This window comes from Streptosporangium sp. NPDC048886, assembly GCF_055586905.1.
Genome location: NZ_JBVJHH010000043.1, coordinates 1 through 54,464 on the forward strand (window position 1 = coordinate 1; position 54,464 = coordinate 54,464).

The following is a 54,464-nucleotide window of genomic DNA, read 5'->3' on the forward strand; positions in this document are numbered from 1 at the left end:
AAGATCCGCTCCGGCCTGGGCGTGCCGGTCGACCCGGCCACCTACGACTACGCCCGCGCCGCCCGCGACGCCCTGCACTTCTCCAAGCTCGTCGATCGGTTCGTGCAGAACCTGCGCCGGGTGGCCGGCTACGACGTGCAGTACTTCGCCACCGTCGAACCCCAAAAACGGCTCGCACCGCACCTGCACATGGCCATCCGCGGCACCCTGCCCCGCGCCGAGATCAAGCAGATTGCCGCCGCGACCTACCACCAGGTGTGGTGGCCGTCCGTCGATGAGGTCCGCTTCGACGGCGAGCACCTGCCGGTCTGGAGCGCACGGGCCGACCTCGGCGACGGGGCCGCCTACCCGGACGGGCAGTCCGGCGACTACCTCGACCCGGCCACCGGGGAACTGCTTCCCACCTGGGATCAGGCGCTCGACCGGCTCGACGCCGACGAGGACGCCGAACCCCTGCACGTGCTCCGCTTCGGTGCCCAGGTCGACGTCCAGGGCATCATGGCCGGCACCCCGGACGCCCACAAGCGCATCGGCTACCTCACCAAATACCTGACCAAGAGCCTCGGCGACCCCCTCGACCCCGCCGACGCCGAGAATCACGCCCGGCGTGATCACGCCGCCCGCATGGTCGAGTCGCTCCGCTACGAACCCTGCTCACCCACCTGCCCCAACTGGCTGCGCTACGGCATCCAGCCCAAGGGCGCCAAGCCCGGCATGCTTCCCGGCCGCTGCCGCTCCAAGGCGCACAAGGCCGAACACCTCGGCTACGCCGGACGCCGCGTCCTGGTCTCCCGCAAGTGGTCCAACAAGACCCTCCGGGAGCACAAGCAGGACCGGCGCGCCTGGGTCCTCGACATGCTCGGCCTGCCCGACGAGACGACCACCGACCCGCACCGCTACCTCTGGCGGCCCGTCTCCAGCAAGGACCCGACCCGGACCCCGCTGGCCAAGCGGCTGCTGCGCGGCGTCGCCGACCGGCACCGCACCCGAGCCCGCTTACGCGAACTCGAAGCCAGAGCAGAGGGACGACCTATCACAGATCTTTCGGCAGTCGAGATGCGGGAGGCAGCGTGAGCAAGACCCGTGATCAGCTCATGACCGTTCCAGAGATCCTCGACGAGCTCGGCGGAGTATCTCGACGCACCTTCTACCGCTGGCGCGAGATCGGCCACGCTCCCCAGGGCCTCAAGCTCCCAAACGGCGAAATCCGCATCTACCGCAGCGAGTTCACCGCCTGGCTTGAGACCCTCCGGGAGGCGGCGTGAACACCTCCTATGACGTGAAGTTCTGGGAAGTCCGCCGGAATCAGTCCAGTAAGACCGTGTCTTATGAGGTTCGCTGGAAGGTCGGTGGTCGCCAGAAGTCCAAAACCCTACGAACGAAGGCCCTCGCCGAGAGTTTCCTGTCGGATCTCCGGCAAGCGGCCAAGCGGGGTGAGGGCTTCGACATGGAAACTGGATTGCCCGCCTCCATGGCCAAGGTGAAGAACGCGGTTACCTGGTTCGCCTTTGTCATGGTGTATGTGGACATGAAGTGGCCTCATGCCGCAGCCAAGACCCGCGACAGCCTCACCGATGCTCTGGCGACCGTCACCCCTGCCCTCGTTGAGGAGAACGCACCGGGCAAGCCTGAACCGCTCATCCTCCGGGAGGCTCTGCGGCAGTACGCCCTTCCTCCGACTTCCCGGCAATCGAAGCGACCCGAGGCCATCCGATCGGCCCTCGCGTGGCTTGAGCATCACTCCCTGACCATGGCTGACTTATCGAAGGTCCGGAACGTACGGCTCGGCCTCGACGCGCTGGCGCTCACCCTTGACGGCGGAGCCGCGGCAGCCACCACGATCGCCCGCAAGCGGTCGGTCTTCTACAACGCCCTTCAGTACGCCGTGGACTTGGAGGAACTGCCCGCCAACCCCATCGACAAGGTGAAGGCGTGGAAGCCTCCGAAGGTCCGGGAGGTGGTGGACCGGCGCGTGGTAGTCAACCCGGCCCAGGCGCGCGAGCTGCTCACCGCGGTGACCTATGTCGGACGGCTCAACCGTGGTCGTCACCTGCGAGGGTTCTTCGCCTGCCTCTACTTCGCCGGCCTGCGTCCGGCTGAGGCGCTCGGCCTCCGTATCCAGGACTGTCACCTTCCGGTGGCCGGCTGGGGTCGTCTCGTGCTCGCGAAGTCGAAGCCGCAGGCCAACAAGAAGTGGACCGACTCCGGCAAGGCTCATGATGACCGCGGCCTGAAGCACCGAGCGGAAGAAGAAGGCCGTCCCGTTCCGATCCCGCCGGAGCTGGTGGCCATCCTCCGAGAGCACGTCGACGAGTTCGGCGCCCATGAGGATGGCCGGCTGTTTCGGACCTCGCGCGGTGGGGTGATCTCCATCGGTACCTACTGCGAGGCGTGGAAGGCGGCCCGGTATCTAGCGCTGACGCCCGAACAGGTCGCCTCACCCTTGGTGGCCCGGCCGTACGACCTGCGGCATGCGGCCGTCTCCCTCTGGCTCAACGCTGGAGTAGCGGCTCCCGACGTGGCCGAGCGAGCGGGGCATGGGGTGGATGTGCTGCTCAAGGTCTACGCCAAGTGCATCGACGGCGGCGCGGAGGTCGCCAACCGCAGGATTGAGGATGCGCTGGCCGCGTGACCACCCACCATGAAGAGGCTTCGGGAACACCGGGGCCTCTTCTCTTTTACGTCGGTACGACTACAGGCGCCTGGCTCCTCCACATCAGCCAGCCTCCACACCCCAGCCATCATTGAGCCTGATCAGCAGCAGCCTCACACCGGGACGATGTCCTCCACCCCCGGACGGATCATCAGCGACGCGGTGGAGCATGTCCTTGGCATCGCGGACATGCCTCGTGATTCCTTCGATGAGACCGGCAGGCCCGGTCAACGGGTCCTCGTAGGTCTCAAACCCCGGTTCGGGGCAGAAGCATCCCCACCAGTCCAGCAGCGCGTTCAAAGCCTCCTGCCGGGCTGGTCCTGGTCGTTCCTCGATCGCCTTCAGAAGCACGCTCGTCGCGAGAACGGCGGCCGGGTAGAGAGTCCCGGCGTGGTCGTTCGTGACCGCGTACCGGAGATCGGCCAGTGCGCGGGCGGCCTGCCGAGCATCTACAGACCGGGTCAGCGCCTCCATCGCCGCTCGGGCGGCCTCCGGGAGGTACCAGGTCGGTCCTAGTATCCGGTCCCAGTCCATATGCTCCACGACTCTCCTCCCGATTCTCAGGGCAGGATTCTCGCGCGCGACCTGGGAGAACGCCTCAAGATCCATCCCGCATATATCCCGCGAACACCGGCGCAAGGCCGCTCACGGTGGCCTATGGCTGCGCAGGCCGGAAACGATCAACGGCGCCCGGTCCGAGGGAAACCCCTGGTCAGACGCCGTTTCGGGTGGTGAGCGGAGAGCGTGGGATTCGAACCCACGAGGACTGTCACCAGCCCTAGCGGTTTTCAAGACCGCCGCCATCGTCCACTAGGCGAGCTCTCCTGGGGACACGTCCGAAGAACGTGTCAGATGCACCTTAGCCTCTCACCGCCTCAAGCGCGCACGGGACTTGGCAGGCGTCTCGTCTCGCGTGGGAGTCGGGACGCCTGCCGTACCGGACTCAGAGCTGCCCTCCGGCGAAGCCGTCGCCCACCGAGGCCGCCAGCCGGAGGAAGGACTCCCGGGTGGTGGGCTGCAGCCTCTCCAGGTCGATCTCCGCGCCCTCTTCGAGATGGGGGTCGTAGGGGACGCGGATCACGGCGCGGCAGCGGGCCGCGAAGTGGGCCTCCAGGCGGTCGAGGTCGACTGTGGACTTCGACCGGGGACGGACGCTGCACAGCACCACCGTGGCGGAGCGGACCAGATCCTCGTAGTGGTGTGCCTCCAGCCAGTCCAGCGTCGCCGAGGCGGCGCGGGCTCCGTCCACGGAGGGGGAGCTGACCAGGACGAGCTGGTCGGCCAGGCCGAGGACGCCGGACATGGCCGAGTGGAGCAGGCCGGTGCCGCAGTCGGTGATGCAGATCGAGTAAAAGTTCTCCAGGACCTGCGCCACCGACTGGTAGTCGGACGCACTGAACGCCTCGGACACCGACGGGTCGCGGTCGGAGGCGAGGATCTCCAGGCGGGACGGGGCCTGCGAGGTGAACGCCCGTATGTCGACGTAGCGCTTGATCTGCTGGCGCTCGTTGAGCAGGTCGCGGACGGTGGCGGAGGTTTCGAGTTCGAGCTTGTCCGACAGGGTGCCGCGGTCGGGGTTGGCGTCGACCGCGATGACCCGGTCACCGCGGATCTGGGCGAGGGTGGCGCCGAGACCGACCGTTGTGGTGGTCTTCCCGACGCCGCCCTTCAGGCTGAGCACGGCGACCCGGTGGTGTCCCGTGGCGACCGGTGTGCGGGCCCGGCCGACCAGCTCACGGCGGCGGCGTACCTCGGGAGACTCACCGGGCTTGATCAATCCCGCCGACGCCTTGTAGATCAGCTTGCGCCAGCCCCCGGCGGGCCCGTTACGGCGCCCCCTCAGCAGCGACTCGGGGTCCAGACTGTCGGCCGACGGCCTGGGGATGCCCGGCGTCTGCTGCCGGGAGGACGCGCTGAAGGCGGGTGTCGGGGCCGCCTGACGGCGGCGCGCCTGGTACGGCTCCCGCGCCGGCTCGGACGTGACCCGGTCCGAGGGGAGAGCCGCGTCCTGGTCCGGAGCGAAGGGCTTGTCCCGATCCGGGGAGAAAGCCGCGTCCCGATCTGAGGAGAAAGGCCTGTCCCGGGCTGAGGTGAAGGGCCTGTCGCGGGCCGAGGTGAAGGGCTTGTCGCGGTCCGAGCTGAAAGGCGCGTCCCGGTCGGGAGAGAAAGGCCTGTCCCGATCCGAGGCGGAGGCCACGTCCCGGTTGAGGGTGGGGGAAGTGTCCCGGTCCGGGGTGAAGGGCTGGTCCCGGTCGGGAGCGGGGGCCACCGCCTCCTTGGGGGTGAAGGCCGTGTCCCGGTCCGGGCCGAAGAGCTTGTCCCGGCCCGGGAGGAAAGCCGTGTCCCGATCTGGGGAGAAAGGCTTGTCCCGATCCGGGGAGAAAGCCGTGTCCCGATCTGAGGAGAAAGACTGGTCCTGGTCCGGGGCGAAGGGCTTGTCGCGGTCCGGGGTGAAGGCCGTGTCCCAGGTCCGGCCGGAGTCCGGGATGGGGGGGACGGCCGAGCCGAACAGACCGGGGGCACGTTCCAGCGGCGCGCCAGGCGTCGAGTGGTCGGCACCGAAGGACTCGGGCACCCGGAACGGCTCGACGGCCTCAGGCTCGGGACGCCCGAGGACCGACCGGAGTGTCTCGCCGGAGGCGAACGGCTCGGCGGCTCCGGAGGCGGACCGGTCGCGGTCCTGCCCGGCACCGCCGAAGGCGGAGAGATCGTCACGACGGCCCGGGCCGTCGGCGCCGGAGCGAGCGTCGTCCGGCCCGGTGCCATCGGCGCCGGAGCGGTCGTCACGCTCGGAGGCGGAGCGGTCGTCGCTCTGCTCGGAGCCACCGGGACCGGAGTGAGCCTCGTCCTGTCCGGGACCGCCGGAGCCCGGCCGGTCATCCTCCGCTCCGGCGCCGCCGGAGGAGGGTCCGTCACGGTCGGAGTCGACGGCCGACAGCGTGAACCGGTCGCGGTCGGAACCGGCGCCGCCGAAGGCGGACCCTCCGGAGCCGACGGCCGGCAGCGTGAACCGGTCGCGGTCGGAACCGCCGCCGAAGGCGAACCCCTCGGGCTCGGGGGCCGAGGGCTTGAACGGTTCGAGCGTGGGGCCGGGCGGCTCGGCGGGGGCGAAGGTGGGGGGCTCGGCCGGCTCCTGCGGGCGGCGAGGCTGCTCGAACAGACCGCGGGAGGTCTCCTGCTCGGGCTCGGCACGCGGCCCGCGGACCTCGGGCTCGGCACGCGGCCCGCGGACCTCGGGCTCGGCACGCGAGGCGCGGAGCTTGGGGTCGGTGAACTCGCCGCCGAGCTCGTCCTGCTCCTGACGGGGCAGCGGCTTGAGGGGGGCCAGGAAGCCGTCGTTGTCATGGCCGGAAGGCGCCGTGACGGAGGGCAGGGTGAAGGCGCTCACCGTGTCGGACGCCTCCATCCAGTCGGCCGCGTCGGCGTCTTCGGCCGGTGGGTCCGTCACGGGCGCGGAGGCCCCCGCGGGGTCGTAGGCCGAGTCGACGGCTGTGCGGAACAGCGGCGAGGAGACCGCCGCGGGCTCGGAGGGCACCAGGCCCCACGGGTCCTTCGGGTATGGCGAAATGGCGGTGTCGTCCACCGCGTCCGCCGCGGTGCTCCTCACCGCGACGGGAGGCTCGTCCTCCTGCTCCTTGATAGCGTCGAGCCAGGCGAGCTGCTCCTCGAGAGACTCTTCACGATCGTGTCTCGCCACCGTGTTCCCCCTCGGGATGGGCATAAAAGGGCAGCAAACGCATAGCAGGTTAACGCCCTGTGTTCTCATCAATGCGGGCAACCACCAAGTTGAGCCCACGGGATAGCTTGGTCACATGCACGCCATCGTGATCGATAAACCTGGTGGACCTGAAGTGCTGACCTGGCGAGAGGTCCCCGATCCCCGCCTCGGACCGGGTGACGTCCTCATCGACGTGGCCGCCTCGGCGGTCAACCGGGCCGATCTGATGCAGCGGATGGGCCGGTACGACCCGCCGCCGGGCGCCTCTCCGTATCCGGGGCTGGAGTGCTCCGGGGTGGTCGCCGAGGTGGGCTCGGACGTGGAGGACTTCAGGCCGGGCGAGCGGGTGTGCGCGCTGCTGTCCGGCGGCGGCTACGCGGAGCGGGTCGCGGTGCCCTGGCAGCAGGTCATGCGGGTGCCCGACGGCGTCGACCTGGCCGAGGCGGCGGCCCTGCCCGAGGTGGCGTGCACGGTCTGGTCCAACGTGTTCATGACCGCGCGTCTGAGGAAGGGCGAGACGCTTCTCGTCCACGGCGGCGCCAGCGGGATCGGCACGCTGGCCGTACAGCTCGCCAAGGCGTTCGGCTCGCGGGTGGTGGTCACCGCCGGATCGGCCGACAAGATCGCCCGCTGCCTGGAGCTGGGCGCGGACGAGGGGATCAACTACCGCGAGGAGGACTTCGCGGAGCGGGTCCGGGCCGACGTGATCCTCGACATCGTCGGCGCGAAATACCTGCCAGGAAACGTGAAAGCCCTCAAAACGGGCGGCCGACTGGTCGTGATCGGGATGCAGGGCGGCTCGAAGGGCGAGCTGGACCTGGGTGCGCTCCTCGTGAAACGGGCCTCCGTGCACGGCACCACGCTACGCGCGCGCCCGGTCGACGAGAAGGGGGTCATCGTGCGCGGTGTCGTGGACAACGTCTGGCCCCTGGTCGACGCCGGGGCGATCCGGCCCGTGATCCACGCGCGGGTGCCGATGAGCGAGGCCGCCGAGGCCCACAGGATCTTGGAGTCCGGTGACCACATTGGGAAAATCCTGCTAGTAAGTTGAATGCTATGAACGCAGAGGAGAGCACTCCGCACATAGTGGTCATGGGCCCCCAGGGTGTCCAGGCCGAGGAGGACGGCGAGGGACGGTCGGTCGCCGAGCTGGTCGAGCAGCCCGCCAAGGTGATGCGGATCGGCAGCATGATCCGCCAGCTCCTCGAGGAGGTCCGGGCAGCTCCGCTGGACGAGGCCAGTCGCAAGCGGCTCAAGGAGATCCACCAGAGCTCCATCAAGGAGCTCGAAGACGGTCTGGCTCCCGAGCTGGTCGACGAGTTGGAGCGCCTGTCACTCCCGTTCACCGAGAACGACAACGGCACCCCGCCGAGCGATGCGGAGCTCCGGGTCGCCCACGCGCAGCTCGTCGGCTGGCTGGAGGGTCTGTTCCACGGGATCCAGACCACGCTTTTCGCCCAGCAGATGGCGGCCCGCGCCCAGCTGGAGAACATGCGCAAGGCGCTGCCCAGCGGCGTCTCCCTCACGCAGGAGGGCCACCAGGGCAGCTCCGGCCCCTACCTGTAGAGGTCCTCGAGGACTCTGGCGACCCCGTCGTCGTTGTTGGCCGCGGTCACGTGATCGACCGCGGCCAGCACCTCGGCGTGGGCGTTGGCGACGGCGTAGGAAGTGCCCGCCCACCGCAGCATCGGCAGGTCGTTGGGCATGTCCCCGAACGCGATCACCTCGGCCGGCGTGATCTCCTGGCCCTCGGCCAGGGTGGCCAGCGCCGAGGCCTTCGTCACGCCGTGTGCGCTCATCTCGATCAGGGCCCGGCCGCTGGAGTGGGTGGGCGTGACCAGGTCGCCGACCAGCCCGTAGACCGTCTCCTGGAGGATGTCGGGGTCCATCCGGGGGTGCAGGGCCAGGAGCTTGGCGCACGGCCGCGAGATGAGCGTGGCCGTGCCGACGCGGAGCCCGGCGACCGCCTTACCGTCCCAGCCGCCGAGACGGAAGTCCGATTCGTGGGCGAATCCGCCTTCGTATTCCACTGAGAACGCCAGCTCGGGAACCTTTTCGCGGAGCCGTCTCACGACCTCTTCAAGCACATCTGGGGGGATGAGGTGTGATTTGACGATCTGCTCGGTGTGCAGGTCGTAGACAAGGGCGCCGTTGGCGCATATGGCCAGCCCTCTATGGCGTACGGCTCCCGCGACCGCGTGCATCCACCGGGGTGGCCGGCCGGTCACGAAGATCAGCGTGGCTCCGGCGCTCTCCACACGGGCGAAGGCGGCCGCGGTACGGGGTGAGACGGTGCCGTCCGAGCGCAGGGCGGTGCCGTCGAGGTCAGTGGCGACGAGGCGGGGGCATCCCATAACAGGTTCCAGTCTGCACTGTGATCCCCGGTACGCCAGCCCCGGGGATCCATCTACGAGGAATCTTCCTCATGGCGGGAACACGAGTGCGCCAGATAGTGTTAGATGTGATGGCGTTGTATTAGCTGAATCCCGTTGTGAAAACCAGTTTGACTGAGCCACCCGGGGCTTGCTGTACGACACATGGGGTTCACGAGGTGTGAATCCCAAAGTTTCAAATCCTGAGGGAGAGCTTTAATGGCTCAGGGAACCGTCAAGTGGTTCAACGCTGAAAAGGGCTTCGGCTTCATCGCACCGGACGGCGGTGCACCGGACGTGTTCGTGCACTTCTCCGAGATCCAGGGCAGCGGCTACCGCAGCCTTGAGGACGGTCAGCGTGTCGAGTTCGAGATCACGCAGGGCCAGAAGGGTCCGCAGGCCTCGCAGGTCCGCGCCGTCTGACGCATAGACCTCTGGTAGCGAGGAAGGCGGGGTTCGCTTAACGCGAACCCCGCCTTTCTCGTTCCCGGGCAGCCCCGCGGACCGCCCTCACGGCCTCCCCGCCCCACCCGCGGACCGCCCTGACGGCCTCCCCGCCCCGCCCGCGGACCGGCCCCCCGACCCCCCCCGCCCCGGGGCTCACCGGTAGACCAGGCCCGACAGCCGCCAGGCCAGGCCGCGGCGGAAGGCGGGGACACGCGCCAGGGTCCGCAGGACCAGGTTCCGGACCGGGCGCAGACGCTTGTCCACGGTGGCCAGCCGGGTGAGCCGCCCGGCGAAGGCGACGACCTGCTCCGCCACAGGGCGGCGGGCCGCCGCGTAGGCGTCCAGAGCGCCCTGATCGCCCTTCAGAGCGCCGAGGAGGGCCTCGCCGAGGGCGGTGGCGTCCTGGATGCCGGTGTTCATTCCCTGGCCTCCTGCGGGGCTGTGGACGTGCGCGGCGTCGCCCGCCAGCACCACCCGTCCGGCGCGGTAGGCGTCGGCCACCCGGTGGTGGACCCGGAACCGCGATCCCCAGACGACCTCGCGCACCACGGCCCGGTCCTTCTCGGGCCCCCGGCTGTCCAGCAGTGCCTGGACGAAGGCCACGCCGGGCTCGGCCGGCGCCTCGTCCACGGTGGCCACGATCCGGTGGGTGCCGTCGGGCAGCGGGGCCACCACGACCAGCCCGGCGGGCGAGAAGTAGAGGACGACCTCGTCATCGGGCACGCCGCCGGTGAGCCGCACGTCGGCCAGGCTGAACGACTCGGCGTACTGTCCGCCGGTGAAGCCGAGGCCCGCCTGCTCGCGGACCGTGCTGTGCATGCCGTCCGCGCCCACCGCGTACTTCGCGGTGACGGTGGCGCCGCCGGCGAAGAGCGCGGTCACGCCCTCGCCGTCCTGGGTGAGGCTCTCCAGTGTGTACGGCCTGGCGACCCGGCCGCCCAGCTCGGTGAGGCGCTCCAGCAGGGTCCGCTCGGTCACCGCCTGGGAGACCATCAGCGTGTAGGGGTAGCGCGTCGGGAGCGTGTCGAACCGCACCGGCACGAGGGCCCTGTCACGATCTTTGATCGTGAACCGGGGGGCCCGGATGCCCTGGGCGGCCAGCCGCCCGGCGACCCCCAGCGGCTCCAGGACTTCGAGCGTCCTGGCGTGGACCACCGCGGCCCGCGAGGTGTTGTCACCGGCCGCCTGGTTGTCGACGACGGTCACGTCGAACCCCTGCCCGGCGAGGGAGACGGCGACGGTGAGGCCGGTCGGGCCTGCGCCGATGACGAGAACGTCCGTGCTGGTGGGGAGCATCGCGACCTCCATGAGTCAATGTCAACGCTTGTTGGTCAACATCCGTTGGCATAACTGTGCGCCTCCGCGCTGGCGATGTCAACACTCGTTGGCCTACAGTTGTTGGCATGAGGAGAACCTCCGAGGAGACCAAGGCCGCGATCCTGGCCGCGGCACGCGAGCGCTTCGCCGCGGACGGCTACCAGCGGGCCACCATCCGCGCCATCGCCTCGGACGCGGGCATCGACCCGGCCATGGTCATGCGCTACTTCGGCAACAAGGAGAAACTGTTCGCCGCGGCAGCCGACTTTGACCTGAAATTTCCGGATCTGAATGCGATCCCCCGCGAGACCGTGGGCAAGACGCTCATCGCCCACTTCCTGGATCGCTGGGAGGACGACGAGGGCATGCTGATCCTGCTGCGCACCGGCGTCACCAACGAGGCCGTCGCCGCGCGCATGCGTGACATCTTCGCCCTCCAGCTCGGCCCGCTGATCGCCCGCCTCCACGGCGACCCGTCCCAGGCCCCGTCGCGGGCGGGACTCGCCTCCACCCAGGTCCTCGGCATGGCGCTGTGCCGCTACGTGCTCCGCCTGCCACCCGTCGTCGCCATGTCCAGGGACGAGATCGTGGACTGGCTCGGGCCCACCCTCCAGCGCTATCTCGTGGAATGACCTGGATCTCTGGAAACGGCCGGATCTTCTGGAGTGACCGGCCGGACACATCCTGATCACGGAAGCGACACCGCTCCAGCCGGGCCCCGACACGCCGTATCTACCCTGATATGAGGCATCCCCCGGATCCCGCCCTGACCTGACTCGGTCACCCGGTGACCGTGACCGCCACCATCGTGCTGCTGATCAACGACCACCTGCTCAAGGCCCTCTGGCCCGGCCCGGTCACCGGCAAGCTGAGTGATGTCGCGGGCCTGCTCGTGGCCCCGCCCCTCCTCACCCTCCTCCGCCTGCCCGCCATCGCCGCGATGATCGCCACCGGGGCCGGCTTCGTCCTGGTCAAGACCACGGCGGCGGGTGCCGCTGTCGCCTCCCACGCCTGGACCCTGCTCGCGGGCCCGTCCCGGGTGCTGGCCGACCCGACCGACCTGGCCGCCCTGCCCGCGCTGGGCCTCACGTGGCTGCTCCGGCGCCGCTGCCGGTCCGGCCGCGCCGTACGGCAGGCCCGCGCCAGGCTGGGTGTCCGGCGTCCCCGACGACTACGCGACGGCGGGGCTGCTGGCCTGCCTCGCCTGCGGCGCCGGAGTCACGGCGTCCGTCCTGGCCGGCCGGGCGTCCGTGGGGAGCGTGGCCGCGGGTCCGGCGGCCGTACCGGACCCGGCCGCCGGTCCGGGGGGCTGAACGCGCGTGGGCCCCCGCCGGGGTGCGGCGGGGGCCCACGTCGTGGCAGGGGTTACTTGACGGGTTCGAGGACGTCGAGCCCGACGTAGGGCCGCAGGGCCTTGGGGACCACGACGGAGCCGTCGGCCTGCTGGTGGTTCTCCAGGATGGCCACGATCCAGCGGGTGGTGGCCAGGGTGCCGTTCAGCGTGGCCGCGTGCTGGGGCTTGCCGTCCTTGTCGCGGTAGCGCACGGCCAGGCGGCGGGCCTGGAAGTCGGTGCAGTTGGAGGTCGAGGTGAGCTCGCGGTAGCGGCCCTGGGTGGGGACCCACGCCTCGCAGTCGAACTTCCGCGCCGCGCTCGTGCCCAGGTCGCCCGCGGCGGTGTCGATGATGCGGTAGGGCACCTCGATCTTGGCGAGCATCTCCTTCTCCCAGGCGAGCAGGCGCTGGTGCTCCTGGCTCGCGTCCTCGGGACGGCAGTAGGAGAACATCTCGATCTTGTCGAACTGGTGGACGCGGATGATGCCTCGGGTGTCCTTGCCGTAGGAGCCGGCCTCGCGGCGGAAGCACGAGGACCAGCCGGCGTAGCGGTAGGGCAGCGCGGCGCCGTCGAGGATCTCGTCGGCGTGGTAGGCCGCCATGGGCACCTCGCTGGTGCCGACCAGGAACAGGTCCTCGTCGGCCAGGTGGTAGACCTCGCTCGCGTGGGCACCGAGGAAGCCGGTGCCCTGCATCGTCTCGGGCTTGACCAGAACCGGCGGGATCATCGGGACGAAGCCCGCCTCGATCGCCTGCTGCATGGCCATGTTGAGCAGCCCGAGCTGGAGCCGCGCGCCGACGCCCTTGAGGAAGAAGAACCGCGAGCCGGAGACCTTCGCGCCGCGCTCCATGTCGATCGCGCCGAGCAGCTCGCCGAGCTCCAGGTGGTCCTTGGGCTCGAAGTCGAAGGTCGGCTTCTCGCCGATCTCCTCCAGCACCACGTAGTCGTCCTCGCCGCCCGCCGGAGCCCCCTCCTCCACGAGGTTGGGGATCGTGTAGAGCAGGTCGTCGAGCTCCTTGGCCAGCTTCTCGGCCTCGGCCTCGGCCGACTTGACCTGCGCCGCGAGATCCTTGGCCCGGTCGAGGAGGGCGGTCTTCTCCTCCCCGGAGGCGCGGGAGACCGACTTGCCGATGCTCTTCTGCTCGGCGCGCAGCGTCTCGAAGCGACTCAGCGCGCCGCGGCGGCGGCCGTCGAGGTCGAGCAGCGTTTCGACGACGGAGTCGTCCTCACCGCGGGCACGCTGCGACGCCCGTAGCCGGTCGGGATCCTCACGAAGGGTACGCAGGTCAATCACAGATCAAGGCTACCGATGCGGAGCCGACGCTCGCGCCCCATATAGAGCTCGCGTCCATATATCGGGCCGGCCGGGGCGCCCACGGGCGCGGGAGCCGCGGGCGAGGGAGCCGCGCCCGCGCCGCTGCGGCGACCTTCGCGCCATGCCGGGCCGCGCACGGGTCAGACCTGGCCGGCGCGGACCCTGGAGAGCCAGTCCGTGGCCTCGGCGAAGTCGCCGTTGGCCGTGCCGGGCTTGACCTGCGGTGAAACGCCGTCGGCACGCGGGTAGCTGCCGAGGAAGCGCACGTCGGCGCAGACCCGGTGGAGACCGGAGATCGCCTCGCCGACCCTGGCGTCGGCCACGTGGCCCTCGAAGTCGAAGTGGAAGAAGTAGCGGCCGATGCCGTCGCCGGTGGGCCGCGACTCGATGCGGGTCAGGTTGACGCCGCGCACGGAGAACTCGGTGAGCATCTCCAGCAGCGCGCCCGGGTGGTCGTCGGTGAGGAAGGCCACCAGGCTGGTGCGGTCGGAGCCGGTGGGCTCGGGCGGCGGGCCGGGCCGGGACACGCGGACGAACCGGGTCACGGTGTCGGAGCGGTCGCCGATCCGGGCGGCCAGCTCGACCAGGCCATAGTGCTCTCCGGCGATGCGCGCGGCGATGGCGGCGTCATACGGTGAGCCGGGGAGGGCGACCTCCTGGGCCGCGGCGGCGGTCGACGGGGCCGCGACGACCACGGCGTCGGGCAGCTCGCGGGCGATGAAGTTGCGGCACTGGGTGATGGCCGCCGGGTGGGTGAAGACCCGCTTGATGCGGCCGATCTCGGTGCCGGGCCGGACCAGGAGCGAGAACTCGACGGGCAGCAGCAGCTCGGCGGTGATGAGCAGCGGCTCTCCCCAGGCGAACTCGTCCAGGGTCGTCGGGATGGCGCCTTCGAGCGAGTTCTCCAGGGGGACGACGGCGCCGTCGGCCTCGCCCCGCCGGGCGGCGTCCAGCGCCGCGCTGATGTTGGCACACGGCAGGCGCTCGGCTTGCGGTGCCAGGAGCCGCAGGGCCTCTTCGGTGAAGGTGCCCGCCGGTCCCAGGTAGGCGAGTTTGGGCATGACAACAGGCTATCCGCCGCCTATCCGAAAGTGTGCGTAAACCGCACATCCGCGCAGCTCATCTCCGCCCCCGCCACTCCGCCCCGCTCACGACGCCGTCGCCCGCACGCGGGGCTCACCCCTGGTCGGAAGCCGTCGCCCGCACACGTGGCTCACCCTGGTCGGAAACCGTCGCCCGCACGCGTGGCTCACCCCGGCCGAAATAGGGCTCCACCTCGGGGCCGAGGCCGAGCCGCGCCGCGCGCACCGCGTGCTCCTCCTCCGGGGACAGTGGCTGGCGGCCCCTGCCGCCGCGGAGCGGGCGCACGTGGGTGCGGGTCTCCGAGCGGCCGTTGATCGAGGTCAGGACGATCCCGTCGCCGAGGCCGTTCATCAGCGCGACCGAGAAGGACAGCTCCCCGGTCATCTCCTCCAGCGCGTCGTAGCGGAAGACCGCCACATCCCTGATCGCCCTGAGGTCTCCGGGACCGCCGGTCCCCTCGACGGCCTGCCTGGCGAGGATCCGGTCGCAGTCCTTCGCCGCGCCGCGTGCCTGCCGCAGCGCCAGAGAGCCGATCAGGACGCCGACGACCCCGGCCGCGGCCCCCGCGGCGATCCACATAGTAACCAACACGACACACAGAGTAATCGCCAGGTCACTGAACTGTCCGGAAAACCTCTCTCCGCCTCGGCAGCCAGACCCCGAGCAGCCAGACCAGGGCCAGCGCGCCCAGCCCGAACCCGTTCTGGACGATCTTCCCCAGCACCGGGCTGAGCACCGGGACCTCCGCCGCCTTGATCGCCACCCCCCACCAGGGGATCGGCAGCACGTAGTAGAGCCAGACCCCGGCGGCCACCCGGACCCGCACCGGGTCACGCCCGTCGCCGGCCAGCGCGCCGAGGACCACGACCACCCAGGCCAGGTGGTGGATCCAGGCCACCGGCGACAGCAGCACGGCCATCAGGCCGACGAGCGCGGCCCCGGCCGCGGCGTGCCCGTCGAGCAGCGCCCGGCGCGCGTGGCGGAAGCCGTACCAGCCGACCACCGTGACCAGCGCCAGCCAGATCAGGCCGGTCAGCCAGTCGGGCAGGTAGAGCCGGATGAGCATGCCGCGCATCGACTGGTTGGTGGTGGCCGCGTTGGCGCCGAGCCGTTCGGGGTCGAGCAGCGCGTGGAACCAGAAGTCGGCGGCGTCGGCGGGGATCACCAGGAAGGGCAGCAGGGTCAGCAGCGCCGCGGTGAAGGCGGCCATGAAGAAGGTCCTGCGCTGCTCCGGCCGCGCGTCCGGGCCGAAACCGGTGATGAGCAGGTAGATCAGGAAGACGCCGGGGGTGAGCTTGACCGCGGTGGCCAGGCCGATCAGCATGCCGCGCGGCCACACGGGGCGCCGGGCGAGGCAGTCGGCCAGGCAGAGCGCGACCAGCAGGATGTCCACCTGGCCGAAACGGACCTGGTCCCTGACCGGCATCAAATAGGTGCAGGCGACCGTCAGCAGCGCGAAGGCCATCGGCAGGCCGATGCCGCCGGCCCGGCCCGGCACGTCCCGTCCCCGCGCCGCCCACCGGCCCGGTACGGCGCGGGCCAGCACGTCCCGGTACGGCACGGCGGGGCCCAGCAGGGCGCGGAAGCCATGTCCGACGCTGACCGCCAGCGTCACGAAGACCAGGGCCGTCCACGTCCACTGCGCCGCCGGCCAGGCCATCGCGGCCAGCGGCGTGGCCAGCAGCGCCGCGATCGGCGGGTAGGTGAACGGCAGGAGCTGCGGCGCGGGCGTGACGAAGTCGTAGACCGGCCGCCCCTCCAGGATCGCCTGTCCACCGGTACGGTACACATCCAGGTCGACCAGGCGCTGGTCGTCGACGTTGCCGAGCCACTGGAGCACCAGCGGGGCCACGGCCACCGCGATGAGCAGCAGTGCGAGCGGCCACATCCACGGTGGCCGTCTGGTCCTGGTCGCCTCGCCGGTCGTCACGACCAGGCAGGTTACCGTGGGCCTGAGGGAAAAGGGCCGCCAACGGGACGGATACGGGGGAACCGGATGGGTTCAGCGCACGAGGGCGGGGCACGGCTCGCCGGCCGGCGCCCCGCCGCCCTCCGCGCGGCCTGCGCGCTCCTGGCCGCCGTGCTCCTGGCCCTGTACGGGGCCGGCACGGCCGCCGCCTCGGCCCGGTCGCTGCCCGCCAGGGTCGTGGTGGTCGGGGTGGCGGGGCTGCAGTGGAGCGATCTGGACCAGGCGCGGACGCCGAACCTGTGGAAGCTCGTGGAGCAGGGCGGGGCCGCGTCGCTGTCGACCCGGGCGGTGCCGCTGCCCGGACGGGGCGTCACCTGCCCGGTCGCGGGCTGGCTGACCGTCTCGGCGGGACAGCGGGCGGGCGCCCCGGGCACGGACTGCGGGCCGCCGCCGGCGCCGGTCCCGGCACCGGACGGCGGGGCGAGCGTGCCGGGCTGGCCCGAGCTGGTCACCTACAACACCGAGGAGACCTCCTACCGGCCGGTGCTCGGGCAGCTCGGGCAGCTCGTGGCGGACGCCGGGGGGAAGGTGGCCGCGGTCGGGCCGGGGGCCGCGCTGGGCGCCGCAGACAGGTCAGGAAAAGTCGGGAAATATGCGGCGACCGTCGAGGAGCTCGGCGATCTGGCACCATACCGGCTGGTCGTGGTGGAGGCCGCCGACCTCGCATCCGCCCTCGCCCCGGTGACCGGGCAGGCCCGGCAGGCGGCGGCGGCCGGCGCCGACCGCCGGGTGGGCGCGGTCCTCGACCGGCTCCCGCCGGAGACCACCGTCCTGCTCGGCGGCCTGTCCGACACCTCGGCCGCGCCCCACCTGCACGTGGCGATCGCCCACGGCCCGTCCCCCGACGGCGCGCCGTACCCGCACGGCTACCTGACCACCACCTCCACCCGCCAGGACGGGCTGGTCACCAACACCGACCTGACCGCCACCGCGATCGGCCTGCTCGGCCTGGCGGCCCCGAACGGCGTCGTGGGCCACGCCTGGCAGAGCGCCGGGCCGAGTGGGGAGCCGGCCGCCGTCACGGTGCGGAACCTGGCCGGCGAGGACCTGGCCAGCCAGGTGCTGCGTGAGGTGCGGGGGCCGTTCTTCGCGGTGTTCGTGGCCGTGCAGATCCTGTTCTACCTGCTGGCGGCCGTCGCGATCCGGCGGGGCTGGGGCGGCTCGCGGGCGCTGACCGCCGCGCGGGCCGTCGCCGTGGTCAGCGGCGCGATCGCGGTCGCCACCTTCCTGGCCCAGCTCGTGCCCTGGTGGACGTTCCCGGCCCCGATGGCCGCGGTGATCCTGACCATCGCCGGCATCGCCTGCGCGATCGCCGGGATCGCCTCCGCCGGGCCGTGGCGGACCCACGTGCTCGGCCCGCTGACCGTGGTCGCCGGCATCACCTCGCTGGCCCTGCTGGCCGACGTGATGACCGGCTCCAGGCTCCAGGTGAACGCGGTGACCGGCTACGAGCCCGTCACCGGCGGCCGCTTCTACGGCTTCAGCAACATCGCCTTCGCCGTCTACTCCGCCGGGACGATCCTGGCCATGGCCGGGGTCGCCCAGTGGCTGGTCTCCCGCGGCCGGCGCACGCTCGCGATGGTGATCTGCGCGGCCTACGGCCTGTTCGCGGTGTTCGCCGACGGATGGCCCGCCTGGGGCGCCGACTTCGGCGGGGTCCCGGCGTTCCTGGTCGGGGTGGCCGTCTTCCTGATCCTGCTGTCCGGCAGCCGGGTCTCACCGGTCAAGCTCGCCCTGGTCGGCCTGGCGGGCGTCCTGCTCATCGGGGTGATCGCGGTGGCCGACTGGCTCAAGCCGCCCGCCCGCCGCACCCACCTGGGCTCCTTCGTCCAGCAGGTGCTGGACGGCGAGGCCTGGACCGTGGTCGGCCGCAAGCTCGGCGCGATGGTCGGGGTCACGGTCGGCAACTGGTCGCTGACCCTGCTCTCCCTGGTCGCGCTGGCCTTCCTCTTCCTGGTGCTGGACCGGCCCTCCCGGTGGGGCGCCTCCGCGCTGGGCCGGGCCTACCTGCTCGCGCCGGCGCTGCGCGCCGGGCTGATCGGCGCGCTGGCCTGCGCGCTGATCGGGTTCCTGATGAACGACTCGGGCATCGCGATCCCGGCGATGGCGCTCACCGTCGCGGTGCCGCTGACGCTGGCCGCCTGCGTGCGCGCGCTCCAGCTCTCGCCGCCCACCACACCAGAGCGAGCGTCAGCGCCAGCAGGGACCACGGCACCACCCGCTCCCTGACGACGGTCTTCAGCCAGAGCAGGTCCTCCGGGCGCATTGCCTCCCTGGCCGGCAGGTAGCCCAGGGAGAGGATCGCCACCCGGGCCACCATGAAGCCCTCCAGCGCGGGCCAGGAGGCCATGGCCAGCAGCGCGAAGGCCAGCCCGTCGTACCAGGGCAGCGCGTACGGCGCGGCGAACAGCCAGGCCACCACCATCACCGCGGCGACCGCCGGGGCCGTGTGGTGGGGCGCGGACCGCAGCAGCAGCCAGGCGAGCAGGGCCAGCAGGAGCAGGGATCCGGCCTGGATCCAGGCCGTGTAGGCGCCTGGCCCGGACAGCGCCTGGAGCCCGAGCTTGACGAGCTGCCACGGCGTGCCGAGCGAGACCTTCTTGCTGGCCGCGCCGAGCTGGTCGAAGACGTGCGGTCCGGCGACGCCGTAGACGGCCAGCACGGTGGCCGTCGCGGTGCCCGCCACGACGGCGAGCCTGCCGGGCGAGCGGCGCAGCTCCCACGCCGGGCCGAGCGCGACCAGCCCGGCGTTGAGCTTGACCCCGATCCCCACCCCGAGCAGCAGCCCGGAGCCCGCGCCACGGGCCATGAGCGCCGCGACCATGCAGGCGACGGCCAGGGTGTCGACGTGCATCCCGGCGGCCAGGTGGTAGAGCAGCAGGGGGTTGGCCGCCCACAGCAGCGCCGCCCGCCGCTGCAGGTCCGCGTCCGCCCTGGTGAAGCGGTGCAGCAGCAGCGCGGTGCCGATGAACGCCGCCGCGTTGAAGGCCGCCATCACAAAGACCGTCAGCCTGACCGAGTCGCCTCCGGCGAGACTCGCCAGCGCCTGCACGGCGGTCGCCACCGGGCCGTAGACGCTCGTCACACCGGCCCACTCCTCCACCGCTCCGGTGACGGGGTCGCCGGGCAGGGCGGCGGGGGTGACGGCGTAGGGATCGTGGCCGAGCGTGACCAGCCGGCCGTAGGCGGCGTAGTTGAGGTGGTCGGCCGAGCCCGACGGCGGCAGGAAGGCCGCCAGCGCCGCCGCCGCGCAACCGGCGGCGAGCAGCCACCGCGGATCCGGCCCCCACCGGGACCGCAGGGCGGCGGCGAGCCCGAGCCCGCCCAGCACGATCGCCCCCGCCGCCATCGCGATCACCAGATGGCCGTCGGGGCGCAGGTTCAGGGAGTAAGGGGGCTGCCAGGACGGGCCGGGCAGGCCGGGCACCATGGCCGAGGGGCCCAGCAGCCCGATCAGGAGCGTCAGCGCGGCCGACAGCCCGACGGCCGCGTACGCGGCGGCGTCGAGCCCCCGCGGCGCGCCGGACGCGGGAACCCGTCTCTCATCGACATCCGACGGAACCCGAGTCACCCGCAAATTCCAGCACATCCCGCGCAGTGCCCGGAGCGGGCCGGCCGTGGCGGGCGGCCGCGCCCGCGGACCGGCGGGGCCCGGACGGCCTCCCGCGGCTGGGCGCGCCCGCGGACGGGCCGGCCGTGGAGGCGCGTCTACCTGCGGGCCAGCAGGGCCCGGGCGACGTCGCGGAACTGCCTGGCCCGGTGGAGCTGGGCCTTCCAGTCGGTGCCGGTGGCCCGGTGGCTCATCTCCACCTCGACCTCCCGCACGCGGAACCCCCTGCGGAGCAGGTCGATCGTCAGAGCGGTCTCCACGCCGAAGCCGTGGGCCAGCGGCCGGGCGGCCTCGAACGCGGCCCTGGTCAGGCAGCGCTGGCCGTTGAGCGGCTGGGTGGGCGTCCAGCCGGTGGCGCGCTCGATGCCCTGGCGTGCGAGCCGCACCACGAACCCGTGACCGCCCAGCTTCACGCGGGTGGCGAACACGGCGATGGTCATGTCCGCCTCACCCGTCATGACCGGCTTGATCAGGGGCGCGGCCGCGTGCGCGCTCTCGCCCAGATCGGCGTCGAGGAACAGCAGGTGCCGGGGCTCCTCCCCGTCGAACAGGCGCACGGCCTCCGCCCCGCTCTCCATGGCGGCGGCCTTGCCCCGGTTGCGGCTGTGCCGCACGACACGGGCGCCGGCGGCCTTCGCCACCCGGCCCGTCTGGTCCGTCGATCCGTCGTCCACGACCATGACGAGGTCCACACCGGACAGCGCCAGGGCCGCGGTCACGGTGGCGCCGATCCGGTCGGCCTCGTCCTTGGCCGGGATGATCACCGCTGTGCCGGTCATCCCTTGGGCTTGGCCGTCAGCAGCTTCCCGGGCACCGCCTCGTGCACGGTGAACACCGAGTCGAGCCCGGTGACCTGCAGGATCTTGCGTACGGCGGGCCGCGGCGCCGCCAGCTCCAGGGTGCCGCCACGCTCCTTCAGCCGCTTGAGTGCCGAGAGCAGCACGTTCATGCCGGTGGAGTCGCAGAACTCCACTCCGGACATGTCGATGACCACGTAGGTGGTCAGGCTCTCCTGGAGCAGCCGAGTGAACTCGGACTGCAGCCCAGGAGCGGTATATAGGTCGATTTCGCCGGTAACGGCCATGACGGTGTGACCGACATGAGATCGAGTTGAGACTTTTAGCTCCACAGCGGGCACACTAGCGGCGCGGAGGCCGCTGGTCACGTTCTCTCGACTAACCCGAGTCGTCGGCCCTTTGTCCCCCGTTTCGCCCTCATGGAAACCGCGAGTGCGCGAAACTTGACACTGTGCAACACCGGCTTAGCCGGAAAGGGGGGAGACCCGGAATCTCCCGACCGTCCCTGCGCTACGTCAGTGGCGGCCGTTGAGTAGAAACGGGCTCGAACGCATCAATGAACACCGACCTTCCTGAGGATCCCCAGCGACAGCGGCTCCGGGAGCACCTGGAGTCCATGATCACCCGCACCGAGAAGGCCACCTCGTGGCACGATGCGGCCAACTCCCTGCGCGGCCTGGTGAACCGCGAGGGATACGTCCCCATCAGAACCCGCCTGGCGAGCGAGGACCTCGACTTCCTCGAAGGCGCGCGCGAGGAGCTGCTCGGCTTCGCCGCCCTCGGGGTCAGGCTCCTCGACCTGCACCAGCCCCGCGACGCGGGCGGCATCACCAGCGACGCGGCACGCCCGATCCTGCGCTGCCGCAGCTGCATGTGGCGCTGGCCGTGCCCTACCTTCCGCGCCATGGCCGAGTCCTTCGGCAGTCCCCGGCCCCCCACCTCCTGCCAGCACGTCGAACCCGACGACGGCGAGAGCGGCGACGAAACACAGGTGACGCTCGTCGTACCGGTCCGGCCCGAGGGCGAGGTCGCGGTGCTGACGACCCGCACGGGGCGGCGGGAGACATGACCGCCTGACCCGACCGCGGCCGGGGCTCAGCCGGACAGCGGGAGCCGGATCTCGAACCGGCAGCCGGGCCCGGCGTTGACGACGTCGATGGCCCCCTCGTGGGCCTCGACGATGCCGCGGGCGATCGCCAGGCCGAGCCCGGCTCCCGTACCGTCCGCGGTCGGGGTCCGGGCCGCCTCGCCGCGGAAGGCGACGTCGAACACGCGGGGCAGGTCGTCGGCCGGGATGCCGCCGCAGCAGTCGGCGACCTGCAGGCGGGCGACCCCGCCCTCCGCCAGCGCGCGCACCCGGACCGTGCCGTCGCCCGGGGTGTGCCTGATCGCGTTGACCACCAGGTTGCGCAGGGCCCGGGACAGCTCCCCGGCGTCGGCCTGGACCGGGACCGCCTGGTCGACCTGGCCCGCCAGCCGTACTCCCTTGGCCCGGGCCAGCGGCTCCACCCCGGCCAGGGCGTCGGCGACCAGGTCGCCGAGGCCGATCCGCCGCCGCGACAGGCGCAGCGCGCCCGCGTGGATCCTGGACAGCTCGAACAGGTCGTCCACCATGCCCGACAGCCGCTCCACCTCCAGGCGGATCTGCGTGTGGTAGCGGCGCACCGTCCCCGGGTCGGCGACCACCCCGTCCTCCAGGGCCTCGGCCATGGCCCGCATGCCGGCCAGCGGGGTGCGCAGGTCGTGGCTGACCCAGGCGACGAGCTCGCGGCGGGAGCTCTCCAGGGCGCGCTCGCGCTCGTGGCCCAGGCGGAGGCGCTCGTACGCCTGCTCCAGCGTCCTGGCGATGGTGTCGAGCTCCGCGGGCAGACCGCGGGGCGGCACGAACTCCCCCGAGGGCGGTACGGCGTGCACGGCGGCGACCAGCCTGCGGCTGGCCGCCACGACCCGGCGGGCGAGCACCGTCGCGACCCCCAGGCCGACCAGGCCGCCGACCACGACCACGCTGAGCACGATGTCCCTGGGCGTGCCCTCGATGATCATCTTCAGGGTGATGGCCACCACGCCCCCCACCGTGGCCAGGACCGTCACCACGGCGACCACCGCCAGCATCACCCCGATCGACCGCTCCCGCAGCAGCCGCATCACACCGAGCCCGGCCAGGGCCACCAGCAGGCCGAGCCCGGCCGTGACGACGACGATCAGCAGGATCTCGGGGATCATGTCTGCGTCAGGGGTTCGTAGCGGTAGCCGACGCCCCACACCGTGACGATGCGCCGGGGGGCGGTCGGGTCCGGCTCGATCTTCTCGCGGAGGCGGCGGACGTGGACGGTCACCGTGGAGGAGTCGCCGAAGGACCACCCCCAGACCTGGTCGAGCAGGGCGGAGCGGCTGAAGGCCTGGCGGGGGTTGCGCATGAGATGGGCCAGGAGGTCGAACTCCCGGGCGGTCAGCGTGATCTGGTCGTCGCCGAGCCGCACCTCGTGGGCGCCGACGTCGACCACGAGGGCGCCGTCCCTGAGCACGCCGGTCCCGGCCGGCACCGAGGCGCCGCGTGCCCGCCGCAGCACCGACTGCACGCGCAGCGCCAGCTCGCGGGGGCTGAACGGCTTGGTGACGTAGTCGTCGGCGCCGGTCTCCAGGCCCACGACCCGGTCGATCTCCTCGCCCAGCGCGGTCAGCATGATCACCGGGACTGGCCAGCGCTCCCTGAGCTTCTTGCAGACCTGGAGCCCGTCCATCTTCGGCAGCATGAGGTCGAGCACCAGCAGGTCCGGGGGGTTGGACAGCGCGCGCCTGAGCGCCTCGGCGCCGTCTCCCACGCACTCGACCAGATGGCCGTCGCGCTCCAGGTAGCGGGCCACGACCTCGGCCACCGTCGGGTCGTCGTCGACCACCAGAATCCGCGTGCTCATGGTCTCCACGGTAGGCCCGGGCACGGCCGATCCCTAGGCCGCGTCACCACTCCGTAAGCACTGGATCGTTATGCTTCCGGCCTCCATCGGGCCGGTCGCCGGACGTACGGTGGCCTCATGAGTCGTACCGTGATGGCAGTCCTGGGCGTCATCCTCGCGCTCTACGTCGTGTTCGGGCTCGTGCTGCCCGCGCTGTTCGGGCTGCTGAAGTTCCTGGTCGTGCTGGCACTGATCGCCTTCGTGGTCGTCGCCGTGGTCACGGTCGCGGGCAAGTTCGCCAAGTGAGCCTCCTGCTCGCCCTCCAGACGCTGTCGGTCTGGATCTTCGACGGCGGCGGCGCCGTGACGGCGACCGCCGTGGTCGGGCTGGGCGTGCTCCTGCTCGCCTGGGCGCTGCGCGTGCTGCCCCTCGCCGCCGAGGCGGGGCGGGGAGCGCCGCTGTCCCGGCGCGAGCGGGCCAGGCGGACCCTGTTCGTCCGGCAGCGCGACCCCGACGCGGCCGGGCGGTCCCGGCCGAGAGCACCGTCAGCGGGCCCGGCGCCCGCGTAGCACCGCGTCGACACGTCCGGATCGCGGGCGCCTTCTGTGCTGATCCCACACCAGTCAGAAGGGCTCCCATGTTCGACCCCGTCATCGAGTTCACCGCCGGTCTCATCACCGCGCTCGCCGGGCCGCTGGGCTCCACCGCGCCGGCGATCGTCCTGTTCACCCTCGGCGTCCGGCTCCTGCTGCTGCCGCTCAGCGTCATGCAGGCCAGGGGCGAGCGGGTCAGGGCACGGCTGGCCCCCCGGCTCCAGGAGCTGAGGAGCAGGCACGGCCGCGACCCCGAGCGGCTCCGCCGGGAGCTGGCCGCGCTCTACGCCGAGGAGAAGGCCTCCCCGCTGGCCGGCTGCCTGCCGGGCCTGGCCCAGCTGCCGTTCCTCATGGTGACGTACCGGGTCTTCACCTCCTCGGTGATCGCCGGGCACGCGAACGCCCTGCTCACCCACGGGCTGTTCGGCGTGCCGCTGGGCCAGCAGCTGGCCGGCGCGGTCGCCGGGTACGGCCTGCTCAGCGGGCCGACCCTGGTCTTCGCCGGCCTCTTCCTGCTGTTGCTCGCCGTGGCGTCGATCACATCGCGCCGGATGCGGCGCACGATGGGCGACCAGGTCCAGCCGGAGGCGCTCCGCAGGGTGATGCCGCTCCTGCCGTACGCGACGGTGCTGGCCGCGGCCGTGCTCCCGCTCGCGGCCGGGATCTATCTGCTGGTCACCACGGCGTGGACGGCCGGCGAGAGGGCGCTGCTGTACCGTCCGGCACCCGCCTGAGAGTGATCACGATCTTGTCCCGCTTCACGGCGATGAAGCGGGACAGGACCTATCCGCACTCCCGCAGCGCGGGCTCGGGCATGGAAACCTGACCGTTACCGTTACTCACAGTGCTGACAGTCGTGACCACCGCCCAGACAGTGGTGATCTCACCGTCGTGCCTGACCCCCCATTTGGCGGCCAGATATTCGACGATGCCGAGACCCCTGCCCCCCAGTGAGGAGAGCGTGGGCCGTCCGGCGCGCGGCTCCGTGGCGGCTCCTCCGTCACTCACCGCAACCTCGACGTATCCGTCAGTCCAGCGCCACGCCACCCTGATCTGACCGGACGGTAAAGGATGCGCGTGCCGGAGCGCATTGCTCAGCAGCTCGCTCACCACGAGGACCGCATCATCTATCGCGGTCTCGTAGACCCCCCATTCCTGCAGGTCAGAGCAGAGGCGTTGGCGTGCGACGGCGACGCTGGACGGTGCATACGGCAACAACACGACGCTCGACGCACTCACCTCCCCGTATCCCTGTTCCCCCCTGAGGAACACACCCCAGTACGACCGAAATGCCCCGTTAGATGGTCTTAGAAACCGGGCGCCAATTACAGCTTGTGCACATTCGACAATAGATCAGCTCATCCGTTACCGGGTCGTTACCGCATCGGCGTGTCACTTAGGTAAGGGCGCCTGGCGTGTCGGCAATGCGCAGGGCCAGGCGCATGCGGGTGCCGCCGCCCGGCCGAGGGTGCGCCGACACCTCGGCTCCCTGGGCCTGGGCCAGGCTGCGCACGATGTAGAGGCCCAGGCCGACCCCGCCGAACCGGCGGCGGTCGCCGCTGTCTCCCTGGACGAAGCGCTCGAAGACGCGTTCCCTGCTGGCCGGGGCGATGCCCACGCCCTCGTCGTCGACGACCACCACCACCCGGTCGCCGGCCGCCCAGGCCTCGACCCTGATGAGGCCGCCGTCCGGCGAATACTTGAACGCGTTCTCCAGGAGCTGGCCGAGCATGATGTCGGTGGCCAGCGCGTCGCCGGAGACCAGGGGCAGGTCGCCGGGGACGCTCACCTCGACCCGGTGCAGGTCCGACAGGACCGGCAGGCCCAGCGTGGCGGTGCGGAGCAGCTCACCGAGGTCGAAGCCCTCGATCTTGAGAGTGAGCTCGCCCGCCCCGGCCCGGGAGCCCAGCAGCACGTGGTCCATGAGCTGGCCGAGGGAGCGCGCCCGCTCGGCGATGGTGTGCACCGCGGCCCGGCGCTCGAGGTCGGTCATGCTGTCCCAGCGCGAGTCGAGCGTGCCGGCGAAGCCGCGCACCACCGTGATCGGGGTGCGCAGCTCATGGCTGGTGGTGGCGAGGAAGAGGTCCTTGGCCTCCTCCAGCTCCTTGGCCCGGGTGACGTCGCGGAAGTCGACCACGATCTCGCCCGTCTCCACGATCTCCGCGCAGAGCACGTCCAGCCAGGCGCCCGAGGGCAGTTGGAGGGTGAGCTTGTCACCCGGCTCCGGCAGCGGGAACGGCGGCGGCCCGCCGATCACCTCGGCCGCGGGGAAGCCCGTCAGCTCGCCGGCCGCCGGGTTCCACTGGATGACCCGGCCGGTGCTGTCGAGGACCGCGATGCCGTCGGCGCTGGCGTCGAACACCGCCCGCTCGTGGGCGCGCTGCCGTACGGCCTCCTGGTAGGCCATGGCGTTGCCGACGGCGATCCCGGCGTGCCCGGCGAGGAGTTCGAGCAACTCCAGCTCGACGTGGCCGGCCTTGCGCTTGGCGAACAGGGCGTACAGCGCGCCGTACGGCCGGCCGCCCACCGCCGCGACGCCGAGCGCGATGGTGTGCAGGCCGGGCAGCTGCGACCAGATCAGCTCGTCCAGCCGGGCCTGGTCACCGGTCTCCAGCATCACGGTCCGGCCGGTGCGCAGGAGCTTGCCGACCAGGCTCGTGCGCAGGTCGGCGGTGGAGTCGCGCAGCGAGTCGGGGAGCCGGTGGCTGGCCACGAGACGGACCCGGTCGCCCTCGATGAGCACGAACCCGCCCGCGTCGGCCCCCGTCAGCTCGGCGAGGCTGGCGGCGATCCGGTCGAGGACGGCGGGCAGCTCCCGCTCGGCGTTGATGTCGGCGACCACGTCGGTGAGCCTGCGGACCAGCTGCGCCCGGCGGACGACCCGGTCCTGGGCCGTCTCGTCGTCCTGGGTCAGGTGGTAGACGCTGACGTAGCCGAGCAGCGCCCCCGCCTCCGACCGCAGCGCGCTGGTGTCGACCCGCACGTCGACCAGGCTGCCGTCCCGGCGGAACCGCTTGGTCCGCAGCGAGACCTGGCCGCCGGTGCGGACCCGCTCCAGGACCGCGTTGTGCTCGGCCATCAGCTCCTCGGGCACCACCGGGGCGCGGCGGCCGAGCAGCTCCTCCGCCGGCCAGCCGAACAGGCGTTCGGCGGCGGGATTCCACGCCAGGACCGTCTGGTCCCGGTCGAGGGCGACGATCGCGTTGGGCGCGCCGGCGACGACCGCACGGCCGATGCCGTCGTCACTGGCGGCCCTGATCTCACCCACACACCCATAGTGCCGTGTCAACCGGCCTGATCTTGGCACTTTCGTCCGCATGTGCTGACACTCGTTGGGGTGATCCGTCCGATACGCTGCGGTCACCACACGCCTGGATACGAAAGGGTGGGGCCATGTCATCCGGTGACATCGACGCGCTGCTACGGGTGACCTCGCCCGACTACATAGGGAACACCCACCCCGACATCGCGTTCGGCACCCTGGACGGCCCGGTGGGGCGCCTCGTCCTGGCGGTGACGCACCGGGGGGTGGTGGCGTGCAGCTACGAGGACGAGAACGTCGTCTTCGAACGCGTCAGCAGGGAGGTCGGCTCGTTCATGGGGCCGGACGCGCGGCGGCTCGACCCGGTCCGCCGGGAGCTGGACGCCTACTTCTCCGGACGGCTGCGCGCCTTCACCATCACGGCCGACCTGCGGCTGGCGACCCCGTTCGCCAGGACCGTGCTGCAGAAGATGATCGCCGTGCCGTACGGGACGGTGACCACCTACCGCGAGATCGCCGAACGGATCGGCCGGCCGCGGGCGCTGCGCGCGGTCGGCAACGCGCTGGGCAGCAACCCCGTCTGCGTGATCGTGCCCTGCCACCGGGTGGTCGAGAGCGAGGCCGTCCTCGGCGGCTACGCGGGCGGGGCGACCGCCAAGGAGCGGCTGCTGCGCGTCGAGGGGGCCGGCCGGCGCCGGCCGCCCGGCGCCCCGTAGCCCCGGGACCCGGGCGGGCGGCCCCGCCCGCTACCGGCGGCGGCGGAGCGCGCCGAGGCCGAGGGTGACCAGGCCGGAGACGACGAACGCGCCGACGGCCGCGCTCATCCACGGCTGCGGGGTGAAGCCGACGGCGTCCCGGACGCAGTTCCAGATCGCCGCCCACCACGACACGGACGAGGGCGCGGCGAGCAGCCACCAGGTGACGAAGCCCAGCAACCACGGGACCACCATGAGCCAGCGGGAGGGCGCGTTCTCGGAGGTGTCCCAGTCCTTGCCGTGGCCGAGCAGGAAGTAGTCGACCGCCAGCACGCCGAGCATCGGCACGAACACCGCGCCGATGATGCCGAGGAAGGCCCCGTAGGAGTTGACGTCGACGACGAGGGCCATGCCCGTGGTCAGCACTCCGATGCCCACGGAGAAGATCCGGCGGTCCACCCGGGGCATCAGGTTCTGCAGTGACATCGCGGTGGAGTAGACGTTCGCGAACGACTGGTCGGTCTCGCGCAGCACGAGGACGCCGAAGAACAGCGCGCCGAGCGGGGCCGCCACGAACGGGGCGAACACGGCGGTCGGCTGGCCCAGCACCGCGCCGTGGCCGGCGAGCGCCACCGCGTAGACGCCGACGGCCAGGCACGCCACCTGGGCGACGGTGTAGCCGCCGACGACGCCGGTGAAGGCCGCGCGGCTGGAGCGCGAGTGCCTGGCGTAGTCCGCCGCGACCGGCACCCACGACACCGACAGGGCGATCACGAAGTCGACGGCCGAGGCGAAGGCGTCCCAGGATCCGCCGGTCTGGGCGGGAGTCTCGCGGACGAACACCACCGCGAACCAGACCACCGAGATGATCACGCCGGCCGTGACGAACCGCCGGATCAACCGGATGGCGCCCAGGGGATAGATGGTCAGCGCCGTCGTCAGGACCCCGGCCGCGATCGCCCAGACCGCGTAGGGGACGGACGTTCCGAAGATCGCCTGCGCGCCCATCGCGACGACCCACAGCTCGAACGCGCCCCAGCCGATCATCTGGATGATGTTGAGCACGGTCGGGACGGCCGAGAGTCTCGCGCCGAACAGCCCGCGCAGCAGCACCATCGCGGGCTGGCCGGTCTGTGCGCCCGGGACCGCGGCGAGGCCGACCATGGCGGTGCCGATGAGGCTGCCGACCAGGGAGGCGACCAGCGCCGCGGTGAAGGTGAGCGGGTTGTCGTCGAGCAGCGGGTTGATCAGGAAGAGCGCGAAGGAGAACCCGAGCAGGCTGACGCCCAGATTGGCCCAGAACGCGCCCTGGTCGAGCGCGCCGAGGGTCTTCGGCGGAGCTTGGTCGAGAGTGAGAGGCGCCTCGGCATGCTTGGCATCGATGACGTCAGACGTCATGGAAAGCTCCCTACGCCGGCATTACCCGGACAGGTTCATGCGGTCGGCGGCGCGTCGGAGGGCCTGCCCGGCCCTCTACGTGGTTCCGCCCTCTCAGCCCGGTTGCGCCCGAGCTCCCGCGGTAAATGATTCGCCGTGAATTATGTCATTTCCTCCCTTCTGCGCAAGGGCCGGGTCAGGCCACGAACGGGTCCTGCCCGCTCTCGCTGACCATCGGACGGCCGGCGGACTCCCAGGACTGCATGCCACCGCCCACGTTGATCGCGTCCCAGCCGACGTGCCCGAGCCAGGCGGCGGCGTGCGCGGAACGGCCGCCCACGCGGCAGACCACGTAGACGGGCGCGTCCTTCGGCACCTCGTCCACCCGGGCCTGAAGCTCGCCGAGCGGGATGTGGACGGCCGCCGGCGCGTGCCCGGCCCGCCACTCGTCGTTCTCTCGTACGTCAAGCAGGAACGCACCGTCCGGCACGTTCCGCGCATCGACCTCAGGAACACTCATGACAACCATTCTTTCAAGTCCGTCACCAGATGGGGGGTAAAGCGGCTCGTCCGCCCGTGACCCCGCCAACATATGCGCGCGGGCCACCTGGACCGGCCCCGGAGGACCAGGTCAGGGCACGTCCCAGAAGGCCAGCTCGTGGGCCATCCCCTCGGTGAACAGTTCCTTGGCCCGGCCGAGGTCGGGCACGGCCTCGTCGATCATCACGGCGATGCGTCCGGTCAGCGCGGCGAAGTCGGGATGCGCGTAGGTGTCGACCCAGGCCCGGTAGCGCGGCTCGGCCGGGGGGTTCTCCGCGAGGACGCGGCCGAGGGTGGAGTAGCCCCACATGCAGGGATACAGCGCGGCCAGGCCGTCGGCGTAGTCCGCCGCGGAGCCGAGCAGGAACGAGGTGTAGGCGGCGCAGGCCGGCCCCTTCTCGGCCCTGTCGAGGTCGGCGCCGAAGCCCGCCGACAGCGACCGGTGCAGGTTCAGCTCCTCGTGGAAGGTGGCGTGGGCCAGGTCCACCAGATCACCCAGGTGCCCGTCGGGGGCCTGCCAGGCCAGCCGGGAGAACACCCGGACGTAGTCGAGGAGGAACAGGTAGTCCTGCTCCAGCCACGACCGGAACACCGGCTCCGGCAGGTCTCCCCGGGCGATCCCCACCACCGTCGGGTGGGCGAGCTGGGCCTCGACGAGCGGGCGGCCGATGACGTGGAGTTCCGCAGAGATGCTCATAAGCCGAGCATTGTCTCAATCCGGAACCCCGGCGCCGATCTCAGCCCAGGGCAGCACCGCCGGCCCCGGCCCAGAGCAGCACCGCCGCCCCCGGACCGGAGCCCCAGCACCCGGCTCGGGCCGAGGTCCCAGCCCCGTTCTCCGCCCAGGGCGGCACCGGCAGCCCGGACCGGAGCCTCGGCGCCCGTCTCAGGCCAGAGCCGCGGCGCCGAAGGAGACGCTGAAGCGCCTGCACCAGATGGTGACGGTCTTCAGGCTGTCCAGGTCGGCCCCGGCCGGGATGGCGTAGTTCGCGTTGCCCCGGTTGCCCTTGAGCTCGCCCAGTTCGAGGTGCTCGCCGTCGTCGAGGTTGAACCACCCGGCCTTGCCCTCCTTGACGGGCTGGTCGCTCAGCCAGACCCGGAGGTCGGGGCCGTCGGAGGTGTCCAGGTCCTCGATCCTGAGCACCCGGCTCCCGTCGGCCAGTTCGAGCACCCTGGCCCTGCCCTCGGTGCTGTGCTCGTGCGAGACGAACGTGCCCGTGGCCAGAGTCTCGGGCCCCTCCGCGGCCTGCCCGGGCCCGCCCCGCGACGGAGTGGCCGTGGCCTGCGGGGAGGTGCCCGGCGGGACGGCGGTCTCCGGGGCCGCGGTCCGCGGGGCCACCGCGACCGGCACGGCCTCGTCCACCTCGACGGTGGTGAACAGGCGCCAGGGCTGGAACAGATACAGGGCGACGCCGAACGCGACGGCGCCCAACGTCATGACCACCCAGGTCGCCGGGTGCCGGAGCAGCCTTCTGATCCGCATGATGTCCTCCGGGGCCGATCCTCGAAGCGTCTCCAGGCCCTGGTGCGAAATTATCCCGGCCGGCCGCCGTCAGCGCTTACGTAGTGCTTACGGCATAAGGCTCACGGCATAAGGTCGGAGCATGACGACCATCGCCGAAGAAGTTCTCCTGCTCGCCTACAGCGAAGCGGAGGGCAGGCAGCTGGTCAGCTCGTCGGAGCTCGACGCCGCGCTCGGCGGCGCCCTCCTGGCGGAGCTGACCGTCAACGGCCGGATCGACCTGGCCGGCAAGAAGGTGACCGTCCTGGACCCCACCCCTCTCGGCGAGGAGGAGCTGGACGCGACGCTGGCCAGGATCGCCGCGGACACCAAGGAGCGCAAGCCCGACTGGTGGATCTACAAGCTCCACTCGGCCAAGCTCCGCAAGCGCCTGCTCTCCCGCCTGGCCGAGCGGGGCGTGCTGGGCGAGGAGACGCGGAAGATCCTCGGGATCTTCCCCAGCACCCGCTACCCGGAGCGCGACCCCAGCGTCGAGCTGGCCGTCCGCGAGCGCGTCCAGAGCGTGCTGTCCGGAGCCGTCCCCGACAGGCGGATCGCCGTGCTGATCGCCGTCCTGCACGCGTCCAAGATCGACCGTAAGGCGTTCCCGGGCGCGAGCAAGGAACGCATCAAGGAGATCACCGAGGGCGACTGGGCCGGCGAGGCCGTCGCCAAGACCATCGCCGCGATCAACGCCGCCGTCATGGCCGGCGTGATCGCCGCAACCGTCGCCGCCTCCACCAGCGCGTCCACCTGAGCCACCGCCCCGGCCGGGGCCGGGTCAGGGCCGGGCCGGGAATCCGTGACACCGGCCCCGGAAGGCGGCGGGCCAGGCGACCGGCCGGGACGCCGGACCGGGGCCGCGGCGGGCCGCTACTTGCCGAGGGCGTCCTTGGGGACCGGCTTGTCCTGGGCCAGGGCCTGGAACATGCGCAGGGCCTTGGCCCGGTCCCACTTGACGACCGACTGGCCGTTGATGGTCGGCAGCGAGCCGACCGGGACGACCGTGGTCACCGGGTTGTCGCCCATGGCGAGGCCGAGGGAGAGCAGGTTGAAGGCGCCGGTCTCCTCGCCGACGGACACGGAGTCGGCGGCGTTCAGCGCGAGCGGGACGGAGCGGAAGGGGTTGATCAGCACTCCGGGGCTGGCCGCCTTGTTCACCACCGCGGAGAAGAACTGGCGCTGGCGCTGGGTCCGGTCGAAGTCGGGGATGGCGCCGGTGGCCCGGGTGCGGACGTAACCGAGGGCCGTGCCGCCGTCCATCGTCTGCAGGCCCTTCTTCAGGTCGATGCCCGCCTTGGGGTCCTTGATGGCCTGCTTGACGTTGATCTCGACCCCGCCGATGGCGTCGACGATGCCCACGAAGCCGCCGAAGCCGATCTCCATGTAGTGGTCGATGCGGAGCCCGGTGACCTTCTCGACGGTCTTGGCCAGGAGCTTGGGGCCGCCGTCGTCGTAGGCGTAGGCGGCGTTGAGCTTGTCGCTGCCGTGGCCGTCGATGGGCACGTAGGAGTCACGCGGGAGGCTGACCAGGGTCGGCCGGTCGCCGCTGTCGGGGATGTGCAGCAGCATCATCGTGTCGGTCCGGCGGCCGATGGAGTTGCCGGTGGCGAGCTTCCTGCGCTGCGCCTTGGTCAGGCCGGCGCGGCTGTCGGAACCGACCAGCAGCCAGTTGGTGCCCGGGGTGTCGGCAGGGCGGCCGTCGTAGTCGGTGAGCGCCTCGATCCGGGTCAGCCGCGAGTTGACCGTGAAGTATCCGCCGACGGCGAGCACCAGCAGCACGACGAGCAGGCCGATGAGGATCCGTGCGATCAGCCTGCCCGGCCGCTTCGGGCGCCAGGTCGTGCTCGGCATCCGGATCCCGCCTTTCCCTCCTGAGGAACCACCTGACGGACCACCCGGACGGTCCCCCGGGGGGCCGTCCGGTGACACGGAGTGCGCGGCCTGGCCCGGGAGCGGCCGGACCGGGCCGGCGCCCTCCCTGGCCTTGCCGTAGACCCGCGAGGTCGCCCGCGGCCGCGTGTCGTCGGTCCCTTCCCGCTGCGTCTCCCGGACGGGCTCGGCGGCCGGCCGGCTCCGCCCCGGCGCCGGGGGCGCGGGCTGTCCCGCGGCTCGCGGCGGCCCGGGCTGGGGCGATCGCAGCGCACGTGTGCGATCGTCGTCTTCCGGCCTGTCACCCACGTCGTATCCCCGCCACTTCTTGAACACACGATGAGAACGTCATTATCGACGCTACGTCGTGGTCCCGTCGCGCGCAGACGCCCCGCCAAGCTTTCCCCATGTAAAAGTACGCAGAAGGATGCTTGGTCACCAACGATGTGATCGTTGGCCGATCCGGAAACATCGACCCCCACATGGGTCGTTACGGTAAGGGACGACCTCTGCCCGAAAGGATGATCGTGTCCACTCCGGACTCATGGAGTACCTGCCCGTGCGCATGCACGGGGACCGCTGACCCAACCGGGAGAGCCGCCCGGTGAACACGGCTCTCGGCCTGTTGGCCGTACTCCTCCTCACCTTCGCCACCGGTTACTTCGTCGCGCAGGAGTTCGCCTTCGTGGCCGCCGACCGCGGCGTGCTGCGCGAACAGGCCGACGCCGGTGACACCGCCGCCAAGCGCGCGCTGGAGGTGACGGGACGCCTGTCGTTCATGCTTTCGGGCGCGCAGCTGGGCATCACCGTGACCGCGCTGCTCGTCGGCTTCATCTCCGAGCCCGCCATCGCCACGGTCATGCGCCCGGGGCTGGAGGCCGCGGGGGTGCCGGCGGCGGCCGTGCCGGGCGTCTCGGTGGCGCTTGCCGTCGCGGTCGCCACCGTCATCCAGATGGTGCTCGGCGAGCTGGCCCCCAAGAACCTGGGCATCGCCCGCCCCGAGCCGGTGGCCAAGTTCCTCGCCGGCTCGACCATCGTCTATCTCAGGATCGCCGGGCCCGTCATCCGGCTGTTCGACTCCGCCGCCACCGGCCTGCTGCGCCGGGTGGGCGTGGAGCCCGTGGAGGAGGTCGAGCACGGCGCCAGCCCCGAGGAGCTGTCCCGGATCATCTCCGAGTCCGCCACGGCCGGCGACCTCCCGCCGCGGCTGTCGGAGCTGCTGGAGCGGGCGCTGGAGTTCGGCGACCGCACCGCCGAGGACGTCATGGTGCCGCGCCCCCGCCTGGTGCTGCTGCGGGCCGAGCGTCCGATCTCCGATCTGGTCGAGGCCATCCGCGAGCACGGCCACTCCCGCTACCCGGTGCTCTGCAAGGAGAACGGCGAGGACGTGGTCGGCGTCACCGGTGTGCGGGAGCTGCTCAGGTCCGGCCTGAGCGACGGCCCGCTGGAGCAGATCACCCGTTCGGCGCTGCTGGTCCCGGACTCGCTGCCGCTGCCGGTCGTGCTGGAGCGCATGCGCGCCGCCGGTGACGACCTGGCCTGCGTCATCGACGAGTACGGCGGGCTCGCCGGCGTGGTCACCGTCGAGGACCTGGCCGAGGAGCTCGTCGGCGAGCTGATCGACGAGAACGACCCCGAGCCCGCCGGGGTCGTCGCCAACGACGACGGCACCTGGGACCTGCCGGGCACCCTCCGGCTCGACGAGGTCGAGCGGGCGACCAAGCTGGCGCTCCCCGAGAGCGACGGCTACGACACCATCGCCGGCCTGGTGCTCGCCACCCTCGGCCGGATGGCCGAGCCCGGCGACCAGGTCACCGTCACGCTGACCCTGGAGACAGATCTCCTGGAGAACGACAGCGAGGACGAGGCCGACGCGGTGCTCACCGTGCTGTCGGTGCACCGCAGGGTCCCCGAATGGGTACGGCTGGAGCCCGCGCCGGCGGAGGCCGCCGAGGACGGCGGTGAGCCCGCGATGACCGCGCCGCGGATGATCGGGCGCGGCGCCGACACACCCATGATCGAGCGGAGCGCGGTGGACGGCCGATGAGCACCACCGGAGCCCTGCTGCTGGGCGTGGCCCTGTTGATCGGCAACGCCTTCTTCGTCGCCGCCGAGTTCGCGGTCATCTCGGCCCGCAGGCATCGCCTGGAGGAGCTCGCGGGCAAGGGCGGCCGGTTGACCCGGGTCGCCGCCCGCGCCGCCGTACGCGGCGGCAGGGAGCTCTCCCTGATGCTGGCCGGGGCCCAGCTCGGCATCACGCTGTGTTCGCTCGGCCTGGGCATGGTGACCGAGCCGGCCATCGAGCACCTGCTGGAGCCGGTCTTCGCCGCGGTCGGCCTGCCCGAGTCGCTGCGGGTGCCCATCTCGCTGGTGATAGCGCTGGCGCTGGTCACCTTCCTGCACATGGTGATCGGGGAGATGGCCCCCAAGTCGTGGGCGCTGACCCACCCGGAGACCGCCGCGATGGGCCTGGCGCTGCCGTTCCGCGGCTTCACCTGGCTGGTCCGGCCGGTGCTGGCCTCTCTCAACGCCCTGACCAACGCGGTGCTGAGGCTGTTCGGCGTGCACCCCAGGGACGAGCTGGCCACCACCAGGACCCCGGTCCAGCTCGCCATGCTGGTCGGCGAGTCCGGCCGGATGGGCCTGCTCGACCGGGACGAGCACGACCTGCTGACCCGGGCCCTGCGGGTCCACCAGCAGCCGGTCGAGCGTCTGATGCTGCCCATCGGGCAGGCCACCTGCGTGGCCCGGGACGCCACCGACGAGCAGGTGCGCCGTACGGCCGCCGACAGCGGGCACCTGCGCCTGCTGGTCAACTCGGGCAGGCCGGACGACGTTCTGGGCGTGCTGCACGTCAGAGACGTCCTGGTCCGCCCGGGGGCGAGCCCCGCCGAGCTCGCCCGGCCGGTGCCCCGGCTGGACAAGAGCACGACGATCCCCGAGGCGGTCTCCGTGCTCCAGGACGCCCACGCCCATGTGGGCCTCGTCACTGACGGCGGCGGCAAGGTGGCCGGCATGGTCAGCCTCACCGATCTGCTCGGCGAGCTCCTGGACGTCCGGGTCCTCGTCACGGGTTGACGGACGGGACGGGCCGGGGGGAGAGACTCCCCCCGGCCCGATTTCTCTGTCAGCGTAATCAGCCCGGATGGGCGGCATGACGTGTGCAAGCGCCCGGAAAGTGATCGTCAAGCGGGACGGGGTAGAAGAGACGCACGCCATACCGGCACAGAATCGAGAAGACACCCACGTAACCGCCGGGACTTCTCTATAACGGAGCGAACGGCTACTTTGATCGATGATCACCCCGACCGGCACCAGACTCACGGACGGACCGATGAACGCGCGGATTCCCCGGAAAACAAGAGAGCCCCGGTGCGCTGACTGCGCTTCCGGAGCTCTGCTGGAGTGGGCGAGGAGGGATTTGAACCCTCACGTCCTTTCGGACACACGGACCTGAACCGTGCGCGTCTGCCGTTCCGCCACCCGCCCTTTTGGGTGCGGTGGAAACATTAGCACGGATCAGCCGGTACCCACGAACCCGGATACGATCCTCCTAGACGCGGAGCGGAACAGCTGGGTGCGAGAGAGCGAGGAACAAGCCCCCAAGCGGCCGTGACCTAGTTAGACGGAGGAAGGGAGGTACCCGGTGGGAGTCCTTCAGCGCTTCGAGCGGAGGCTCGAAGGTTTGGTTGAGGGAGCCTTTGCGCGGGCGTTCAAATCTGACCTTCAGCCGGTCGAGGTTGCCAGCGCGGTTCAGCGTGAGATGGACGAGCGTGCGGCGATCGTCGCACAAGGGCGCACGCTCGTGCCGAACGACTTCGTGGTCGAGCTGTCCACCACCGACAGCGAGCGCCTGGAGGTCTACGCGGACAGCATCAGCCACGAACTGGCCAACCTCGCCAGGGAGTACGCCAAGGAACAGGGCTACTCCTTCGTGGGACCGGTCCGGGTGCGCTTCGAGACGGCGGACGACCTGGCGGTCGGCCTGTTCCGGATCCGCTCCGGCGTGATCCGCGGCGCGACGGTCGAGCAGGACGAGATCCGCCAGCCGGTGAGCGACGTGCCCGCGGCCAAGCCGCACGCCTTCGGGGGCCGTCCCCGCCTGCTGGTCTCCACCCAGGACGACCCGCAGGGGCAGCGGTCCTATGACCTGACCACCCCGGTGACCCTGCTCGGCAGGGGCACCGACTGTGATCTACGGCTGGTCGACCCGGGTGTGTCCCGGCACCACGCCGAGCTGCGCGTGGAGGGCCCCCAGGTCGTGCTCGTCGACCTCGGCTCCACGAACGGCACCTTCGTCAACGGCCAGCCGGTACGCCGGGTCGAGCTCCAGAACGGCACTCGCGTGACGCTGGGGCGGACGACTCTGGTTTTCCGGCGCGATTAAAGGTAAACAGACGGTCCATGTCCGAGCTCACGCTGCTGCTGATCCGGCTCGCGTTCCTCGCGGTGCTGTGGTTCTTCGTGATTGCCGCGGTCGGCGTGATCCGGACAGACTTGTTCGGATCCCGCACGACCACCGCCGCCCCCGCGCGCAAGGCTGCCAAGCCGATCAAGCCCGCGGCCAAACCCAAGAAGGGGGAGCCGCGGCAGATGGTCGTCATCGGTGGTCCCCTGCAAGGCACCACCATCACCCTCTCAGAGACGCCGATCACCATCGGCCGGGCGACCGACGCCACGCTGGTAGTCAGCGACGACTACGCCTCCAGCAAGCACGCCCGGCTCTTCCCCCAGGACGGTCAGTGGATCGTGGAAGATCTCGGTTCGACCAACGGCACATACCTCGACCGCTCTAAAGTCACCCGTCCGACCCCGGTGCCGCTCGGTGTTCCGATCCGCATCGGCAAGACCGTCATCGAATTGCGCAAATGACCATCGCACTCCGTTACGCCGCCCGCTCCGACGTCGGCCTCCTCCGCGAAGGTAACGAGGACTCGGCGTACGCCAGCGGCCGACTGCTCGCCGTCGCCGACGGCATGGGCGGCCACGCACACGGCGAGGTGGCCAGCTCGGTCGCCATCGCCGCGATGTCCTCCCTCGACGAGGACCCGCAGGGGGGTGACCTGCTCAGCGCCATCGAGGCGGCGGTCAGGGAGGCCAACCGCAGACTGCACGAGATGGTGGGGCGCGACCCGAGCCTCAAGGGCATGGGCACCACCCTGACCGCCATGCTGTGGTCGGGCACGAGGGTCGCCCTGGTCCACGTCGGCGACTCCCGCGCCTACCTGCTGCGCGCCGGGGAGCTCTACCAGATCACCCACGACCACACCCTGGTGCAGTCGCTGGTGGACGACGGCCGGATCACCCAGGAGGAGGCCGCCACCCATCCGCAGCGGTCGATCCTGCTGCGGGCGCTCGACGGCAGCGGCGAGGTCGACCCCGACCTGTCCCTGCGCGAGGCCCAGGTCGGCGACCGCTACCTGCTCTGCTCCGACGGGCTGTCGGGGGTGGTGAGCGCCGAGACGATGCACCAGACGCTCTCCACGATCGACGACCCCGAGACGGTGGTCCGCGCGCTCATCGACCTGGCCAACCGCGGCGGCGGCCCCGACAACATCACCTGCGTGCTGGCCGACGTCCTGGAGGTCGACGAGGGGCTCGCCCTCCCCGTCGAGGCCGCCGTGGTGGGCGCCGCCGGGTCGGCCCGGCCGCGGACCCCGCCGCCGGACACCCCGGCCGGCCGCGCCGGCGTGGTCACCATGCCCCAGCCCGTCATCGTCGACGACGATCCCGGGGAGCCGGTCGTCAGGGCCGCCGGCCGGCCGGTCAGACGCCGCCGGGTGTGGCCGCTTCTGGCCTCGGTGGGAGGCGTCGTCCTGGTCGGCGGCGGCCTAGGCTGGTACTTCGGGAGCCAGTGGCTCGACGATCAATACTTCGTAGGGGCGAAAGGGGATGAGATCGTGGTTTTCCAGGGCGTGAAGACCAATATCGGTCCCATCGAGCTCTTCGACGTCGCCCGGAGCACCACCGAGTCGATCAAGGCCCTCGGCGCGTTCCAGCAGGGTCAGGTCCGCGACGGCATCCCCGTCGCCAGCGTCGACGCGGGCCTGAAGAAGATCCAGGAGCTCAAGTCGTCCGCGGCGAAGCCCGAGACGAAGCCCGAGACCAAGCCCGAGACCAAGCCCGACGGGAAGACCAGGCAGACCTCCCGGCCGGACGGCACCGCAACCCCGGAACCCACAAGGTCACAGTAGACACATGAGCACCCCAAGCGTCGAGCCCGTCCCCCTGCCCGCCAAACGTCGGCTGGCCCAGTTGGCGATGCTCGCCTTCGCGGTCGTGATCGTGATGTTCGCCTACGCCAACGTGGGGCTGGCGATCGACAAGCAGATCCCGTCGGGCATGCTCACCTACGGCCTCAGCCTGGGTGGGTTCATGCTGGCCGCCTACCTCGTGCTCGCCAGGTTCGCGCCCTGGGCCGACCCGCTGATCCTGCCCCTGGTGACGCTGGTCAACGGCCTCGGCCTGGTGATGATCTACCGCCTCGAACAGTCCAAGGCGTTCGGTGCCTCGGCCACCACCCAGCTCCTGTGGACGGCCGTCGGAGTCGTCCTGTTCAGCGTGACGCTGATCGTGCTGCGCGACCACCGCGCGCTGCAGCGGCTGACCTACACCGCCGGAGCCGTCGGACTCCTCCTGCTGATCTCGCCGCTGCTGCCGTTCATCGGCAAGAACATCAACGGCGCCCGGATCTGGATCGAGATCCCCGGTGTGGGCCAGCTCCAGCCCGCCGAGTTCGCCAAGCTCGCCCTGATCGTCTTCTTCGCCGGCTACCTGGTCGCCAAGCGCGACGTGCTGGCGCTGGCCGGGCGGCGGCTGCTCTTCATCGACCTGCCCCGCGCCCGCGACCTCGGCCCGATCCTCATCGTCTGGGGCTTCAGCCTGGGCGTGCTGATCCTGCAGAAGGACCTCGGCTCCTCTCTGCTGATCTTCGGCACGTTCATCGCGATGCTCTACATCGCCACCCAGCGCACCTCGTGGGTCCTGATCGGCATCCTGCTCTTCGTCGGCGGCGCGATCCTCGCCGGCATGCTCTTCGACCACGTGCAGGCGCGCTTCGAGGTCTACCTCAACCCGGAGGACCCGGAGCTCTTCAACAAGGTCGGCGGCAGCGCGCAGCTCATGCAGGGCCTGTTCGCGATGGCCACCGGCGGGATCCTCGGCACCGGGCTCGGCCAGGGCCACCCCAAGGAGATCCCGCTGGCCATCTCCGACTTCATCTTCCCCGCCACCGGCGAGGAGCTGGGCCTGACCGGGCTGATGGCCCTGCTGATGGTCTACGCCCTGATCGTGGAGCGGGGCCTGCGCACCTCGATCGCGGCCCGCGACCCGTTCTCCAAGCTGCTGGCCGGCGGCCTGTCGTTCATCCTGGCCTGGCAGGTCTTCATCATCGTCGGCGGCGTCACCAACCTGATCCCGCTGACCGGCCTGGTCACCCCGTTCATGTCGCAGGGCGGTTCGGCGCTGCTGGCTAACTGGATCCTTATCGCACTGTTGGTACGCATGTCGGATGCGGCGCGGAAGCCACCGCCCCAGGCCATCCAGGACGAAGGAATGACGCAGGTGTTCCAGCGATGAACAGTCCCCTCAAGCGCGTCGCCCTGGCCTGCCTGCTCATGTTCGGCCTGCTCATGATCAACGTGAACTACCTGCAGGCCGTGCGGGCGGACGACCTGCGTGCGGACTCGCGCAACACCCGCAACTTCTACGACCGCTACCAGGTCGAGCGCGGCCGGATCACCGCGGGCGACAAGGTGCTCGCCGAGTCCGTCGACACCGGCGACAACACCTTCCGCTACGCACGGCGCTACCCCGAGGGCAAGGTCTACGCGCCCATCACCGGGTTCTTCGCCCCGGAGAGCACCCGCGACATGGAGCAGGCCGAGAACGACCTGCTCAACGGCACCAGCGCCGACCTGCTCATCCGGCGCAGCATCGACCTGTTCACCGCCAAGAAGACCAAGGGCGCCAACGTCGACCTGACGATCAACCCCAAGGCGCAGGAGGCGGCCTACAAGGCGCTCGGCGCCAGCGGCAAGAAGGGCGCGCTGGTCGCGATCGAGCCGGAGACCGGGGCGATCCTCGCCATGGTCTCGATCCCCAGCTACGACCCCAACCCGCTGGCCAAGGCGGACAAGGCCACGGTCAACAAGGCCTACACCAAGCTGGCCGAGGACAAGGACCAGCCGCTGCTGAACCGGGCGATCGAGCGCACCTACCCGCCGGGCTCGACCTTCAAGGTCGTCACCATGGCGGCCTACCTGGAGAGCGACGACACCCTCGGACCGCAGAGCCAGGTGGACGCCCCGCAGCGGCTCGACCTGCCCAACACCACCGCCGACCTGCCCAACTACGGCGGCGCGGCGTGCGGTTCCGGGCGCGTGACCCTGACGTTCGCGCTGGAGCGCTCGTGCAACACGCCATTCGGCAAGATCGCCATAGATCTGGGCTACGACGCCATCAACGACCAGGCCTTCAAGTTCGGCGTCGGCGGTGACCCGCTGGCCATCCCGATGCCGGTCGTGGCCAGTGACTTCTGGAACGAGGAGGACAGCGAGGAGGACGCGGCCGCGCTCGCCCAGGCCTCGATCGGCCAGCGCAGCAACCAGATGACCCCGCTGCAGATGGCCATGGTCGCCGCGGGCATCGCCAACAACGGCGTGGTCATGAAGCCCTACCTGGTCAACAAGATCGCCGACGCGGAGGGCGGCGAGATCAAGAGCGCCGACCCCACCGAGCTCGGCACCGCGATCAGCGAGGACACCGCGCGCAAGCTCCAGGAGATGATGGTCAGCGTCGTCAAGAACGGCACCGCCGGCGCCGCGCAGATCCCCGGAGTGACCGTCGGCGGCAAGACCGGCACCGCCGAGACCGCCCCGGGCCGGGACCCGCACGCGTGGTTCATCTCCTTCGCCCCCGCCGAGGACCCCAAGGTGGCCCTCGCGCTCATCGTCGAGTCCGGCAGCGCCGGCGACGACGCCTCCGGGGGTCACACCGCCGCGCCCATCGCCAAGAGCGTGATGGAAGCGGTGCTGGGTAGATGACCGCGTTGCTCGGGGGCCGATACCGCCCGCTGGGGCGGATCGCGACGGGCGGCATGGGCGAGGTCTGGCGGGCCAGGGACGAGCTGCTCGGCCGCGAGGTGGCGGTGAAACTGCTGCGCCGGCACGTGGCGGCCGATCCGGCCTTCCGCGAGCGGTTCCGCCGCGAGGCCAGGATCGCGGCGGGGCTGGCCGACCCCGGCATCGCCCAGGTCTTCGACTACGGCGAGGCCGACGACGTCGCCTACCTCGTGATGGAGCTGGTCCCCGGCGAGTCGCTGGCCGGCATCCTGGCGCGCGACGGCAGGCTGAGCGCCGGCAACACCCTCGACGTGGTCTACCAGACCGCCAGGGCCCTGCAGGCGGCGCACAGCTCGGGGATCATCCACCGGGACATCAAGCCGGGTAACCTGCTGGTCACCGGGGCCGGGGTGATCAAGATCACGGATTTCGGCATCGCCAGGGCGCTGGAGGGCTCGTCGATGACCCAGACGGGCACCGTGCTCGGCACCGCCCAGTACGTCAGCCCCGAGCAGGCGTCGGGAGAGCCGCTGACCTTCGCCACCGACGTCTACTCGCTCGGCGTGGTCGCCTACGAGTGCCTGGCCGGCCGCCCGCCGTTCGTCGCCGAGACGCAGGTGGCGATCGCGCTCATGCATCTCAGCGAGGATCCGCCGCCGCTGCCCGGGAGCGTGCCCCGGGCGGTGCGGGAGCTGGTCGCGGCGTGCCTGTCGAAGGACCCCGAGCGGCGGCCGGCCGGGGCCCGGGAGCTGGCCGGCCGGGCATACGCGCTGCGCGGCTCGCTCGCCCCGGCGGGCGCCGCCGACCTGGCCATGCTCACCGATCCGGCGGGATGGCGGGCGGAGCCCGCCGGCGAATGGCCGCGGGAGGTCACCTCCGCCCTGGCCGCCTCCCCACCGGCGCCTGCCGGCCCGGCCGCGGGGTCCGGCCCCGGCGGACCGGCCGGGGACTCCCGTCCGGCCACCGCGAGGACGGCACGGAGCGTCCCGCGGCGCCGGGGTCTGCGCCGGAGGACAGTGATCGCCGCCGCCGCGGGGTGCGCCGCCGCCGTCGGACTGGGCGCGCTGGCGGTCCACGAGCTGACCGACCGCCCCGGCGACAGCAGGCCGGAGGAGCCGGCCGTCCGGCCGAGCCCGATCACCAAAACCCCGACGGTCCGGCCTAGCCGGACCAAGCCGGCGACGAGCAGATCGCCCGTCCCACCGGCGAAGCCGACCCGTCCTTCGCCCACGCCGTCGGCTACGGTAAGCACATCGGTCAAACCCAGCCCCCGGCCGACCACGTCGCCATCGCCCAGCCCCAGCCCGACTACCTCGACTCCGACGCCCACCGCCCCGACGGCGACACCGAGCCTCACACCGAGCACCACTCCCGGCACCGGCGACACAGAGCCGCCGAACGGGGAGACGTGATGCGGCGAGGGGTCGATGATGGACACCGGTGGCCCAAGAGCTCACCGGCACCCAAGATGAACGGTAAGGGACAGTGCAGGAAATGACTCAGCCTCGACGCCTCGGCGATCGCTACGAGCTTGACGGCGTCGTCGGGCGTGGCGGCATGGCCGAGGTATATCGCGCCCGAGACATCCGGCTGGATCGGATCGTCGCCATCAAGACCCTCCGCGCGGACCTGGCGAGAGACCACATCTTCCAGGCCCGTTTCCGCCGGGAGGCCCAGTCCGCCGCGTCACTGAACCACCCGTCCATCGTCGCGGTCTACGACACCGGCGAGGACGTGGCGGGCGGGGCGCCGGTGCCGTACATCGTGATGGAGTTCGTCGACGGCCGCACGCTGCGCGACCTGCTCCGCGCCGACCGCCGGCTGCTGCCCGAGCGGGCGGCCGAACTGGTCGACGGGATCCTGCGGGCGCTGGACTACAGCCACCGCGGCGGCATCGTCCACCGGGACATCAAGCCGGCGAACATCATGATCACCAACAACGGCGACGTCAAGGTGATGGACTTCGGCATCGCCCGCGCGATGGCCGACTCGGCGGCGACCATGACGCAGACCGCCCAGGTCATCGGCACGGCCCAGTATCTGTCGCCGGAGCAGGCCAGGGGCGAGCGGGTCGACGCCCGCAGCGACATCTACTCCACCGGCTGCGTGCTGTACGAGCTGCTGACCGGGCAACCGCCGTTCACCGGCGACTCCCCCGTCGCGATCGCCTACCAGCACGTGCGCGAGGACCCGATCCCGCCGTCGCAGATCGACCCGGACATCCCCAAGTGGGCCGACGCCATCGTGCTCAAGGCGATGGCCAAGGACCCCGCCCATCGCTACCAGAGCGCCGGGGAGATGCGGGCCGACATCCAGCGGGCGATGTCCGGCATGCCGATGGACGCCCAGACGATGGCGCTGGCCAACAACTACGGCGCGGCCACCCGGACCATGCAGCAGGCCCCCGCCCCCGGCGGACCGGCCACCCAGCGCACCACCGCCGTCCCGGCCTACGACTACGGCACCGAGGAGGGCGGGCGCGGCGAGCGCGGCCGGCGCCGGCAGCAGAGCGGCGGGGGCAACACCGCGGTCAAGACCGCCGCGTGGATCCTGGTCCCGCTGCTGGTCATCGGCGCCTTCATCGGCGTGGGCTACATGTTCCTGAGCTCCCCCGGCGACTCCGCCGCCGGCAGCAAGGTCACGATCCCGTCACTGACCTCGCAGACCGCGGCCTCGGCGACCAAGACGCTGATGGGGCTGGGTCTGAAGGTCAAGCGGGTCGACAAATACGACGAGGAGCTGGAGAAGGGCACGGTCATCGACACCGACCCGGCCTCCGGCACCGAGGTCGACAAGAACAGCGAGGTCACGCTCACCGTCTCCAAGGGTGTGGAGAAGGTCGAGGTGCCCAACGTGGTCAACATGACCGCGGATGAGGCCAAGGCGGCCCTGGAGGGCGCGGGCTTCGTCCCGAGCCTGCGGACCAAGGCCTCCAGCGCCCCGCAGGGCAAGGTGATCGAGAGCGACCCCGAGGCGGGCAAGCAGGCCCCCAAGGGCAGCACGGTCCAGATCTACGTCCCCAAGGAGGCCGCTGAGGTGCCGGGCGTGGTCAACCTCACGATCGGCGACGCCAAGCGGATGCTCAAGGAGGCGGGCTTCCGATACAAGATCGTCGAGCAGGAGAGCGACCTGCCGGAGGGCACCGTGCTCAGCCAGGCGCCCGAGGCCGGCGCCAAGCTCCAGCCGGGCACCACGATCACGCTGGTCGTCTCCAGCGGGCAGGCCCCGGAGCCGACCGAGCCGGCGACGCCCCCGACCCAGGACCCGAACGTCACCGAGGACCCGCAGCCGGACACCCAGCCGACGGATCAGCAGACCGAGGACCCGTTCGTCGACGACCCGCCCAGCGACGACCTGGGCGGCTGACCGTCGGCCCGTGAGGGCCCATGAGGACGGCCCCCGCCGACCGGCGGGGGCCGTCCTGTCGTATACACGGGGGGACGGCTCTCCGGCCCGGGGACGGGGTCTGGCTGAGACGTGAGGGCCCGATCTCCTCGGGGCCGGGGGCACGCCCCGGCGGGCCCGGTCTCTCCGCGTCCGGGCTTCTCAGCGCCCGATCTCTCGCGCTCGGACTTCTCAGCGGTCGGGGCGCCCGTCCTCGGGGATGAGAAGAGCCCTTCCGCCACTCGGGGGCGATGGCGGAAGGGCTCACTGGTTAGTCGTTCAAGACGGTCGCGGCGTTACACGATTCCCGCGAGCCAATTCCCGAGCAGTCCGTGGCCGTGCTCGGAGATCACCGATTCGGGGTGGAACTGCACGCCCTCGACGGGTGCGGTGCGGTGGCGCAGGCCCATGACCAGGCCGTCGCCGGTGGTCGCGGTGATCTCCAGGATCTCCGGGACCGTCTCCGGCACCACGGCCAGCGAGTGGTAGCGCGTCATGGTCACCGGGGACGGCAGCCCGGCGAAGACACCGCGGCCGTCGTGCGTGATCGCGCTGGTCCGGCCGTGCATCAGCTCCGGAGCCCGCGCCACGGTGGCGCCGTGGGCGACGGCGATGGCCTGGTGGCCGAGGCAGACGCCGAGCAGCGGGATGCCGTGGGTCTCGCAGTGACCGACGAGCGGGACGCTCACCCCGGCGTCCTCGGGGGTGCCGGGCCCCGGACTGATCAGGACCCCGTCGAAGCCCGCCGCGTCCTCGGGCACGACGTGGTCGCGTGGGCGCACGTCGCAGGTGGCGCCGAGCTCACGGAGGTATTGGACGATGGTGTGGACGAAGCTGTCGTGGTTGTCCACGACCAGGATGCGGGCCATCAGCCCACCGTGGTGTGGTCGAAGGAGACGCGGGGTTCGAGCCAGGGGAACACGACATACCAGAGTACGGCCGCCGCCAGCCCCGCCAGCACCACCGCGACGAACACCTTGGCCGCCAGGCCGCCGGGGAACAGCCGCCAGATCCAGCCGTACATGGGACTCTCCTCATCTGCGACGGTCCTCACTCTCGTCCAGTTCCCCGAAGACGATGAGCCGCTGCGCGGCGGAGTACTCCGGGTGACAGGTGGACAGGGTGATGAGGGCCCTGGTGGGCTTGCGGCCGGGCTGGCCGGGGACCGGGGCGATGACTCCGACCTCGGTCGGTTCGACGACGCGGGTGCCGGTGACCCGGTAGGTGTAGCGGGCCTCGCGGGCGTCGACCACGATCTCGTCGCCCCGGCGGAGCTCGTCGATCCGGTTGAAGGGCGCGGCGTAGGTGGTCCGATGCCCCGAAAGCACGAAATTTCCTGTCTTCCCTGGCATGGCGGAGCCGGGATAGTGGCCCGGGCCCATCCGCAACTGGTCGAAGCCGACCCCCTCCACGACGGCGTAGCCGTAGTCGTCTCCGAACCGGGGGATGCTCAGCAGCGCCATCGCCCCGCCGAGCCGGATCCGGCCGGGCCCGGCGGGCTCTTTCCGCTCCTCGGCGAACTCCTTGAGGAGCTGCCCGCGCAGCACCGTCTGCTGCTGGACCGTGTAGGTACCGGTCCCCCAGAGGAGATATGCGCAGAAGAGCAGAATGATCACCCCTGCGGTGATGCTCAGCTCCCCGAACGTTCTCAGGGCGGCTCTCATGGGCTCAGGCTAATGACGGCAGATCATCCCGGACGAGTATGGACCGCGTGGTTGGTCCAAGGTTTGCGCTGCGATGATCCCTTCTGGGATCGCCATGTCCCGTGTGTGCCGACTATTCTTACTCGGGTCTTCGCCCACCAGCGATTACGCTAGCTGACACACCCTGCGCGCGATCCGGATCGCGCAGGGTCGACGCAGGAGAGACCCCAGTGCCCAAGCCCAAGACTCGCAAGAAGGCGGTCTACACCCCGCCGCAGACGACCCAGCAGGTCAAGATGAGCCCGCGCTGGCTGGCGCCGGTCATGGTGGCCTCCTGGATCATCGGGATCCTGTGGATCGCCGTCTACTACGTGGCGCCCAGCGCGCCCCTCATCGGCGCCCTCACCAACTGGAACCTGCTGATCGGGTTCGCTTTCATCATCTTCGGTGTGGTGTTGTCCACCCGCTGGCGTTAGTTTTTTCCACAGAATTTATCCACACCCTGGGGAAGCATCAGGGTGTGGATCAGCCGGAGAGGCCGTACTCGGCCTGCAAGGCGTACGGCGGCAGCAGCGCGACCAGCGCGAGGAGCACCACGAGCACCGCCACGCAGCCTCCCCACTGGACCGCGTTGCGGCTCTTCGGCGGGGCGTAGGCGAGGATCCCGCTCACCAGGGCGCCGGTGATCAGGCCGCCCAGGTGTCCCTGCCAGCTGATGTTGGAGATGACGAAGGTCAGCGCCGCGTTGATGCCGATCAGCCAGAGCACGCCGCGGGCGTCGTAGCCGAGCTTCCTGGAGACCACGAACAGCGCGCCGAACATGCCGTAGATCGCGCCCGAGGCGCCCACCGCGACGTTGCCGAACAGGTAGATGGCGACGGAGCCGCCGAGCGCGGACAGCAGGTAGAGCGCCAGGAAGCGCAGCGAGCCGAGGCGCCGCTCCAGCTCGGGGCCGATGGCGTACAGCGCCCACATGTTGAACAGGATGTGGGTGAGCGCGAAGGAGCCCGAGTTCAGTGGCATGTGCAGGAAGGCCCCGGTGATCAGCCGCCACCACTCGCCCCCGTAGGCGACGTTGCCGGAGCTCATCGCGAAATGGTTCAGCACCCAGCTCGGGCTCAGGGTCTCCGCGGCGTAGGCCAGGATGTTGACGATCAGCAGTGCCCAGGTGACCCGGGGCGTGGTGACCGCCCGGCCGCCGAAGACCGACTGTGCCTGCCTTACCGTCTTGTTGCCCTGGGACACGCACTCGGGGCACTGGAAGCCGACGGAGGCGTCACGCATGCAGTCTGGACAGATGGGACGATCGCAGCGCTGGCAGCGCACATAGGTCTCACGGCCGGGGTGCCGGTAGCACGTGGGAACGGCGGCGGTGTCAGGCTCGCTGGGTGGCTGGGTGGTCATGGCGTCTCGCTGGCCCCTTCGACCGTGCTGTTATCCACAGACTGCCAGCCTATTCATGATCCTGAGTGTCCGGGCACGTGAAACGGCGGCCTCCTCCCGGAGACCGCCGCTCCGCGGGCGTCAGCCCTGGACGCGGTCGATGGTGACCGACTCCAGCACGACCGGGTCCTTGGGCCGGTCACGGGCGTCGGTGTCGGTCTTGATGATGGCGTCGACGACGTCCTGACCCTCGACGACCTCGCCGAAGATGGAGTGCTTGCCGTTGAGGTGCGGCGTGGGCACCACCGTGATGAAGAACTGCGAGCCGTTGGTGCCCTTGCCGAACTGGATGCCGGCGTTGGCCATGGCGAGCAGGTAGGGACGGTTGAAGTAGAGGTCGGGGTGGATCTCGTCGTCGAACTTGTAGCCCGGGCCGCCGGTGCCCTGACCGAGCGGGTCGCCGCCCTGGATCATGAAGCCGTCGATGACCCGGTGGAAGATCGTCCCGTCGTAGAGCTTGGCGGTGGTCTTCTGACCGGTCTCGGGGTGCACCCACTCACGGGTGCCCTCGGCCAGCTCGACGAAGTTGCGCACGGTCTTGGGCGCGTGGTCCGGGAAGAGCTGGATCTTCACGGTGCCGCGGTTGGTCTTCAGGTTCGCGATCAACTTCTCAGCCACGATCGGATTGCCCCCTTCTGGTGTTGGCTAAAGCCTCTGCAACATAGTGCTCTTGTGGTGTTTTAACGGTTGCGGCCGTAGCCGGTCCATCTAGCATCCTCCCACGGCCGGTCATGATTGAGCCTCGCCCGATCGGGCAGGGGAGGCAACGGGGCCCCGACGACTGGGGAGGTTGAAGTGCCTCTTGCACAATTTGGAAAGCGTCACATCGAGATAGTGATACCGGACACGCGGCTGGGCCACATGAAGGCTCAGGTCGCACGCGCCGCCGACCGGGTGGGCCCGATGGCCACCCACGCCCGCGACGCGGCCACCCACGCCCGCGACGCGGCGACCAACGCCCGCGTCGCGGCCAACGAGAAGGTCTACCTGGCCAGGGGATGGGCGGCACCCAGGCTGGACGCCGCCGCCCACTCCTTGGAGGAGCAGCTCGCGCCGAAGGTCAGCGCGCTGCTGTCACAGGCCGCCACGAAGATCGATCCCACTCCGGCGGCCAGGTCACGCAGATGGCCGATGGTCCTGCTGTTCACCGGTCTCGCGGTCGGAGCCATCGGCTTCGCGATGTACCGCAAGAGCGCCGACCAGTGGACCGAGGCGATGAAGGACAGCACGTCCGACGCGTCCCGCTGGATGAGCGAGAAGGCGCACGCCACGGCGGACAAGGCCGTCGAGATGGCGCACGGGGTCAGGTCGAAGGCCGGTTCCACGGCAGGCGGGCCCGGCGAGAAGGTCGAGACCGCGGCGGATCAGGCCTCCACCAAGTTGCCCTGATTCATCGGATCACACCGGTTATCGGAGTACGGCCCGCGCCCCCGGTCGCGGGCCGTACTCCTGTGTGCCGGCCGTGTTGACTCTCGCACCAAGCGCTTGTTAGAACGTGTTCCTCAGGCCGAAGGAGCACCGATGACGCTGTCGCCGCTCGACGACTACCCCGTCCACCAGTCGCCCGACGTGATGCGGCACGTCGTGACCTCCGACCGCAACTTCTACGACCGTTACTACTTCAACTGTCACGCCGGCTCCGACGAACTGATGCTGATCGTCGGAGCCGGCCAGTACCCCAACCTCGGCGTTACCGACGCCTTCGCCTGCGTGCGCCACCGGGACCTGCACCGGGTCGTCCGAGCCTCCCGAGAGCTCGGCGACGACCGGATGGACACCCGGATCGGCCCGTTCCGGATCGAGGTGATCGAGGGGCTCAGGCGGCTGCGGATCGTGCTCGACCCCAACGAGCACGGCCTGTCCTACGACCTGACCTGGGAGGCGACGATCCCGGCCACGCTGGAGCCCCGGCACCATGTGCGCCGGCAGGAGCGGGTCGTGTTCGACTCCTCCCGGATGGCCCAGACCGGCCGGTGGAGCGGACACATCCTGATCGGCGACGAGCGCGTCGAGGTCACCCCCGACCGGTGGCAGGGCACCCGCGACCGCTCCTGGGGCATCCGGCCGGTCGGCGAGCCCGAGCCCCCCGGGATCCAGGCCCGCGACCCGGGCACCTTCTACTGGCTCTACACCCCCGTCCAGTTCGACGACCACGCCATCCTGTGCATCCTCCAGGAGGACGACAGAGGCCGCCGGGTGCTGGAGGAGGCGGTCAGGGTGTGGGGCTTCGGATCTCCCCGGGAGGGCGAGCGGGAATACCTCGGCCGCCCCGAGTACCGTCCCGAATACGTGGCCGGCACCCGGGACGTGCGAGAGGCGACGATCTCCTTCTCGCCGCCGGGCGGCAGGCCCTTCGACGTGCGCTGCACTCCGATCCTCCCGGTGCACCTGATGGTGGGCACCGGATATGGCCTGGAACCGGACTGGAGGCACGGCATGTATCAGGGCCCCGGCCCGGTGGTCCAGGGCGTCACCCACACCCTGCCGGAGGACGCCGCCCGCATGTGGGGCCTGGTCGACGCGGTCGGCCGGTTCGAATACGACGGCCAGGTCGGCTACGGCCTCTACGAGTACTGGGCCCTGGGCCCGCACCCGTCCTTCCCCGACGCCTGATCCCGCCCGGCGCGGGCCGCACCGCCGGAGCCCCGCCCCGGCTCCCACCGGGTACGGCCCGCACCGCCGGAGTCCCGCCCGGCGCGGGCCGCGCCGCCGGAGCCCCGCCCCGGCTCCCACCGGGTACGGCCCGCACCGCCGGAGTCCCGCCCGGCGCGGGCCGCGCCGCCGGGCTCCCTCCGGTACGGCGCCGGGCACTGTCCGCCACGGCCGCGCGTCACCGGGCTACCGGCCGCCGGCCTCCTCGGCCGGCTCCGCCTTGACGTCATCGGCCCGCTCCGCCTTGAAGCAGGTGACGATCGCGCCCTCGGCGGGCGGCACGGCCTTGCCGACCTCTGCCTCCTCGGCCGGCAAGACCCTGGCCGCGACAGTCTTGCCGTCCTTGAGCGAGAAGATCTTGCCCTTCTCGATCCCGGCCTGCACCGACGGGTCGAGCGGAGTGGCCGGCAGGGCGGGGACGGCCTTCACCGCGTCGGAGAGCCCGGGGGCCTCCGCCCCCTCAGGGAGCTTGGCGACCTCCGTCCCGTCGGGCAGCTTGGTGACCATCACCCCCTCGAGGAGCTTGGTGACCTTCATCCCGTCCGCGGGCATGGCGGGCGTCGCCAGCGTGCCGCCCTTGGCCTGAAGCTCCTTCAGCTCGGCGTCGGTGAGCTTGCGCGCGAGGACGGCATGGCCCTCGCCTCCCTCGCACGTGACGGCGACGGTCTTGTCCGGCGTGGTCGGGGTGGGGGCGTCGGAGGCGTTGGCCGCCCCGGTCAGGGTCGCCATCAGAGCGCCGGCGGTGACCACGGCCGCGGCGAGGTAACGGATGCGCATTCTTGCTCTCCTCGGTTGATCGGATCTGACGGCCACACCGTCCCGCGCGCCACCTGAACCCACGCTGAACGCGGCCGAACCCGTCTTCAGGTTGGCTTTAGGTGGGGTACGGCACGCTGGGCGGCATGCGCGTGCTGCTGGTTGAGGACGAGAAGCGCCTGGCCGACCTGCTGAAGGGCGGCCTGGCCGGCGAGGGGTTCGCCGTGGACGTCGCCCACGACGGGCGCGACGGGCTGTGGATGGCGAGCGAGAACGCCTACGACGTGATCGTGCTCGACGTCATGCTGCCCCGGATGAACGGCTACACCGTCTGCGCCAGGCTCCGCGAGTCGGAGAACTGGACGCCGATACTGATGCTCACCGCCAAGGACGGCGTGCACGACGAGGCCGAGGCCCTGGACACCGGGGCCGACGACTTCCTGTCCAAGCCGTTCTCCTACGTGGTGCTGCTGGCCCGGCTGCGCGCGCTGGTGCGCCGGGGCGGCCAGGCCAGGCCGGTCTCCATCACGGTGGGCGACCTGACCGTCGATCCGGCCGGGCTCCGCTGCCGCCGGGGCGAGGTGGAGATCTCCCTCACCCCGAAGGAGTTCGCGGTCCTGCACGGCCTGGCCCGCAGGCAGGGTGAGGTGGTCTCCAAGAGCGAGCTGCTGGCGCAGGCGTGGGACTTCTCCTACGACGGCGACCCGAACATCGTCGAGGTCTACATCAGCGCGCTACGCCGCAAGATCGACTCTCCGTTCGGCCGGTCGTCCCTGGTGACCGTGCGCGGCGCCGGATACCGGCTGGAGGCCTGAGATGTCGCACCTGTCGGTCAGGGTCAGGGCGACTCTCGCCGCCACCGCCATCGTCGCGGTCGCGCTGGGCGTCGCGGCGGCGGTGCTCGTCGGCGTGCTCCGGGGCAGCCTCGTGGAGAGCGCTTCGGCCGACGCCGTCCGGCGCGCCGACGTCACCGCCGGCCTGATCACCGCGAGCCCCGGCGTCCTCGTCAGCAAGCAGGCCGAGTCGCTGGATCCCGACATCCAGGTCCTCGACAGGGACGACCTTACGGCCGGGGAGTGGGGAGCGGTCCTCGCCCAGCCCGCCCAGCCCGCCCTGCCCGCCCGGTCGGTCACCCTCGGATCGGCCGTCCACGGGCCGACCGCCTACGGACCGACTGTCCATGGACCGACCGGCCCGGAGACGTCCGGTCCCACGCCGGACGACCCCGGATCGGGCGTCACCCGACCGGCCACGACCGAGCCGGACACCACCCGGCCGGGCGACCTCAAATCGGACACCACCCGGCCGGCCACAACCGAGTCGGGGCCCCTCCAGCCGGCCACCGGCCGGGAGGCGGCTGCCCTGGAGGCCGCCGTGACCGCCGAGCGGTGGGCGCCCGCGGGCATGTTCACGGTGGCCACCATGCCCGTCAAGACCGGTGAGGGCACGCTGCTCGTGCGGGCCAGGGCCTCCCTGGAACCCGCCAAGGCCGCCCTGGAGAGCCTGAACGGACTGCTGCTGCCCGGCATCCCCGGACTGCTCCTGCTGGTCGCGGCCCTGACCTGGCTGGCGGTCGGCCGGGCGCTCGCGCCGGTCTCGGCCATCCGCGCCGAGATGGCCGACATCACCGCCAGCGATCTGCACCGCCGGGTCCCGGTGCCGCGCTCCCGCGACGAGATCGCCCGTCTCGCCGAGACCATGAACCGCACGCTCGACCGCCTGGAGCTGGCCGTCGACCGGCACAAGCGCTTCGTCGCCGACGCCGCCCACGAGCTGCGCAGCCCGCTGGCCGTCCTGCGGACCCGCCTGGAGCTCGCCCCGCCCGGACCGCTGGCGGCCGAGGCGCTGACGGACGTGGAACGGATCCAGGCGCTCACCTCCGACCTGCTGCTGCTGGCCCGCCTGGACGCCGGTGAGCCGGCCTGTCACGGCGAGGTGGACCTCGGCCAGGTCGCCGCCGAGGAGGCGGCCCTGTCCCGGCCCAGGCCGGAGATCCGCGTCGGACTGGAGGTGGCGGCCGACGCGGTGGTCCGCGGCTCCGCCGAGGAGCTACGCCGCCTGGTGGCCAACCTGGTGGACAACGCGGTACGGCACGCGGACTCCGCGGTCACCGTCCGCCTGACCCTGGAGGACGGCGGAGCCGTACTCGACGTGTGCGACGACGGACCCGGCATC

Annotated in this window: 55 protein-coding genes, 2 tRNA genes and 1 riboswitch (1 of these 58 running past the window's edge); of the genes, 29 read left to right on the forward strand and 28 right to left on the reverse strand. The window is 71.2% G+C overall.

Annotated features, from left to right (window positions below):
- The 3 genes from ACZ6R6_RS38680 to ACZ6R6_RS38690 form a co-directional block, all read left to right on the forward strand.
- A partial coding sequence (locus ACZ6R6_RS38680; protein ID WP_470101911.1) for a replication initiator occupies positions 1-1,074 on the forward strand: 1,074 nt, incomplete at its 5' end.
- 20 nt (positions 1,075-1,094) lie between these two features.
- Positions 1,095-1,265, forward strand: coding sequence for a helix-turn-helix transcriptional regulator (locus ACZ6R6_RS38685; protein ID WP_043654382.1), 171 nt, complete (start codon positions 1,095-1,097; stop codon positions 1,263-1,265).
- Complete coding sequence (locus tag ACZ6R6_RS38690; protein ID WP_470101912.1) at positions 1,262-2,632, forward strand: tyrosine-type recombinase/integrase; 1,371 nt, start codon at positions 1,262-1,264, stop codon at positions 2,630-2,632. The genes ACZ6R6_RS38685 and ACZ6R6_RS38690 overlap by 4 nt, the downstream gene beginning before the upstream one ends.
- 84 nt (positions 2,633-2,716) lie before the next feature.
- Here the strand turns inward: ACZ6R6_RS38690 and ACZ6R6_RS38695 are convergent, their stop codons facing one another.
- The 3 genes from ACZ6R6_RS38695 to ACZ6R6_RS38705 all read right to left on the reverse strand — a co-directional run bounded on the left by ACZ6R6_RS38695 (position 2,717) and on the right by ACZ6R6_RS38705 (position 6,350).
- Positions 2,717-3,262, reverse strand: coding sequence for a hypothetical protein (locus ACZ6R6_RS38695; RefSeq protein ID WP_470101913.1), 546 nt, complete (start codon positions 3,260-3,262; stop codon positions 2,717-2,719).
- A 127-nt stretch (positions 3,263-3,389) separates the two neighbouring features.
- A tRNA-Ser gene (locus ACZ6R6_RS38700) sits at positions 3,390-3,478 on the reverse strand.
- Positions 3,479-3,596: 118 nt separating this feature from the next.
- Positions 3,597-6,350, reverse strand: a complete 2,754-nt coding sequence (locus ACZ6R6_RS38705; protein WP_470101914.1) for a nucleotide-binding protein — start codon at positions 6,348-6,350, stop codon at positions 3,597-3,599.
- A gap of 115 nt (positions 6,351-6,465) precedes the next feature.
- Here ACZ6R6_RS38705 and ACZ6R6_RS38710 point away from each other — a divergent pair, with 115 nt between their 5' ends.
- Entirely contained in the window at positions 6,466-7,422 is a 957-nt protein-coding gene (locus tag ACZ6R6_RS38710) for an NAD(P)H-quinone oxidoreductase (RefSeq protein WP_470101915.1), read from the forward strand.
- A gap of 5 nt (positions 7,423-7,427) precedes the next feature.
- Positions 7,428-7,937 carry a bacterial proteasome activator family protein gene (locus tag ACZ6R6_RS38715; protein WP_306861869.1) on the forward strand — a complete coding sequence of 170 codons (510 nt, stop codon included), beginning with the start codon at positions 7,428-7,430 and terminating at the stop codon, positions 7,935-7,937.
- Here the strand turns inward: ACZ6R6_RS38715 and ACZ6R6_RS38720 are convergent.
- Positions 7,928-8,725: an HAD family hydrolase gene (locus tag ACZ6R6_RS38720; RefSeq protein WP_470101916.1), complete on the reverse strand. Its 798-nt coding sequence runs from the start codon at positions 8,723-8,725 to the stop codon at positions 7,928-7,930. The two genes, ACZ6R6_RS38715 and ACZ6R6_RS38720, sit on opposite strands and share 10 nt — an antisense overlap.
- Positions 8,726-8,962: 237 nt before the next feature.
- Here ACZ6R6_RS38720 and ACZ6R6_RS38725 point away from each other — a divergent pair, with 237 nt between their 5' ends.
- Positions 8,963-9,166 carry a cold-shock protein gene (locus ACZ6R6_RS38725; RefSeq protein ID WP_179821289.1) on the forward strand — a complete coding sequence of 68 codons (204 nt, stop codon included), beginning with the start codon at positions 8,963-8,965 and terminating at the stop codon, positions 9,164-9,166.
- Positions 9,167-9,343: 177 nt separating this feature from the next.
- Here ACZ6R6_RS38725 and ACZ6R6_RS38730 read toward each other — a convergent pair whose 3' ends face one another.
- Complete coding sequence (locus ACZ6R6_RS38730) at positions 9,344-10,486, reverse strand: FAD-dependent oxidoreductase (protein ID WP_470101917.1); 1,143 nt, start codon at positions 10,484-10,486, stop codon at positions 9,344-9,346.
- Positions 10,487-10,593: 107 nt separating this feature from the next.
- On the opposite strand from ACZ6R6_RS38730, the gene ACZ6R6_RS38735 reads away from it, so the two are divergent.
- Both ACZ6R6_RS38735 and ACZ6R6_RS38740 read left to right on the forward strand, forming a co-directional pair.
- The gene (locus tag ACZ6R6_RS38735) at positions 10,594-11,139 is read left to right on the forward strand and encodes a TetR/AcrR family transcriptional regulator (RefSeq protein ID WP_470101918.1); all 546 of its coding nucleotides are present in this window, start codon (positions 10,594-10,596) and stop codon (positions 11,137-11,139) included.
- A gap of 161 nt (positions 11,140-11,300) precedes the next feature.
- Positions 11,301-11,909, forward strand: coding sequence for a hypothetical protein (locus ACZ6R6_RS38740; protein WP_470101919.1), 609 nt, complete (start codon positions 11,301-11,303; stop codon positions 11,907-11,909).
- On the opposite strand, the gene serS is transcribed toward ACZ6R6_RS38740, so the two are convergent.
- The 4 genes from serS to ACZ6R6_RS38760 form a co-directional block, all read right to left on the reverse strand.
- Positions 11,873-13,135, reverse strand: a complete 1,263-nt coding sequence (gene serS / locus ACZ6R6_RS38745) for a serine--tRNA ligase (protein WP_470101920.1) — start codon at positions 13,133-13,135, stop codon at positions 11,873-11,875. The two genes, ACZ6R6_RS38740 and serS, sit on opposite strands and share 37 nt — an antisense overlap.
- Positions 13,136-13,296: 161 nt before the next feature.
- Complete coding sequence (gene pheA, locus ACZ6R6_RS38750) at positions 13,297-14,217, reverse strand: prephenate dehydratase (protein ID WP_470101921.1); 921 nt, start codon at positions 14,215-14,217, stop codon at positions 13,297-13,299.
- Between the two features lie 115 nt (positions 14,218-14,332).
- Positions 14,333-14,830, reverse strand: a complete 498-nt coding sequence (locus ACZ6R6_RS38755) for a DUF4446 family protein (RefSeq protein ID WP_470101922.1) — start codon at positions 14,828-14,830, stop codon at positions 14,333-14,335.
- Positions 14,831-14,852: 22 nt separating this feature from the next.
- Positions 14,853-16,169: a glycosyltransferase 87 family protein gene (locus ACZ6R6_RS38760; RefSeq protein ID WP_470101923.1), complete on the reverse strand. Its 1,317-nt coding sequence runs from the start codon at positions 16,167-16,169 to the stop codon at positions 14,853-14,855.
- A 66-nt stretch (positions 16,170-16,235) separates the two neighbouring features.
- On the opposite strand from ACZ6R6_RS38760, the gene ACZ6R6_RS38765 reads away from it, so the two are divergent.
- Entirely contained in the window at positions 16,236-18,437 is a 2,202-nt protein-coding gene (locus tag ACZ6R6_RS38765) for a hypothetical protein (protein ID WP_470101924.1), read from the forward strand.
- On the opposite strand, the gene ACZ6R6_RS38770 is transcribed toward ACZ6R6_RS38765, so the two are convergent.
- The 3 genes from ACZ6R6_RS38770 to ACZ6R6_RS38780 all read right to left on the reverse strand — a co-directional run bounded on the left by ACZ6R6_RS38770 (position 18,319) and on the right by ACZ6R6_RS38780 (position 20,947).
- Entirely contained in the window at positions 18,319-19,779 is a 1,461-nt protein-coding gene (locus tag ACZ6R6_RS38770) for an MptA/MptB family glycosyltransferase (protein ID WP_470101925.1), read from the reverse strand. The two genes, ACZ6R6_RS38765 and ACZ6R6_RS38770, sit on opposite strands and share 119 nt — an antisense overlap.
- Positions 19,780-19,916: 137 nt before the next feature.
- Positions 19,917-20,597, reverse strand: coding sequence for a glycosyltransferase family 2 protein (locus tag ACZ6R6_RS38775; RefSeq protein WP_306861848.1), 681 nt, complete (start codon positions 20,595-20,597; stop codon positions 19,917-19,919).
- Positions 20,594-20,947 (reverse strand): STAS domain-containing protein, encoded by a 354-nt coding sequence (locus ACZ6R6_RS38780; RefSeq protein ID WP_470101926.1) that lies wholly within the window; start codon positions 20,945-20,947, stop codon positions 20,594-20,596. The genes ACZ6R6_RS38775 and ACZ6R6_RS38780 overlap by 4 nt, the downstream gene beginning before the upstream one ends.
- A 224-nt stretch (positions 20,948-21,171) precedes the next feature.
- On the opposite strand from ACZ6R6_RS38780, the gene ACZ6R6_RS38785 reads away from it, so the two are divergent.
- The gene (locus ACZ6R6_RS38785) at positions 21,172-21,684 is read left to right on the forward strand and encodes a hypothetical protein (RefSeq protein WP_470101927.1); all 513 of its coding nucleotides are present in this window, start codon (positions 21,172-21,174) and stop codon (positions 21,682-21,684) included.
- Between the two features lie 26 nt (positions 21,685-21,710).
- Here the strand turns inward: ACZ6R6_RS38785 and ACZ6R6_RS38790 are convergent, their stop codons facing one another.
- Complete coding sequence (locus ACZ6R6_RS38790) at positions 21,711-22,838, reverse strand: sensor histidine kinase (RefSeq protein WP_470101928.1); 1,128 nt, start codon at positions 22,836-22,838, stop codon at positions 21,711-21,713.
- Positions 22,835-23,530, reverse strand: coding sequence for a response regulator transcription factor (locus ACZ6R6_RS38795; protein WP_470101929.1), 696 nt, complete (start codon positions 23,528-23,530; stop codon positions 22,835-22,837). The genes ACZ6R6_RS38790 and ACZ6R6_RS38795 overlap by 4 nt, the downstream gene beginning before the upstream one ends.
- Positions 23,531-23,647: 117 nt before the next feature.
- On the opposite strand from ACZ6R6_RS38795, the gene ACZ6R6_RS38800 reads away from it, so the two are divergent.
- From ACZ6R6_RS38800 to ACZ6R6_RS38810, 3 genes are all read left to right on the forward strand, one after another.
- Entirely contained in the window at positions 23,648-23,815 is a 168-nt protein-coding gene (locus ACZ6R6_RS38800; RefSeq protein WP_470101930.1) for a hypothetical protein, read from the forward strand.
- Positions 23,812-24,078 (forward strand): DUF6412 domain-containing protein, encoded by a 267-nt coding sequence (locus ACZ6R6_RS38805; protein ID WP_470101931.1) that lies wholly within the window; start codon positions 23,812-23,814, stop codon positions 24,076-24,078. Before ACZ6R6_RS38800 ends, ACZ6R6_RS38805 begins: the two co-directional genes overlap by 4 nt.
- 68 nt (positions 24,079-24,146) lie before the next feature.
- Positions 24,147-24,836 carry a YidC/Oxa1 family membrane protein insertase gene (locus ACZ6R6_RS38810; RefSeq protein ID WP_470101932.1) on the forward strand — a complete coding sequence of 230 codons (690 nt, stop codon included), beginning with the start codon at positions 24,147-24,149 and terminating at the stop codon, positions 24,834-24,836.
- Positions 24,837-24,885: 49 nt separating this feature from the next.
- Here the strand turns inward: ACZ6R6_RS38810 and ACZ6R6_RS38815 are convergent, their stop codons facing one another.
- Both ACZ6R6_RS38815 and ACZ6R6_RS38820 read right to left on the reverse strand, forming a co-directional pair.
- Positions 24,886-25,341: an ATP-binding protein gene (locus tag ACZ6R6_RS38815; protein ID WP_306861832.1), complete on the reverse strand. Its 456-nt coding sequence runs from the start codon at positions 25,339-25,341 to the stop codon at positions 24,886-24,888.
- 157 nt (positions 25,342-25,498) lie between these two features.
- Complete coding sequence (locus ACZ6R6_RS38820) at positions 25,499-27,421, reverse strand: PAS domain-containing sensor histidine kinase (protein ID WP_470101933.1); 1,923 nt, start codon at positions 27,419-27,421, stop codon at positions 25,499-25,501.
- A gap of 74 nt (positions 27,422-27,495) precedes the next feature.
- On the opposite strand from ACZ6R6_RS38820, the gene ACZ6R6_RS38825 reads away from it, so the two are divergent.
- A complete protein-coding gene (locus ACZ6R6_RS38825) occupies positions 27,496-28,080 on the forward strand; it encodes a methylated-DNA--[protein]-cysteine S-methyltransferase (protein WP_470101934.1) in 585 nt (194 codons plus the stop codon).
- A gap of 30 nt (positions 28,081-28,110) precedes the next feature.
- Here the strand turns inward: ACZ6R6_RS38825 and ACZ6R6_RS38830 are convergent, their stop codons facing one another.
- The 4 genes from ACZ6R6_RS38830 to ACZ6R6_RS38845 form a co-directional block, all read right to left on the reverse strand.
- Positions 28,111-29,457 (reverse strand): purine-cytosine permease family protein, encoded by a 1,347-nt coding sequence (locus tag ACZ6R6_RS38830; RefSeq protein WP_470101935.1) that lies wholly within the window; start codon positions 29,455-29,457, stop codon positions 28,111-28,113.
- Positions 29,448-29,587, reverse strand: a riboswitch (TPP riboswitch). (Overlaps the previous gene by 10 nt.)
- Before the next feature lie 45 nt (positions 29,588-29,632).
- A complete protein-coding gene (locus tag ACZ6R6_RS38835) occupies positions 29,633-29,965 on the reverse strand; it encodes a rhodanese-like domain-containing protein (RefSeq protein ID WP_470101936.1) in 333 nt (110 codons plus the stop codon).
- Positions 29,966-30,067: 102 nt separating this feature from the next.
- Positions 30,068-30,673, reverse strand: coding sequence for a TenA family protein (locus ACZ6R6_RS38840; RefSeq protein WP_470101937.1), 606 nt, complete (start codon positions 30,671-30,673; stop codon positions 30,068-30,070).
- Positions 30,674-30,862: 189 nt separating this feature from the next.
- On the reverse strand, positions 30,863-31,459 hold the full coding sequence (locus ACZ6R6_RS38845) for a DM13 domain-containing protein (protein ID WP_470101938.1): 597 nt from the start codon (positions 31,457-31,459) through the stop codon (positions 30,863-30,865).
- 121 nt (positions 31,460-31,580) lie between these two features.
- Here ACZ6R6_RS38845 and ACZ6R6_RS38850 point away from each other — a divergent pair, with 121 nt between their 5' ends.
- Positions 31,581-32,234, forward strand: a complete 654-nt coding sequence (locus tag ACZ6R6_RS38850) for a GOLPH3/VPS74 family protein (RefSeq protein ID WP_470101939.1) — start codon at positions 31,581-31,583, stop codon at positions 32,232-32,234.
- Between the two features lie 116 nt (positions 32,235-32,350).
- Here the strand turns inward: ACZ6R6_RS38850 and ACZ6R6_RS38855 are convergent, their stop codons facing one another.
- Positions 32,351-33,331, reverse strand: coding sequence for an LCP family protein (locus ACZ6R6_RS38855; protein WP_470101940.1), 981 nt, complete (start codon positions 33,329-33,331; stop codon positions 32,351-32,353).
- Positions 33,332-33,953: 622 nt separating this feature from the next.
- Between ACZ6R6_RS38855 and ACZ6R6_RS38860 the strand changes: the two genes are divergently transcribed.
- Positions 33,954-35,396, forward strand: a complete 1,443-nt coding sequence (locus ACZ6R6_RS38860; RefSeq protein WP_470101941.1) for a hemolysin family protein — start codon at positions 33,954-33,956, stop codon at positions 35,394-35,396.
- Entirely contained in the window at positions 35,393-36,427 is a 1,035-nt protein-coding gene (locus tag ACZ6R6_RS38865; protein ID WP_470101942.1) for a hemolysin family protein, read from the forward strand. Before ACZ6R6_RS38860 ends, ACZ6R6_RS38865 begins: the two co-directional genes overlap by 4 nt.
- A 328-nt stretch (positions 36,428-36,755) precedes the next feature.
- Here ACZ6R6_RS38865 and ACZ6R6_RS38870 read toward each other — a convergent pair.
- Positions 36,756-36,838 (reverse strand) — tRNA-Leu (locus tag ACZ6R6_RS38870).
- 157 nt (positions 36,839-36,995) lie between these two features.
- On the opposite strand from ACZ6R6_RS38870, the gene ACZ6R6_RS38875 reads away from it, so the two are divergent.
- The 7 genes from ACZ6R6_RS38875 (at position 36,996) to pknB (ending at position 45,777) form a co-directional block, all read left to right on the forward strand.
- Positions 36,996-37,736, forward strand: a complete 741-nt coding sequence (locus tag ACZ6R6_RS38875) for an FhaA domain-containing protein (RefSeq protein WP_306861813.1) — start codon at positions 36,996-36,998, stop codon at positions 37,734-37,736.
- Between the two features lie 17 nt (positions 37,737-37,753).
- Positions 37,754-38,221, forward strand: coding sequence for an FHA domain-containing protein FhaB/FipA (locus tag ACZ6R6_RS38880; protein ID WP_306861810.1), 468 nt, complete (start codon positions 37,754-37,756; stop codon positions 38,219-38,221).
- Positions 38,218-39,543, forward strand: a complete 1,326-nt coding sequence (locus ACZ6R6_RS38885; protein ID WP_470101943.1) for a Stp1/IreP family PP2C-type Ser/Thr phosphatase — start codon at positions 38,218-38,220, stop codon at positions 39,541-39,543. Before ACZ6R6_RS38880 ends, ACZ6R6_RS38885 begins: the two co-directional genes overlap by 4 nt.
- Before the next feature lie 4 nt (positions 39,544-39,547).
- Complete coding sequence (locus tag ACZ6R6_RS38890) at positions 39,548-40,927, forward strand: FtsW/RodA/SpoVE family cell cycle protein (protein ID WP_470101944.1); 1,380 nt, start codon at positions 39,548-39,550, stop codon at positions 40,925-40,927.
- A complete protein-coding gene (locus tag ACZ6R6_RS38895; RefSeq protein WP_470101945.1) occupies positions 40,924-42,393 on the forward strand; it encodes a peptidoglycan D,D-transpeptidase FtsI family protein in 1,470 nt (489 codons plus the stop codon). Before ACZ6R6_RS38890 ends, ACZ6R6_RS38895 begins: the two co-directional genes overlap by 4 nt.
- Positions 42,390-43,823 carry a serine/threonine-protein kinase gene (locus ACZ6R6_RS38900; protein WP_470101946.1) on the forward strand — a complete coding sequence of 478 codons (1,434 nt, stop codon included), beginning with the start codon at positions 42,390-42,392 and terminating at the stop codon, positions 43,821-43,823. The genes ACZ6R6_RS38895 and ACZ6R6_RS38900 overlap by 4 nt, the downstream gene beginning before the upstream one ends.
- 82 nt (positions 43,824-43,905) lie before the next feature.
- Entirely contained in the window at positions 43,906-45,777 is a 1,872-nt protein-coding gene (gene pknB, locus ACZ6R6_RS38905; RefSeq protein ID WP_470101947.1) for a Stk1 family PASTA domain-containing Ser/Thr kinase, read from the forward strand.
- Between the two features lie 314 nt (positions 45,778-46,091).
- On the opposite strand, the gene ACZ6R6_RS38910 is transcribed toward pknB, so the two are convergent.
- From ACZ6R6_RS38910 to ACZ6R6_RS38920, 3 genes are read right to left on the reverse strand one after another with little or no spacing between them, the layout of a single operon-like run.
- Positions 46,092-46,664, reverse strand: a complete 573-nt coding sequence (locus tag ACZ6R6_RS38910) for an anthranilate synthase component II (RefSeq protein WP_470101948.1) — start codon at positions 46,662-46,664, stop codon at positions 46,092-46,094.
- Entirely contained in the window at positions 46,664-46,819 is a 156-nt protein-coding gene (locus tag ACZ6R6_RS38915; protein WP_470101949.1) for a hypothetical protein, read from the reverse strand. Before ACZ6R6_RS38915 ends, ACZ6R6_RS38910 begins: the two co-directional genes overlap by 1 nt.
- A 10-nt stretch (positions 46,820-46,829) precedes the next feature.
- Positions 46,830-47,459, reverse strand: a complete 630-nt coding sequence (locus tag ACZ6R6_RS38920; protein WP_306861792.1) for a class E sortase — start codon at positions 47,457-47,459, stop codon at positions 46,830-46,832.
- 209 nt (positions 47,460-47,668) lie between these two features.
- On the opposite strand from ACZ6R6_RS38920, the gene ACZ6R6_RS38925 reads away from it, so the two are divergent.
- Entirely contained in the window at positions 47,669-47,914 is a 246-nt protein-coding gene (locus ACZ6R6_RS38925) for a cell division protein CrgA (RefSeq protein ID WP_470101950.1), read from the forward strand.
- A gap of 49 nt (positions 47,915-47,963) precedes the next feature.
- Here the strand turns inward: ACZ6R6_RS38925 and ACZ6R6_RS38930 are convergent, their stop codons facing one another.
- Entirely contained in the window at positions 47,964-48,722 is a 759-nt protein-coding gene (locus ACZ6R6_RS38930) for a rhomboid family intramembrane serine protease (RefSeq protein WP_470101951.1), read from the reverse strand.
- 240 nt (positions 48,723-48,962) lie between these two features.
- Positions 48,963-49,499, reverse strand: a complete 537-nt coding sequence (locus tag ACZ6R6_RS38935) for a peptidylprolyl isomerase (protein WP_470101952.1) — start codon at positions 49,497-49,499, stop codon at positions 48,963-48,965.
- Positions 49,500-49,742: 243 nt separating this feature from the next.
- On the opposite strand from ACZ6R6_RS38935, the gene ACZ6R6_RS38940 reads away from it, so the two are divergent.
- The gene (locus ACZ6R6_RS38940) at positions 49,743-50,270 is read left to right on the forward strand and encodes a hypothetical protein (protein ID WP_470101953.1); all 528 of its coding nucleotides are present in this window, start codon (positions 49,743-49,745) and stop codon (positions 50,268-50,270) included.
- 132 nt (positions 50,271-50,402) lie between these two features.
- Positions 50,403-51,494 (forward strand): Rv3169 family protein, encoded by a 1,092-nt coding sequence (locus ACZ6R6_RS38945; protein WP_470101954.1) that lies wholly within the window; start codon positions 50,403-50,405, stop codon positions 51,492-51,494.
- Positions 51,495-51,719: 225 nt separating this feature from the next.
- On the opposite strand, the gene ACZ6R6_RS38950 is transcribed toward ACZ6R6_RS38945, so the two are convergent.
- Positions 51,720-52,310, reverse strand: a complete 591-nt coding sequence (locus ACZ6R6_RS38950; protein ID WP_470101955.1) for a hypothetical protein — start codon at positions 52,308-52,310, stop codon at positions 51,720-51,722.
- A 101-nt stretch (positions 52,311-52,411) separates the two neighbouring features.
- Between ACZ6R6_RS38950 and ACZ6R6_RS38955 the strand changes: the two genes are divergently transcribed.
- Positions 52,412-53,104, forward strand: a complete 693-nt coding sequence (locus ACZ6R6_RS38955; RefSeq protein WP_470101956.1) for a response regulator transcription factor — start codon at positions 52,412-52,414, stop codon at positions 53,102-53,104.
- A 1-nt stretch (position 53,105) separates the two neighbouring features.
- Positions 53,106-54,464, forward strand: the 5' portion of a protein-coding gene (locus ACZ6R6_RS38960; RefSeq protein WP_470101957.1) for a sensor histidine kinase. It continues 201 nt past the right edge of the window; only the first 1,359 of its 1,560 coding nucleotides appear in the window; it begins with the start codon at positions 53,106-53,108; its stop codon lies beyond the right edge, outside the window.

Coding starts and splice junctions, on each gene's coding strand:
- ACZ6R6_RS38685 (WP_043654382.1), top strand. CDS start 1,095: ATGACCGTTCCAGAGATCCTCGACGAGCTCGGCGGAGTATCTCGACGC.
- ACZ6R6_RS38695 (WP_470101913.1), bottom strand. CDS start 3,262: ATGGATCTTGAGGCGTTCTCCCAGGTCGCGCGCGAGAATCCTGCCCTG.
- ACZ6R6_RS38710 (WP_470101915.1), top strand. CDS start 6,466: ATGCACGCCATCGTGATCGATAAACCTGGTGGACCTGAAGTGCTGACC.
- ACZ6R6_RS38715 (WP_306861869.1), top strand. CDS start 7,428: ATGAACGCAGAGGAGAGCACTCCGCACATAGTGGTCATGGGCCCCCAG.
- ACZ6R6_RS38720 (WP_470101916.1), bottom strand. CDS start 8,725: ATGGGATGCCCCCGCCTCGTCGCCACTGACCTCGACGGCACCGCCCTG.
- ACZ6R6_RS38725 (WP_179821289.1), top strand. CDS start 8,963: ATGGCTCAGGGAACCGTCAAGTGGTTCAACGCTGAAAAGGGCTTCGGC.
- ACZ6R6_RS38730 (WP_470101917.1), bottom strand. CDS start 10,486: ATGCTCCCCACCAGCACGGACGTTCTCGTCATCGGCGCAGGCCCGACC.
- ACZ6R6_RS38735 (WP_470101918.1), top strand. CDS start 10,594: ATGAGGAGAACCTCCGAGGAGACCAAGGCCGCGATCCTGGCCGCGGCA.
- pheA (WP_470101921.1), bottom strand. CDS start 14,217: ATGCCCAAACTCGCCTACCTGGGACCGGCGGGCACCTTCACCGAAGAG.
- ACZ6R6_RS38765 (WP_470101924.1), top strand. CDS start 16,236: ATGGGTTCAGCGCACGAGGGCGGGGCACGGCTCGCCGGCCGGCGCCCC.
- ACZ6R6_RS38775 (WP_306861848.1), bottom strand. CDS start 20,597: ATGACCGGCACAGCGGTGATCATCCCGGCCAAGGACGAGGCCGACCGG.
- ACZ6R6_RS38785 (WP_470101927.1), top strand. CDS start 21,172: ATGAACACCGACCTTCCTGAGGATCCCCAGCGACAGCGGCTCCGGGAG.
- ACZ6R6_RS38790 (WP_470101928.1), bottom strand. CDS start 22,838: ATGATCCCCGAGATCCTGCTGATCGTCGTCGTCACGGCCGGGCTCGGC.
- ACZ6R6_RS38795 (WP_470101929.1), bottom strand. CDS start 23,530: ATGAGCACGCGGATTCTGGTGGTCGACGACGACCCGACGGTGGCCGAG.
- ACZ6R6_RS38800 (WP_470101930.1), top strand. CDS start 23,648: ATGAGTCGTACCGTGATGGCAGTCCTGGGCGTCATCCTCGCGCTCTAC.
- ACZ6R6_RS38810 (WP_470101932.1), top strand. CDS start 24,147: ATGTTCGACCCCGTCATCGAGTTCACCGCCGGTCTCATCACCGCGCTC.
- ACZ6R6_RS38820 (WP_470101933.1), bottom strand. CDS start 27,421: ATGCGGACGAAAGTGCCAAGATCAGGCCGGTTGACACGGCACTATGGG.
- ACZ6R6_RS38825 (WP_470101934.1), top strand. CDS start 27,496: ATGTCATCCGGTGACATCGACGCGCTGCTACGGGTGACCTCGCCCGAC.
- ACZ6R6_RS38830 (WP_470101935.1), bottom strand. CDS start 29,457: ATGACGTCTGACGTCATCGATGCCAAGCATGCCGAGGCGCCTCTCACT.
- ACZ6R6_RS38835 (WP_470101936.1), bottom strand. CDS start 29,965: ATGGTTGTCATGAGTGTTCCTGAGGTCGATGCGCGGAACGTGCCGGAC.
- ACZ6R6_RS38840 (WP_470101937.1), bottom strand. CDS start 30,673: ATGAGCATCTCTGCGGAACTCCACGTCATCGGCCGCCCGCTCGTCGAG.
- ACZ6R6_RS38845 (WP_470101938.1), bottom strand. CDS start 31,459: ATGCGGATCAGAAGGCTGCTCCGGCACCCGGCGACCTGGGTGGTCATG.
- ACZ6R6_RS38850 (WP_470101939.1), top strand. CDS start 31,581: ATGACGACCATCGCCGAAGAAGTTCTCCTGCTCGCCTACAGCGAAGCG.
- ACZ6R6_RS38855 (WP_470101940.1), bottom strand. CDS start 33,331: ATGCCGAGCACGACCTGGCGCCCGAAGCGGCCGGGCAGGCTGATCGCA.
- ACZ6R6_RS38865 (WP_470101942.1), top strand. CDS start 35,393: ATGAGCACCACCGGAGCCCTGCTGCTGGGCGTGGCCCTGTTGATCGGC.
- ACZ6R6_RS38880 (WP_306861810.1), top strand. CDS start 37,754: ATGTCCGAGCTCACGCTGCTGCTGATCCGGCTCGCGTTCCTCGCGGTG.
- ACZ6R6_RS38885 (WP_470101943.1), top strand. CDS start 38,218: ATGACCATCGCACTCCGTTACGCCGCCCGCTCCGACGTCGGCCTCCTC.
- ACZ6R6_RS38890 (WP_470101944.1), top strand. CDS start 39,548: ATGAGCACCCCAAGCGTCGAGCCCGTCCCCCTGCCCGCCAAACGTCGG.
- ACZ6R6_RS38895 (WP_470101945.1), top strand. CDS start 40,924: ATGAACAGTCCCCTCAAGCGCGTCGCCCTGGCCTGCCTGCTCATGTTC.
- ACZ6R6_RS38900 (WP_470101946.1), top strand. CDS start 42,390: ATGACCGCGTTGCTCGGGGGCCGATACCGCCCGCTGGGGCGGATCGCG.
- pknB (WP_470101947.1), top strand. CDS start 43,906: ATGACTCAGCCTCGACGCCTCGGCGATCGCTACGAGCTTGACGGCGTC.
- ACZ6R6_RS38910 (WP_470101948.1), bottom strand. CDS start 46,664: ATGGCCCGCATCCTGGTCGTGGACAACCACGACAGCTTCGTCCACACC.
- ACZ6R6_RS38915 (WP_470101949.1), bottom strand. CDS start 46,819: ATGTACGGCTGGATCTGGCGGCTGTTCCCCGGCGGCCTGGCGGCCAAG.
- ACZ6R6_RS38920 (WP_306861792.1), bottom strand. CDS start 47,459: ATGAGAGCCGCCCTGAGAACGTTCGGGGAGCTGAGCATCACCGCAGGG.
- ACZ6R6_RS38930 (WP_470101951.1), bottom strand. CDS start 48,722: ATGCGTGACGCCTCCGTCGGCTTCCAGTGCCCCGAGTGCGTGTCCCAG.
- ACZ6R6_RS38940 (WP_470101953.1), top strand. CDS start 49,743: ATGAAGGCTCAGGTCGCACGCGCCGCCGACCGGGTGGGCCCGATGGCC.
- ACZ6R6_RS38945 (WP_470101954.1), top strand. CDS start 50,403: ATGACGCTGTCGCCGCTCGACGACTACCCCGTCCACCAGTCGCCCGAC.
- ACZ6R6_RS38950 (WP_470101955.1), bottom strand. CDS start 52,310: ATGCGCATCCGTTACCTCGCCGCGGCCGTGGTCACCGCCGGCGCTCTG.